We start from the raw sequence: 56,346 nt of genomic DNA, 5'->3' as shown, positions 1-56,346 counted from the left end.
TCTTGTCGCCAACGATGGCGGCCTGCAGTTCCGGAAAGACCAGGTTTGTGGTCTCGCCCCATTCCGGGATTGGCGGCACCGCAAAGGCGTATTTCGCACCTTCGGCAAACGCGGCCAGAGCTTCGGCGCGGAATGCGTCATCACCAGCTTGCGCCGCAGCGACGTTGGCCTCCCAAACGGCTGTCCGTGTCGGCAGCGAGCCACCAGCGCTTTCGGCCAACTGGCTTTCCTCGCTGGTCAGGAACTGAACAAGCGATACTGCGGCGTCTTTGTTTGCACAGTCACTGGTGACCGAGAACCCGTGATGCCCGGACCAACCGGTCCGCGTCGCCGAACCCATGGGTTGCACAGCAACGCCGACGTTGCCAGCAGCCTTGGACGATTCCGGATCGTTGAAGAACCCGGCCCAGCCCGGCCAGTCCAGGTTCAGCGCCACGGTTCCACTGGCAAAGCCCTGCCCCAGATCGTCCCACACATAGGACGTCGTGCCAGCCGGAACCGCCTTGGCCTCGTACAGGTCTACGAACCACTGCAGCGCGCGCTGACCTGCCTCGGAATTGAAGATTGGTTTCTTGTTTTCGTCCAGATAGTTGCCGCCCTCGGCGACAACCATCTCATAGAACCGACCCACGATGGCCTCATCCTTGCCTGCATACTGAGTGCCGTAGAAATTCGGAGGGTCGGCAAAAAAGATCGCCTGATCTTTGACCTGCTCCCACGTCTCGGGAACAGCCAGATCATAGCCGTATTTTTCCTTGAACGCGGCGGCCTTGTCGGCGTCTTCATAGTTCGACTTCAGGTAATAAAGCACTGAAACGTCAAACTGCGCGCGCGGCAGCATCAAAAGCTGGCCGTCGACCGTCGAGGCGCCAATGTTGCCCGGAACGAATTCGGCAATGGTTTCCGCTGGAACCAGCTCGTTCAGATCAACATAGAGCCCTTCATACTGGGGCGCAAAGGAAGAGTGGTTTGAACCCACGCACCAGCTGGTGGTCCCAGCGGCCATGTCCGACTTGATTTCCTTGTCGATCTCGAAGTGGCTTTTTTTCGAAATAATGTCGACCTTGGCGCCGGTCGCAGCTTCCCATTCGGCAATACGGCCATAGAGACCTTCGTATTGTTGACCGCCGATCAGTTTCGCCTCGATGGTCGCGCCATCAAAGCTCCCCCAATCCGACGCACTTGCCGATTCGACGGCCGCGACTATCGCTGTTCCGACCATCAAACCCATTAAAATGCTGGATTTTTTCATCATGTCCTCCCTGATGCAATCAAGCGATGCTTGTTGTTTGTTCGTATTTAAAACATTTATTCATCTATAAATCAATGTTGACTTAGCCTTCCCAATGACTGAAAATCAATCAGGAATATTGCGCGACAGGGCACTGTATGGACGACATCACCGACAAATACCGCGCACCCGCGCTGGAAAAAGGCCTGGATATCATCGAGCTTTTGGCTGACCACGGTGAGGGACTGACCCAGGGAGAGGTCGCAAAGGCGCTGGAACGGTCCCCGTCTGAGATTTACCGGATGCTCTCGACACTGGTACGGCGCGGGTATGTCATCCGGTCCCTGTCAGGCGATCGATATTCACTTGGCCTGAAGATGTTCGCTATTTCGCAGCGACACCCGCCGATTGGACGGGTAATCGAAAGTGCCCTGCCCCGTATGCGCGCGATAACACGAAAAACTTGGCAATCCTGCCATATGGGAATGGAAAGCAACGGTGATATCGTGATCGTGGCCTCAGCGGAGTCTCCGGGCAATTGGGGCCTTGCGCTGAAAACCGGAACCGTCGTGGGGCTGGGGAATACAGGCTCTGGCCGGGTGCTGGCGGCCTTCCGTTCAAATGAAGAAGTCGAGGACCTGATCGAGCAGCACCGCCTTGCCGTAGGTGAACCCCCGCTGGACCGTAGCGAGTTCATGGAGCATATCGCCCGCATCCGACGCTTGGGCTATGAAAAAATGCCGTCTGCAACTGCGATCGGTGTAACCAATGTGGCTTTCCCGATTTTTGGCCCGGGCGGCAGGGCCGCAGCGGTGCTGAGCTGCCCCTATCTGGAACGTGTCGACGATCTGAAAGTCCCCTCTCTGGACGAAATCGTGAATATGCACCGGGAACTGGCCCGGGAACTGACGTTGCTTCACGGTGGATCAACACCGGAATTCGGAGCCGCTTAAGGCGGCTTAACAAAAAACATGATCAGAGGTTTTAGCATGGTCATCGACACGCATCAGCATTTCTGGAAGCTCGATCGAGGCGATTACGGCTGGCTGACACCCGAGCTTAAAACGCTATATCGCGATTTTCTGCCCAAGAATTTGAAACCTTTGCTGGACGAGGCGGGTATCAGTGGAACCATCGCGGTTCAGGCCGCCGATACCGAGGCCGAGACTGAATACCTGCTGTCTCTTGCAGACACGCATGACTGGATACGAGGGGTTGTCGGGTGGGTGGACCTTGCCGCCGAAACGGCACCAGCCTCGATCGCGCGATTGGCGGCCCATCCAAAGCTTCTTGGACTACGCCCGATGATACAGGACATTCCCGATGACGCTTGGATGCTGCGCGATGATCTGCGTCCGGCTATCGCTGCCATGGTCGAAAATGATCTGACATTCGATGCTCTGGTATTGCCCCACCATCTACACCATCTCAAAGCGTTTCTGGCAAAATACCCCGATTTGCGAGTCGTCATTGACCATTGCGCCAAGCCCGAAATCCGCAATGGGGCCTATGAGGGCTGGGCGCAGGACATGGCTGACATTGCCGAAAACACGCAGGTGTTTTGTAAACTGTCGGGCATTGTGACCGAAGCCTCGACCGATTGGAAGCCAAGCAGCCTTGAGCCTTACATTGCCCACATTCTTGGCATTTATGCCCCAGAGAGGCTGCTGTTCGGCAGCGACTGGCCGGTTCTTAACCTCGCCTCGGACTACAAATCGTGGCACGAGATCGCCATGGGTGCCATGGGTGACGCAGCAAAAAGTATCCTCTCGCAAAGTCCGAAAGCGGCCTACCCTCGTTTGTCCAGCTAAAACATAGAAGACAACCCGATTGAGCGGGCCTCAATTGATGTTGACAAAAAGGGCTCAAATCCGCCGACAAACATGCTTCAAGCTTGTATCTGAGAGGGAGACCAGCTTCGGCAAATGCACTTTTCACATCCGTCCTGTGTCTTGCGCCGTGCGTGGCATACCGTTGGAAAGGCTGGGTAGAAAACGACTGGAGCTTTGGTCGCCAAGGGCCAGGCCATCTGCTTTAGCCTTGATGTGCAAAAGAGCAGCCTGATGTGTCGAAAAATTTACCCACTTTCAAGCAGCTTCCAATTCCCATGTCGCCCATCCAATAAAGTGGCAAAGTCGTTGGTCGGCATTCTCTCTCTGCAACCCTGCGGTTGAACTTTTTGCATTCTGCTGAAACTGTGCGCAGAAGAAGAAGGATGGGGCCTGCGCCGTGTATATTCTCAGATCTCTCGGGCCGGCCGTTTCCCGCGTTTCACCGATTGAAGCGGCTCGTGCGGGTCTGGGCGCTCTTGTCGGTCTTGGGCTGACGGGACTGTTCCTTCTGACTCCGGGTTCCGATCTGGATTTGGGTCTTTATCTTGTAGCACCCTTCGGAGCGACCTCTGTCTTGCTCTTTGCTGTCCCAAATAGCCCGCTCGCGCAGCCTTGGTCCGCCGTTGTCGGCAATACGGTGGCAGCCCTTGTCGGCGTGGCTGTTTGCATGACAATCGCAGACTCGGCGCTACGCGTTGCGCTTGCAGTTGGGCTTGCCATTACCGCAACAATCCTGTGCCGGGCGCTTCATCCGCCGGCAGGAGCCGTCGCCATGACGGCCGCTTTGAATCCCGAGGCCATCGCGCAATTGGGGTTCTGGTTTGCGCTTGCACCGATTGCGGTCGGAACCTGTGTCCTTGTCATCCTTGCGACAGTCTATGCCCGGATCACCGGACGTCGCTATCCATTCCGGCAATTCGACGATCCGAGCAATAATCAATCGGAAGAAAAGAACCCCTCAGAGCGCCTCGGCCTGTCCGAAGAAGAACTTGCAGGTATTCTGGAGCGCTACCGACACTCCTTCAATCTGGGGGTCGAGGATCTGGCACGCCTGATCAGCGCGGCGGAACTGCAGGCGGCAACACACGTGACCGCACCTTTGACGGCAAAAGATGTCATGTCCTCCAGTCTGATCACAGTGGGTCCCGAAACGGCGCTCGGGGAGGTTGCCGAGCTGTTCAAAAGGCACAGGTTCATTTCTCTTCCTGTCGTCGGAAACGACGAAAAGCTTCTGGGCGTCATTTTTCAGATGCATCTGATCAGACAGGCCCGTGAAGACGCGATCAGGTTGAAGCGCGGATATTTTTCGACACTCAATCGTTTATTGGATCGCAAAAGGGAGATGCCTGTGACAGCGGGTGACATCATGGAGGTGGCAGGCCCGCGCGTGACGACAAATTCACCCCTCGGGGTGCTGCTTCCGATGATGGCGGTTGAGGATGTCGACGCCGTCCCTGTCCTCGAATACGATCGCATCGTAGGGATTGTCACGCGGACCGACCTGATCGCCGCATTGGCACGAGCCGCTGTTCGCAGCGGTTAATCCGCAGGCAATCGGCGACGTCAAGTTCTTTGCGCATAGATCGGATGTTCAGATTTCTTCGAGTAAGACCCGATTGACGGAAGGACAATGCCTGAGAAGCCGGGGCGGAAAACCCAGCCCTGACCCTAATATCTGCGCCCTACTCCAGTATTTCGAGTTTTCGGTTCAAACAATCATGGCCATCTGCGCGCGAACGCGATCTGCTGTTTGGACAAGCGCTGCGGTCCCAGGATTTGGGGGCAGTAAGTACTGAGCCTCCCCAACTAAACTGGTCCACCGTTATGTTTAGGAAACAGAGGACCACGAATAGCAAACAAGCGACCGAAGCCCGAAGAGATTGTCTCGAAGTTACGGCAGGTTGAAGTTCTGATGGGGCAAGGCATGTCCCGTCTCGATGCGATCAGACAGATTGGCGTTGTTGAACAAACCTATTACCGCTGGCGAAAGAAGTACGGCGGAATGGGCGTAGACCAGTTGAAAGAACTGAAACGGCTTCAGAAAGAGAACGAGCGACTGAGACGCGCGGTTTCAGATCTGACGTTGGACAAACTGATCCTGACGGAAGCCACAAAGGATGAAGGCCGTAAAGTAAATCATCCAGTGGATGATTTGCAGGCCTGAACGCGAAGCCCTACTGAGCCCCGCTCGTCGTCGTGCCTGCATCGATCATGTCCGCAGCCAGCTCAAAGTATCTGAGCGACGCGCCTGCCGCGTGCTGGGGCAACACCGGTCCACGCAGCGGCGGGTCCCACAAGGTCGCGAAGACGAAGACCGGCTGGTGGCCGACATGATTGAGCTGACCCGTCAATACGGGCGATATGGCTATCGCAGGAACACAGCGCTGCTGAGAAAGGCTGGATGGTCTGTCAGTGATGAGCGGATTGAACGGCTCTGGCGGCGAGAGGGGCTGAAAGTGGTTCTGTCGCAAACTTTTTTAATGGCAGAGCATCGGTGGAATTGGTGAGCAGTTTATCCTGCCAGTTGGATGAACTGCTGAAACGGACGGATTCCGGGCGTGAATTGACCTTTGCGGATCATGTTGACCAGTTCTATGCCTGCCAGGACAGAAGCGGCTGAAGCGAAAGATTTGAATCCCAGCATGGGTCTGATCCTTCGTTTGATGAAACGGTGATCCTGTTCAATGATGTTATTGAGGTATTTGCGCCTGACCATGTCGATCGGGATCGGGCAACCAAAGCTCTTGAGCATCTTGTTGATCGCTTTGATCCCGGCGGTATTGGCACCACTTTTGTCGATGACAATCTTTCGCGGCAACCCGTTCACCTCATGCGCGCGTGCAAAAAAACTTCGTCGCAGCAGCCTTATTCCGGCGCTCGGACAACATGAAATCCAGGGTTTTGCCATGTTTGTCGATCGCTCGGTAAAGATAAACCCATTCGCCTTTCACTTTCACATAGGTTTCATCCATGCGCCACGAACGGTCTGCGGGACGCTTTCTATACCGCGCTGCTTCAGCAACGACGCCTGCATATCGGCTGACCCAGCGGTTTAGCGTTGCATGATCCAGATCGACGCCGCGTTCCGCCATGATTTCTTCCAAATCCCGGTATGAAACACCGTAGCGCAGGTAGAAGAAAACCGCGTGCAAGATCACGTCTTTCGGAAAATGCGCGCCTTTGAATGAGATTGTCACAGTCTGCTCCTGTCATTTAGAGCATGCGCTACCAAAACTAAGCTTGACCTGACAGGTGGGAACAAAGTTTGCGACAGAACCCATGCTCGGGTCAACAACTTGGCAATACCCAAGAAACCGTTTCCCAAAAATTATCGTGTCGCAATCCCCATACCTGCTTTACGCGCAAAAACAGACTATTTTGATCGTTACTTTCGTCATGCCATCAAATTTCAATTAAACTTGATAAGTATCCCTTATCAAATGTGATTGATTTCCCGCCGATTTGCGCGCAGAGTGGCCGCCATGTCACCCGTGTTCTCGCGTCACATATTGCAAATTGCAATCTCGAGCCAGAATCGAGGCTCCTACCGTGACCTGAACGTACGAACCCGGACAAGACGCCGTGATGTTAGGCCCCGACAGCACTCCGCGAAACCGACTGTTCCAGAACCAACGTTAATGGCTGACTCCACATGCCTCGACCTCAAGCCCCTGCCCCGCCGGTTTCAGGTCACAGCTTCAAGGCAAGAAGACATATGGCAGGAATCCACTGCTGAGAACGCCCTGGCATTTGCGACAAGACAACGGCGCCGGATTCGACCGGCGCCTTTTCTCAGACCTTCAAACCAAACCTTACCCGTGGGTAAGATCGTCTTCCTCGGGAAGAGCATCGATGAAAGCAGCTATTGCCGCCTCAAGTTTGCTGCGATCAACACGCGTAAAGTCCAAATCATATCTCAACTCAATTCGACCACTGGATGCCGAGCACTTGGCGATCCCTGCCCGCCCTGATACCTGAAACGTGGTCTTTGCACGTCGTGGTTTATCGGCGCTTTCAACCGGAGCCTTCTTCGCCACGCTTGTTTCCGGCGCGCCCAGAAATGACCTGAGGATAGCAACCTCACGCGCTCCGTCACGGTCCGGCTCGCTCATGACCGCGGCACTCACCTGGCGCACCAAACCGGGCGTTGCATCCAGTTTGCGCTTCAGCTCTACGCCTACGTTGCGCGGAACGTCGTTCGGATGTTTCAGAACCTTGTCCAACATCATCAGCAAACTGGCAAATGACCTAATGTAACTCCGCTTTGTGTAACTGGCGGATTTGAACAGCGTGGACACCGCCTTGTCTACATCCGGGCAATCATTTGCCGGGTCCTCGGCATACGCGCGTGCCAAAGCACCCATTTCCGCAAACGAGATATCCTTGCGGATCAGGTTCTCATCCACCATGCGCCGGTAGCTGCTGTCGAGATCGCCCGCCTCTGAAATTCCCGCTGGAATTCCGGCATAGGACTCATCGCCCGTTTCTTCATATAACGCCCGATAGGCAGACAGGCGCCGCATCCCCTGGATCAGTTCAAATCGTCCATCTGAGCGTCGCTCAAGTCGGATGGGGTTGGACAATCCAATTTCCTGAATTGACGCTTTTAGCTCGTCCAGTTCCGGATCCGGCCCTGGTTTGCGATCCCGCGTCAGCTTTTCAAACAGAATGTCACCCAGTGCTACGCGTTCGGTCACAAGACCTTCGGAACGCAGGCGCACAAGTTCATGCGCAAGACGATCGTTTTCTGCTCGAATGGTTTCTTCCGTCGATTGCTGGTCGCGCAGCGCATCGGCATTTTCCGAAATGGCCGCAGCCATCGGGCCCCGCCGCTTTTCAAGAACCTTGTCCGGAACCTTGCCGACAGGAATGTCATCCATTGCAGGCAGGTCGATATCAAACATTCTGCGCTTGCGGCTCATGCGTCATCCTCCAGCTTGTCCCAGGCAGACAGCATCACTCCCCGGAATTCTTCGTAAACATTGTCGAATGTCGAGCGGGCCCGACGCCAGGTTTCACGGGTCATCTCTCGGTAATCCATCTCGTAAACCGAGCTCAAAAAACGGCCGGATTGTTCGACCGCGCGGGTCATTTCAACAGGGTGCTGGGCGACGTGGTCTCCGAAAACCTTCTGAAACGCGTCGAACATCGCCAGATGCAACGCGTTTCCGGGCTCGTACCGTGTAAGCAGGAATCGCAGCTCGCAGAAGGTTTTGGGAAGACCAATCTTACCCGTGGGTAAGGTTTTGTCGAACCCGTAGGCCAGGTCCTCCAAAGCTTCTGCCAGCTGACCTATAAAGGACGTGGTCGAGTCGTATTCCCAGTATCCCGGTCCGGACGGGATGTACAACATGTCTGCCGCGAACACCGCGTTCATGGACTGATACCCAATGGCCGGCGGGCAATCGAACAGGATCAGGTCATAGGCGTCGTCGGGAATTTGATCCAGATACCGGGACACTGCGGCAAAGAAAGACCATTCAGGGTTCAAGTGGCGATACTGTGCCGAGGCAAATTCGACGAAGGCTGCGTTCGCGCAGGAAGGTATCGCATCGATGGTGGACCAAGACGTCCGTCTGATGAAATCGCTGATCCGCAGATCTCCAAGCCCCATATCGGTGATCGCCGGGGGCAATTCCCGGCGGGGCAGGGCGGTGCCGGACTCGGCCGCGGCAGGCCGGTTGTTCATGCGCTCGGTCTCGCGGATCAGGTCACGCGCCATGATCCCCCAGACAGTGTAATCCTCGGCGACATCGGTCAGGCCCATTGAATGGCTCAGCGTGGCCTGCGGGTCGAAGTCAACGACAAGAACACGGTACCCATCAAGCGCGGCGGCATGCGCAAGATGCAATGCCACCGTTGACTTGCCCGCCCCGCCCTTGAAGTTCGCCACGGCTGCACGAATAGCCCGCTTGCCCTCGGGACGCGGCGGCATGAGGGACTTGCGGTTCACCTTGAGCCGCCGCCGCAACTCATTCACCTCTTCCAGGCTGAACCAGCGCTGCCGCCCCTCGGGCTCAACCTCGCCTCCGGGCAGAGACGGATCAGCGGCCAGCTTTCCGCGAAAGGTTGACTGGTTGACCCGGAAGATCAGCTCGGACACTTCCCAGCTCGAAAACCGGCGGAGTGTCTTCTCCATCTCCGGGCTAAAGGTCTGCTGACGAATCCACCCCTGGAGTTTGAGAGATTGATTGCGCAATGCATTCAGGTCTTCGTGCGTGTACATGCCTCATGTCTCTTTGTTTGGAACGTAAATTTATGTTCGTTTCTTATTTACGCCCGATTTGCGCTTTACGCAAAAGAAAATATGATGAAACTCAAATCTTACCCGTGGGTAAGAAAACAAGGCCCTGCAAGGCCATCGCCGATTCGGCAGTGCAGAAGAAGAAGGGTGACGATTCGCAACACGTCCTCAACCGTATTTAGGGGGGCATTCTTCCAGGACCGGCGACATATAGGGGGACATAACAGGCAAATAAGGGGTCATACAGAATGTCCCCCATCACCAATACTTCACCAGATTTCTTTTATTTTTTGATCTGGATTGGCGCAATTTTCTGACCTGTTTCAGACTCTTCTTGACAGAATCGAAGCTTTGGACGCTAATTAGGCCAAGATGACGAAAAGCGTTGGCAAACAGCGCAAGAACGGCGGGACACACCCGTCTGAGGCAGACAGAGCGGTGAGAACGGGTATGCAGCTGGCTAAACCGGTCGGGCGAAACGCGGCGGCCTTAAAATACGATATACTTTCTGCGCTCACCATATATGCGTTGTCAGGCGACAAGCATCGGCAACGCAGCGTACTTCGTATCATCGCATTGATTACGACACGATATAACTGGCGAAACAACGAAGTATCGATTGGGCGCGAAGAAATTTCGCGCCTTTGGTCAGTGAATGAAAGGACTGTAAAGCGCGAAATGGCCAGATTTCGCGCATTAGGTTGGGTAACGGTCAAACGGCCTGCTGCACGGGGTCGGGTCGCGGTCTATGAAATCGACCTCAAACAGATCATGATCGATACACAGGAGGTCTGGTCGATCATAGGTTCCGATTTCCAGGCCCGGATGACCGAGGATTCTGAGCCCGTTACAAATGTCGTGCCTTTCGCGGCAAAACCCCAGGGGCCAGAAATCGACACCCCCGAAGCCAAGCCCGAGGATGTCTGGTCGCAGGTGCAGTCAATCCTTCACGGGCGCGATCCCGAGTTGTGGGCAAGTTGGTTCCAGCATCTGTCCGAGTCGGAAAGGGCAGGGGGGCGCGTCATTTTGGTTGCCCCCTCGCGGTTCATGGCTGATTACATTGCACAGAAGTGGACGGCACGTTTGCTGGCCGCCTATAGCCGCGTCGATCCCAGTATCAGAACGGTTCATGTAAACGCAGCCGATTGAGGCTGTCAGGTGCGCAGCACGGCCCAGCAAAGGATGCATCATGATCAACCGAAATTTTCAACCATTTCGGGTCGAACAGTTCCTGTCCGAGACGGAACACGGGGTGGTCTTCAATTTCTCGGAAAGCGGCGTTCATCCCATGTCGTTGCAGGGATTGGTAGAACTGGCCGGGATTGATCTCGGCGCTCTGCTGAAGACGATGATCGACTATCCGCAAGTCAATGGAAAGCAATCCCTGCGCGACACCGTCGCAGGCTTGTATCCGGGGGCCTCGGCAGATGGGGTATTGGTCACGGTCGGCGCAACCGAAGCGAACACTCTGGTGGCCAACACCTTGTTGGAGCCCGGCGACAATGTTGTGTGTTTCCGACCGACCTATGAACAGATTTCAGGAAACGCCGCCAATCTAGGCAACGAAGTGCGTTGGGTAGATCTGATCGAATCCGAAGAGTGGGCCATAGACGCAGAGGCGCTTGAGCGGGCGGTCGATGACAGGACCCGCATCATCCATGTGGTGAACCCGAACAATCCAACGGGCCGTATTCTGACCGAAGCGGATCGCGCCCGTATCGTATCGGCTGCCGAGCGCGTTGGCGCCTGGATCGTTTCAGACGAGGTTTATGCCGGAACCGAGCGGGAAGGTGACACAGAAACCCCTTCGTTCTGGGGAAGTACGGACAGGGTTCTTGTGGTGAATTCCATGTCCAAGGCCTATGGGCTTCCGGGACTGAGGCTGGGATGGCTGGTTGGGCCCGAAGACATCATTCAGCACTGTTGGCGGCGGCACGAATATGCCTCGATCGCGGCATCCATGTTGTCGATGGAGCTGGCGGACAAGGCGCTTGCCGAACCGGCACGGTCCAAGTTGAAGGCCCGCGCGCGCCGTCTGATCCGCACGGGGTTCGACGTTCTGACGGAAGAACTGGCGCGGCATCAGGGGGTGTTTTCCGTTGTACCACCTCAGGCGTCGGCCATGTCGTTCGTGCGGTTCAATCTACCGATCGCATCCGAGGCGTTCAGCATGCGCCTGTTGCGCGACAAAGATGTGCTGGTCATTCCGGGGTCACGGTTCGGGGTCGAGAACCATTTTCGGTTCAGCTCGGCCCTGCCCGAAGATCATCTGCGCAACGGGTTGGCAAAGTTGAATGATCTTACAGGAGACATCCTGAACGGACGCTGAGTGTTTGCCGCCGAACTGGTGCGAGTGGTTCGGTGACATTTCTTTTGCCTTTTTCATACGTGTCGATAGGCTTCGCAAATGGAAGATTCACCTGTGCTTTCCGCCGAAAAACCGCCGCTGGATCACCTGGTCGGGGCCGCAGTGAAAACGCATCGCGCGCTGGCCGGATTGACTCTGGCCGAACTGTCTCAGCGGTCCGGCGTGTCCACGGCGATGATTTCCAAGATCGAGCGCGGTCAGGTGTCAGCCTCACTGGCGACACTTGAGGCCCTGGCCGGCGGAATCGGCGTTCCGCTGATCAACTTCTTTGCCGGCACGGTCGAACGCACGGATGTGTCATTTGTGGCTGCGGGTGAAGGTGTAACCGTGCAACGGTTGGGCACCGGTTTCGGGCACAGTTATAAGCTGATCGGTCGGGCGGAAGCGAAACATGTCAGTTTCGAGAGTTTCAGCGTTACATTGGAAGGTCCGCTGGACGAACGCCCGCCTTACCAACATCAGGGTGTCGAATTCATCCACGTCACCGCCGGCGAGATGGTCTATGGCTGCGGTGAAGCCGCTTATCACATGCGGCCGGGCGACAGTCTGAGTTTTGATTCAAACGCCACTCATGGGCCGTTGGAGTTGAAAACTGACACGGTCAGCTTTGTCACCGTGGTTGCCAAGGCCGTGTCGGGCGACAACTGAAAAACGCCCGGCGACCGGGCCGGGCGTTTGGGAATCAAGGTGATCCGAGAAGAGTCAGAGACCCCATTTCTTGCGGTTTTCCTCGAAGAACCCTTGCGCCTTTTTGACTTCGATCCAGTTGTTTACATAGTTGATCCACACCTGATCGGCCTGTGGCAGGATCATCGCGATGGGTGACGGCGAACGCGGGCCTGCGTTCTTCACGCGTACCACCGGAAATTTCGCCTCGAGGGTCGAACCTTCGATGTTCGACGTAATGAAGACATCCGCGCGTCCTGCGATTACTTCCTGAAAACCGCGGGCCGGGGCCTCGACCACCTTGATTTCTGCGTTCGGGAACCATTCGCGGACGCGCTTTTCGAACGTTGTGCCCAGGGTGGTCGCGACTTTTACTCCGGGCTGGTTGATCGAGTCATAACCGTCGAATTGGTCGGCCTTGTCCTTGGTCGTATAGGGGAAGAGTTCCACCGAAATATAGCTGTCGGAAAAGCCCGCGACCTTCATGCGCGGTGGCGAAATCGATGCCGATCCGGTCAGGTGATACTTGCCTGCCACCACACCGTTGACCAGTGTTTTCCAGTCGGTGGGGACATATTCGACCTCGACCCCCAGATCGGCGGCCAACTCGTTCATGATGTCGATGTCGTACCCTTTGTAGCTGTTGGTTGCAGGGTCGCGGAGCGACATGGGATTCCAATCGCCCGTGGTGCCCACCTTGAGCACGCCGGAATCCAGCACCTCGTTCAGTGCAGATTGCGCCTGCGCAGCGCCTGACAAGACAAGTCCAAGCGCAGCGGCTGCCGCAGCTTTCCAAAATGTGTTCATCGGTTTCTCCCGTTGGTGGCATTTCTACCTTGTGGCCGTATTCTTCATTGATTTAAGCCCAAAGGGAAAGATAACCTCAAGAAAATATTATACTGGGACTAAAAACAGGGGCAGTTCATCTTATGCCAGACGCCGCAATCGAACTTGTGGGCGTGAACAAGTGGTTCGACACGTTTCACGTTCTCAAGGACATCAATCTGACGGTCAACAGCGGCGAAAAGGTGGTGATTTGCGGGCCTTCCGGGTCAGGAAAATCCACCGTTGTGCGATGTATCAACCAGTTGGAAAAACATCAGAAAGGAACCATCCGCGTAGACGGAATCGAGTTGACGGATGACGAGAAATCCGTGGCCAGGATCCGGTCCGAGGTTGGAATGGTGTTCCAGCAGTTCAACCTGTTCCCGCATCTGACCGTTTTGGAAAACCTGACTTTGGGCCCGATCAAGGCGCGCGGTCTCGGCCGCAAAGAGGCAGAGGAAAAAGCACGTCACTATCTGGACCGGGTGCACATTCCCGATCAGGCCGACAAAAAGCCCATTCAGTTGTCGGGTGGTCAGCAGCAACGCGTCGCCATCGCCCGGTCGCTGTGCATGGAGCCGCGTGTGCTGCTGTTTGACGAGCCGACCTCGGCACTGGACCCCGAGATGATCTCGGAAGTGTTGGACGTGATGGTCGAGTTGGCCAATGAGGGGATGACCATGGTGGTTGTCACGCATGAGATGGGGTTTGCCCGAAAGGTGGCGGACAAGATGATCTTCATGGATGCCGGTGAAATCGTCGAAGAAGGCAACCCCGAACATTTCTTCACCAATCCTCAGTCCGATCGGTGTCGCAAATTCCTGTCCCAGATCCTGCAACACTGAGAGCGGCCGATGAAAAAACTTCTTCTCATATTGCCTCTGCTTCTGCTGGCAGGCTGTTCGTCGTCACAGACCTGGGGCTGGTACGTTATCGATCCGACCACGGCCTCGGGGTGGACCAATGTGAAATTCCTGATCTCGGGGATGGGCGCGACGATCCAGATTTCCCTGATCGCCGCCATTCTGTCGATCGTCATCGGATTGCTGGTCGCCCTGCCGGGATTGTCCGAAAAACGTGGCTGGCGGGTTGTGAACCGGGTTTACGTGGAGTTCATCCGCGCCATTCCCCTGTTGCCGATGCTGTTCTGGGTATTTTACGGCTTGCCCATCGTGTTTCAGTCGATGGGCCTGAACATCCCCATCGATCCCTTCTGGGGGGCAATCATAACGCTGGCGATTTCAGACAGCGCCTTTACGGCCGAGATCTATCGCGCAGGTATTCAATCCATTGCGCGTGGACAACGCGAGGCGGCGCAGACCATCGGGCTGAACTATGTGCAGACCATGCGCTATGTGATCCTGCCGCAGGCGATCCGGCGCATTCTGCCGCCTTTGGCAAACCAGTTCATCTACATCGTCAAGATGAGCGCCTTTGCCAGCGTCATCGGGATGCAGGAACTGACCCGCCGTGCGAATGAACTGGTGGTGACGGAATACCGCCCGCTGGAAATCTATACCCTGCTGATTTTTGAATACCTGATCCTGGTTTTGATCATCTCAGCCGGGGTGCGCTGGCTGGAGCGTCGCATGGGCGCGGACGAGCGCGGATAAGGAGTGAAGAAATGAACTGGAAAGATTTCATGGCCGAGACCGAGGCCAATATCGGAACCTTCTCGAAAGAAGTGCCGGAAACCGTGCGCGGCTTTGGCATCATGGGCAAGGCGGCCAAGACTGACGGGGCGCTGAGCGAGAAAACCAAAGAGTTCATGGCGCTCGGCATTGCTATCGCGACCCGCTGCGACAGCTGCATCGGATTCCACGTGCGTTCGCTGGTTCGGCTGGGCGCCACCCGCGAAGAAATGTGCGAGGCGTTGGCCATGGCCACCTATATGGGCGGGGGGCCGTCCTATGCCTACAGCGCCAAGGCGCTCAAGGCTTTTGATGAGTTTTCGGAGTAAGAAACATGCGTCCTGATCTGGCCGGAGCAGAGGGGTTTATTCGCAACAACTGGTACGTCGCCGGACGGTCCGAGGATTTTGGCCGCAGCCTGAGCGCCGTGCGAATGTTGGGCGATGAGATCGTAATCTATCGTGACACAGCGGGCAAAGCGATCGCGTTGGAGGATGCTTGCCCGCATAGAAAGCTGCCGCTGTCTCGGGGCACCATCGAAGGGGATCATGTGGTTTGCGGCTATCACGGTCTGACATTCGGCTGCGGCGGTGAATGTGTCAGCGCCCCGACACAGCTGGACAATCCTCCGCGCCGCGCCGCCGTGCATGCATACCCGGCCGAAGACCGCTGGGGATTTCTTTGGCTCTGGATGGGGGATTCGGACAAAGCCAGCACAGACGATATCATCGACATCCCCAATTTCGACAACCCGTCTTGGGGCAGGACCCGGACCGGTGCGATGGAGATGGCGTGCCACTACCTTTACATTATCGATAACCTGCTGGATCCAAGCCATGTGGCCTGGGTGCATCTGACCTCGTTTGCCGGGGCGGGAACCGACAACCGCCCGCTGGATCTTGAAGAAACCGAAAGCGGCGTCATTGTTTCGCGCTGGATCGCGGATGAACCCGCGCCGCCCTACTATGCGCCGATACTGCCGTTCGGGCCAAGCTGCGACCGCAAGCAGCATTACGAATGCCGTCTGCCGTCCACTGCGATCAACATGTCCATTTACACTCCGGCCGGAGAAGGAGGGGCGGACCGGCCGATGTCGCCCAATGCCTTTGTCAATATTTCGTACAACTTCATCACACCGGTAGATGCGGAAACATCTCGGTATTTCTGGTTCCAGCACCGCAACATGCACGCGGATGACACAGCCATGTCGCAGCGCATGTTCGAAGGCGCGGTCATGGCTTTCAACGAGGACAAAGAGGTTCTGGAACACGTTCAAACCGGCATGGCGCGGCGCAAGACCGGCTATATCAACCTCGGGCTGGACGCAGGCGCGATGCGGTTTCGCGCACGGGTTGCAAAGCTGATCGCGCAGCAGGCCGGCTGATCATCAGGCCGACAAGCGCCCGTTCGCGCCCTGGCCCACGTGTCGGGCCGGGGCGTCGAACACCGCTTTGATGCAGGGATACCGGTCGAGAATTTCAGCCCCACCGGGCAACAGATCGGCCCGGAGAACACCGGCATCCCAGATCGCAACGCCATCCACCCGGATCGTCGGGTCCAGAACGTTCAGCGAAATCTCACCCGGCGCGTAATGCCCGCATGTGTGAAAGTGCAGCAGACGCGGATTGCCAAAGGCCGACCCGCTCCAACGTTCAAAATTGCTTCGGGCCGGGGTCGTGTAGGCGCAGCCCGGGTGGATGCCTGCGTGCCAGGAATGCATGGTCAGGGGGTCAAGGTCGAACATCTTGCCGACTTTTTCGTAATGCATCTGCGCGCAATGCACATCCATGGGATGGCCCTCAAAGCCGGTCAGGCGGTTGTTTTCGAACCGTATGGTCAGCGGTTCGCGCAGATCACAGCCGTATGGTTCGTAGAATTTCGAACCGGTGCCGACCAGAAACCCGTCCTGAACCAGCACTCCGGAAAACCCCTGCACGGGAACCGGGGCAAAGACCGACATCGGAAAACGCGCCACGCTGACATCCGCGGCACCTGCTGGGGGGAAGGCGGCGCCGGGGCCAGCGAAGTCGGTGCCCAATGGGCAGGTTACGTGGATGTGCCCGGCACTGGCCAGCAGCCGGTTGACCGCGTTTTTCAGTTCAACGAACCCGGTGTAGTTGGCGCGCCCAAAACCCGAGGCCAGCATTCCGGCGTCCAGCGCATATGACATGATGGGTCGAACGTCCCTCATTCCCGCGTCGAAACGAATCTGATCGCCGGTGCGGGACAGAAACAAGGTGCGATCCGCCGTTTCCATCGCCGTTTTCAGATCCCCTGGCAGCGATGCACCCATGGGATCAAATGCAAGGGTTCGAACTGCGGTCTTGATCCGGTTTTCCCGGGCGCAGTCCACGATAGCCTCGGTGATCTCGGCATCGTAATACCCGTTGGCCGCATCTTCGCAGACCACAAGCAACTGGTCGCCCGCCGTCAGGCCAGCGCATCTGAACAACAGGTTTTCGGCACCCGCCATAAGCTCTGGACTGTGCATTCGCGTCGATCCTCAACAAATCCCTCGCGCTGATATTTTACATCTTTCACGTTTCTGTGATCCAGAAAAATTTCACCTTAAGAAAAAAATTAACTGACATGCCTGTGGGCTTTGTACATAAGCTGAGCCCGAACAGGACAGGAGACACAGCAATGAGCGCTTGGATCGAGATGATCTCGGACGACAAGGCCAACGGCCGCCTGAAAGAGCTGCTGGACAAGGCCCGCACCCCTCATGGCACCGTGGACACGGTTATGCGTGTGCATTCATTGCGGCCCGAAACGATGAACGGGCATGTGACGCTGTACCGTTCGGTCCTGCATTCTGATGACAACCGGTTGCCATTCTGGTTTCTCGAGGTTGTCGCCAGCTATACCTCGATCCTGAACGATTGCACCTATTCACTGACCCATCACTTCATGAACGTGCGCAACCTGCTGAAGGACCAGCCGCGCAGCGACCGGATTTTCGTCGCGCTCAAGGCGCATCGGCCCGAGGATGAATTCGAGGGCAAGGAACTGGCGCTGCTGCGCTATGCCGCCAAGCTGACGACGGATGTTGGCAAAATGGTCAAGTCCGACTTCGAAGCGCTCAAGATTGCAGGCTGTGAGGATGGCGAGATCCTGGAGGTCAATCAGGTCTGCGCCTATTTCAACTATTCAAACCGGTTGCTGAACGGGTTGGGTGCAACGACCGAGAATGATGTGATCGGCTATTACAAAGGTGACGACTGACGGGTTACGCCGGGTCTGGCCTTCGTGCCGAGGAACATCGTTTCGGGCGGGTCAGCCTGTTATTTCAGGCTGTGGCGGTTTCACGCCCCACGTGTTTTCTTCGGCTGTTTTGCGGATGATCGCACCGATCTTCAACAAGTTTTCGCTGAGCGGGTTGGTCTTTCGCCAGATCAGACCAATCGTCCGTGTCGGCGGCGTGTCCTGAAACCGGGCAATGGACACATCCGCGGATCGGGTTTCCAGCCCGACCGCCATTTCCGGTATCAGGGTCACACCGATGCCGGCGCCGACCATCTGAACCAGTGTGGAAAGCGAACTGCCCTCCATGATGTGCTGCGGTTCGATGTTGCGGATCGAACAGAAGGACAGGGCCTGATCCCTGAAGCAATGCCCTTCTTCCAGCAACAGCAGGCGCATGGTTCTGAGCTGCGAGGAACTTGGCATCGGCAGGTTGGCATCCTGCGCCGGGCGAACCAGCAGAAAATCTTCGTTGAACAGCGAGAACTCTCGGAGTTTGGGTTCCGAGACGGGCAGGGCAACGACACCGAAATCCAGTTTGGAATCCAGAATTTCGCCGATCAACGTCTTGGTTATCGTTTCCTTGGGTTCGATGGTCAGTTGTGGGAAACGCTGCGACAGAGCTTTGATGATCGAGGGCAGCAGATAGGGCGCGACCGTGGGAATGACCCCGATTCTGATGCGGCCGGACAGGGCGCCCGAGGGAGATTGCACCAATTTCCCCAAATCCTCGACCCGGGTCAGGATTTCGCGGCCATGTTTCAGCACGTCTTCGCCAAGTGCTGTCAGGCGGGTTTGCCGGGCCGCGCGTTCGACCAGCGGCCCCCCCATGATTGCCTCCAGCTCTTTGATTTGTATGGAAAGCGCGGGCTGCGATATTGCACTGGCCGCGGCGGCCTTGCCAAAGTGGCCGTGCGTGGCGAGCGCCTCGAAATAGCGCAGATGTTTGAGGGTGAGTGCCTTCATATGAAAAATTAATCACAACGATAGTAATTACAAATTTCCAATTATCGAAGCCGTGGGGTACGAGTCAAGATATCTGAACCCCTAGGTAAATACTCAGGAGATTTACAATGGACGGTACCCCCCACAATCATCAATCCGGCGGCTGCCCTGTCATGCATGGCGGCAATACTGGTACGGGCAATTCCGTCACCAAGTGGTGGCCGGATGCGCTGAACCTGGACATTTTGAGCCAGCACGACACGCGCACCAACCCGATGGATGCGGATTACAATCACCGAGAAGCGGTCAAGGGGCTGGACTTCAAGGCAGTTCGTGCCGATGTCGAGGCGTTGCTGACCGACAGCCAGGACTGGTGGCCGGCTGACTGGGGTCACTATGGCGGGCTGATGATCCGTCTGGCGTGGCACTCGGCCGGGTCTTACCGTCTGGGGGATGGTCGAGGTGGCGCCGGTTCGGGCAACATCCGGTTCGCGCCGCTGAATTCATGGCCGGACAATGCAAGCCTGGACAAAGCCCGCCGTCTGCTGTGGCCGGTGAAAAAGAAATACGGCAACGCGCTGTCCTGGGCCGATCTGATCGTTCTGTCGGGCACGGTGGCCTATGAATCCATGGGATTGAAGACCTTTGGTTTCGGTTTTGGTCGCGAAGACATCTGGGGCCCCGAGAAAGATGTTTACTGGGGTTCTGAAAACCAGTGGCTGGCCCCGTCCGAGAATCGCTATGGCGATCTGGAAACCCCCGGCACGCTGGAAAACCCTCTGGGTGCGGTGCATATGGGCCTGATCTATGTGAACCCCGAAGGCGTGAACGGCAATCCGGATCCGGCCAAAACCGCGCTGCATATCCGTGAAACCTTTGCGCGTATGGCGATGAATGACGAAGAGACCGCAGCATTGACCTGCGGGGGTCATACCGTCGGCAAAGCCCATGGTGCGATGCCCGGTGACAATATCGGCGCCGAGCCCGAAGCCTGCCCCGTGTCCAGCCAGGGTATGGGATGGGAAAACCCTGATCAGAACGGTAAAGCGGCCAACGCCTTTACCTCGGGGATCGAAGGGGCGTGGACGAAAGAGCCGTTGAAATTTGACATGGGCTATTTCGACTACCTGTTCGGTTACGAGTGGGAACTGGGAAAATCACCCGCAGGTGCCCATCAGTGGCAGCCCGTCGACATGCCCGAAGACGAAAAGCCGGTCGACCCGACCGACCCCACTGTTCGTCGCATGCCGATGATGACCGATGCGGATATGGCGATGAAGGTCGACCCGACCTACAACGCGATCTGTCAGAAATTCATGGCGGATCCGGACTATTTTGCCGATACATTTGCACGTGCCTGGTTCAAGTTGACTCACCGCGACATGGGTCCGCGCGTCAACTATTATGGCCCGGACGTGCCGTCAGAAGATCTGATCTGGCAGGATCCGATCCCGGCTGGTTCGACAGATTACGACATAGATGCCGTCAAGGCCAAGATCGCAGACAGCGGTCTGACCATCGCCGAGATGATCACCACCGCCTGGGACAGTGCCCGAACCTTCCGCGGTTCGGACAAGCGTGGCGGCGCAAATGGGGCGCGCATCCGACTGGCGCCGCAAAAGGACTGGGCGGGCAACGAACCCGAACGTCTGGCGAAAGTACTGGGTGTGCTGGAGCCGATCGCGGCGGAAACCGGCGCCTCGGTTGCCGACGTGATCGTTCTGGCGGGCAATGTCGGGCTTGAGCGGGCGATCAAGGCCGCAGGCTTTGACGTGGCGGTTCCGTTCTCGGCCGGTCGCGGCGACGCGTCGATCGAGCAGACCGATGTGGACAGCTTCTCGGTACTTGAGCCGCTGGCGGACGGGTTCCGCAACTGGCAGCTGAAGGAATACGCGGTCTCGCCAGAGGCGATGATGCTGGATCGTGCGCAACTGCTGGGTCTGACCGCGGCCGAGATGACCGTTCTGTTCGGTGGTCTGCGTGTGCTGGGTGCCAACCATGGCGGATCGCCGCATGGCGTCTTCACCGACCGGTTGGGCCAACTGACAAACGAATTTTTCGTCAACCTGACGGATATGTCGCTGAGCTGGCATCCGGTTGACGGAGGCACCTTTGAACTGCGCGACCGCGCCTCGGGTGAGGTCAAGTTCACCGCAACCAGCGCAGATCTGGTCTTCGGTTCGAACTCGATCCTGCGCAGCTATGCTGAGGTCTACGCCCAGGACGACAACGCCGAGAAGTTCGTGCGCGACTTTGTGGCGGCATGGACCAAGATCATGAACAACGACCGGTTCGATCTGGTTGCCTGAATCATGTAGTAAATCAGGCGGGGACACCCTCGCCTGATTTTCTTTTCAGGGGGCTGCATCCGCTGATCCCCGCTTTGCCGAGACTCGCTCACACGGTCATGAAGAGATCTTTGTATCGGTCACGCAGAATGTTCTTTTGAACCTTGCCCATCGTGTTGCGGGGCAGTTCATCCAGAACGATCAGCTTGCGCGGATGCTTGAACCGGGCCAGACCTTCGCGGACCGCGCCCGTTATCGCCTCCGGATCAGGGGTCTGGCCGGGCTCTGCCACGATGACACCAACAACCGTTTCACCGAAATCGGGATGTGGCACGCCGATCACGGCGCTTTCCAGAACACCGGGTTGATCATCGAGAACCATCTCGATCTCTTTTGGGTAAATGTTGTAGCCGCCCGAAATGATCAGATCCTTGTTGCGACCGACGATATGGACGTACCCATCCTCGTCGATGCGGCCCAGATCACCGGTGATAAAAAAGCCGTTGTCGCGCAGTTCGGCAGCGGTTTTTTCGGGCATCTGCCAATACCCTTTGAAGACGTTGGGCCCGCGCACTTCAATTATGCCGATCTCGCCCGCAGGCAGGGTATTGCCGTCTGAATCACTGATCTTCAGTTCGACCCCGGGCAGCGGGTGCCCGACCGTTCCGGCGCGCCGCTCGCCGTCATATGGGTTTGACGTGTTCATGTTGGTTTCAGTCATGCCATAGCGTTCAAGGATGCGATGACCCGTTCGTTCTTCGAACTGCACATGGGTTTCCGCCCGCAGCGGTGCCGATCCGGAAACGAAAAGGCGCATATGGGTGGCCAGTTCCCTGGTAAAACGCGGGTCGTCCAACAGGCGCGTATAGAAGGTTGGGACGCCCATCATCGACGTGGCACTGGGCAATTTGTCGATGATCTGGTCCAGATCGAATTTCGGCAGCCAGATCATGCATCCACCTGCGGCCAGCATGATATTGGTCGCGACGAACAGCCCGTGCGTGTGAAAGATCGGCAGGGCATGCAGCAGCACATCCTGCGAGGTGAAGCGCCATTCCTTGACCAGTGTCCGTGCGTTCGACAGCAGATTGTTCTGGGTCAGCATGGCGCCCTTGGACCGGCCTGTGGTTCCCGACGTGTAAAGGAACGCTGCCAGATCCTCGCCATCGCGGGCGACGGTTTCGAAACGTGTCGGCATGGTCGCGGCCAAATCTGTCAGAGACCCGGTGCCATCCGCGTTCAGCGTCTCAACCCGGGCGCCCAGCTGCGCGCCGACAGGGGTGAGTTTTCCTTCTCTTTCGGTGTCGCAGATAATCAGCGAGGCCCCGCTGTTTTCGATGAAATAGGTCAATTCATCGACCGTGTAGGCGGTATTCAGCGGCAGGAACACCAGACCGGCCTGGGCGCAGGCAGCATAAAGCGCCAGCGCCTCGGGGGTTTTTTCAACCTGCGCCGCAACGCGGTCACCGGGATTCAGGCCCAGATGCGTGGCCACATGCGCAATCTGCGCCGCTTTGCCGAGGAAATCCTGGTGAGAGATCGTTGTCCCGTCCAGCAACTGCAAAAAAGGTGTGCCTTTGCCGGCGTGGATGCCGAACAGGCCTTCATACAGAGGGTTAGCCATCAGGTTTACCTTTCTTGAGATATGAAAAGAGAGGTGGATGCAGCGAGGAAATTGATCTCGAACGAGGCGATCATCTCATGGGTCGTGGCGAATTGGTCTTGGTACTGGGCAACACGGGTCATTTCATACAGGCAGTTCACCAAAGTGCCAACGGATGGGGCCGTGATTGCGTTGCCCTGAACAGAATGAACAAAAGCACTGTTACCCAAATGAAACTGTGCAATTGAATCCAGAGGCGTGTGCCTCATTCCCCTGAGGCTCGGCAGTTACACCCGCCGACACCCTGCTGCGCATCGTGCTTTTAGAGTATCGGCGCGTGTCGACTGATTTCCCTATGAGAAGTGTTCTGGCAGCAATGCATCCGGCAGATTCTGATAGCAGACAGGACGCAAGAAACGCCGGATCGACAATGTGCCCACGGATGTGGCTCCGAAATTGGTCGAAGCCGGGTAGGGGCCGCCATGGACCATGCTGTCACATACCTCGACCCCTGTGGGGAAGCCATTGGCCAACACGCGCCCGGCTTTGCGTTCAAGGATCGGCAACAGGGACCGCGCCATGCCCATGTCGGCCTCGTCCATATGCAGGGTGCAGGTCAACTGCCCGTGCAATCCGCGCGCGACGTCGTACATTTCGTCGGGTGTCTCGGCGGTCACGATGATGCCCAGCGGGCCGAACACCTCTTCCGCGAGGGATGTGTTGGCCAGCCAGTTTGCGGCGCTTGTTCGGTAAAGGAAAGGGGTCGCATTGCGCTGATCGCATGTCGAAGCCAGAACCTCGTGAACGCCAGCGGTTTCAGCAACACGGGTCTGACCGTTGCGATAGGCTTTGGCGATGCCGTCGGTCAGCATGGTCTGCGCCGGAACTTCGGTCAATGCGGTCTGTGTGATCTCGGCGAAACGGTCCGTTGCTTCACCTGCCGGCATCACAACGACGCCCGGGTTGGTGCAGAACTGACCAGCGCCCATCGTCAGCGAGCCGGCCCAGCCTTTGGCGATATCTTCACCCCGGTTTGCCAGTGCCGCGTCCAGAATGAACATGGGGTTTACCGATCCAAGCTCACCAAAAAACGGAATCGGTTCGGGGCGCGCGGCGCACAGGTCGAACAGGGCGCGGCCGCCCGCAAGCGATCCGGTGAACCCGACCGCCTTGATCAGAGGGTGCTGCACCAAGGCAGAACCCACAGCCAAGCCGCCGTCCTGGATCAGGCTGAAAACGCTGGGATGAATGTTGCAATGGCGAATGGCCGCAAGGATGGCTTCGGCGATGATCTCGCCGGTGCCCGGATGGGCGCCGTGGCCTTTGACGACGACCGGGCAGCCGGCAGCCAGTGCGGCGGCCGTGTCCCCCCCGGCGGTGGAAAATGCCAGCGGGAAATTTGATGCGCCGAACACAGCGACCGGGCCGATCGGGCGCTGGATCATTTTCAGATCGGGCCGGGGCAGGGGTGCACGGTTCGGCAACGCGCTGTCGTGGCGCCGGTCCAGATAATCGCCGCTGAGGATATGCGTTGCGAACAGCCTCAGCTGCCCCGACGTGCGGCCCCGTTCACCTTGCAGCCGAGCCTCGGGCAGGCCGGTTTCCTGAGTGCCAATCTCGGTGATTTCATCGGCGCGCGCTTCGATCTCGTCGGCAATGGCGTTCAGAAAGACGGCGCGTTCTTCCCGAGTGGAATAGCCATAGCTCCAAAACGCCTCTTCCGCGGCCTGCGCAGCGGCGTCGACGTCTGAAATTCGACCTTTCGAAAAGTCATGCGATGGCCCATGTGCGGGTTGTGATGCAAAGAAATCGTCACCGGCAAGCCAGTTGCCGGCGATCAGATGTTTGCCATGCGGAGTAAAGGTCATTTGGGCCTCGTATTTCGGGATGTCCAGATTAATGGATAATGTATCCAAAATGACAGGACATGCAAGACCGCCCTAGGGTTCGTCTGTCCCGCGCTTCGAGGCGATCATTTCCAGAAGCTGTTCCTTGGTCCGGCGAATATGCTGCGCCAAGACCTCGCAGGCTTTGTCCACATTGCCTTCCCGGGCTAGCCGCAACAGATCACGATGTTCCTTTTTTGCGGGTTCGCGCTGTTTCATCACGCTCAGGTGCATCCTGACATAGCGATCCGATTGCAGGTTGACGCGGTCCAGCAATTCGTTGGTCAGCTTCCGCTGTGACGCCGCATAAAGCGCCGAGTGATACTGATAGTTCAATATCCCCCACTTGCCGACGTCATTTTCATCATATGACGCTTCCATCTGCTTGAGGATTTCGTCGCAACGCGCAAATTCCCTTGGGCCCATATTCGGGATGGCCCGGCGGAACAGATCGACTTCGATCAGGATGCGAAGATCGAAAATTTCACCGATTTCGTCGAGGGAATGCTTGGTCACCGAGCCGCCGCGATTGTTGGCCCATTGCACCAGACCTTCGGCATTCAGGCGTTTCAGCGCCTCGCGGATCGGCATGCGAGAGACATCATATTCCTCGGCCAGTGCTTCCTGCCGGATCGTTTCACCCTCGGCGAGTTCGCCGCTCAGGATACGTTCACGCAGATCATTTGCGATGACGTCCGGTAGGCTTTGTTTCGTGATCGCGCGTTTTCCTGCCATTTCCAATATCCCGCCACGGTTTTTTGGATACAATTACCCGTAATCACCAACTTTTCCAAGCCGAACTTGGATTTCGACCCATGTTCGAATCCTGTCCGAGATTTGGAAATAGCCTGAATCTGATGATGAAACCGTAACGAGGACGCGTATCTTCAGACTTCTCCGTTTTTGAAAAACGTGCCTGCTGACATCAAACACCCCAGGTGTCAGACAGACGATATCCACCGGGCCATGGATCTGCGGGGTCCAACATGTGCTGATGAATTCCGGTGATCCAACCGCGACCGCTGATTTCAGGAACGATCGCCGCGCGGCCACCGACCTGCGCAGTGTCAATGATCCGCCCGGTGAATCGTGATCCGATGATCGAGACAGCCTCGAAGGTCTGGCCGGGTTTCATCACCCCCTTGGCCGCCATCAGCGCCATGCGCGCGGACACTGCGGTGCCCGTCGGCGAACGGTCGACCTTACCCGGCTGGATTGCCACGGCGGACTTGCCGCTCAGACCGGTTTCCGTTTCATTCAACGGGCCGCAAAAGGCGCAGAACGATATATGATCCCAGTCCGGGTTCTCGGGATGCGAGAATCCAAGCTGCTCATTGGCGGCGTTTGTGATCTTTATCCCCAGCCGGGCTATGTCGCGGGCCTCGTGGTCGAGGATTGTGAACCCAAGCGCCTGCGCATCGACGACCACGAAACTGTCGCCGCCATAGGCGGTGTCTACCGTGATCGTGCCCAGTCCGGATACCTCAAGCGGGACGGACAGCTTGTCGGCGAAGCTGGGCAGGTTCTGGACAAAGATGCGTTGTGCCTTGCCATCGCGGCATTCCGCACGTACCCGGACCAGCCCACCCGGTGCCTCGAGCACCATGTGGGTTTCCGGCTCGTGCATTGGAATGATCCCGCCATCCAGCAACACGGTTGAGACACAGATCGAGTTGGACCCCGACATGGGCGGCGTGTCTTCGGGTTCCATGATGATCCAGGCGGCGTCTGCCTCGGGGTGTTTTGGCGGAACCAGAAGGTTGACATGCCGGAACACACCGCCGCGTGGTTCGTTCAGAACAAAGTTGCGCAGGGTCTGGTCCCGCGCAATGAAGCTTCGCTGTTCCCAGAGAGTGTCGCCCGGCGGTGGGGCGACACCCCCAACGATGACATCTCCAACCTCACCTTCGGCATGGGCCGAGATCACATGTACGGTTTTTCTGCTGCGCATGTTTACCTCAGCTATATTGCGCGACGGGGGCACCCAGCGCGTCGAAGATCGGTGTCACGCCCAGACCCGGACGATCTGCTGCGGTCATCTGGCCATTGACACGCTTTGGCGCGCCTTCGGCGATGTCCACGGTACCATAGGAATTGAAATCGGTGGCCGAGAACGTGAACTCGGACGGTGTCGACCGCGCCAGATGAGCGATGGCGGCGGTGGTGATATCGCCCCCCCAGGTGTCTTCGATGGTCATCGGGATACCATGCGCGACGCACAGATCGCGCATCAGCCTTGCTTTGCTCAAACCTCCTACCTTGGAGATTTTCAGGTTGATCACGTCCATGGCGTCTTCGGCTATGCCGCGGACCAATGTGTTGGGCGTGTCGATGACCTCATCCATCACGAAGGGCAGCGCGGTGCGCCGGCGGATCGACACGCATTCCTCATAGGTCAAACAGGGTTGTTCCACATAGACATCCATGCCCGCGATGGCGCCTACGACACGCGCGGCCTCGTGCCGGGTCCAGCCAGTGTTGGCATCCGCCACCAGCAGGTCGGTCTTTTTCAGAACCGCGCGGGTGGCGTGAATGCGGTCGATGTCGTCATTGGCGTCGCCGCCCACTTTCAGTTGAAACTTCGTATAGCCTTCGGCCGCATAACCTTCGATCTTTTGCGCCATGATTTCCGGTGCTTCCTGGCTGATCGCGCGATACAGCACCACGTCCTGTTGCGCGTCGCCGCCCAACAGGGTGTAAAGGGGTTGCCCGGTCGCCTTGCCCAGCAGATCCCAGCAGGCAATATCAACAGGCGCCTTGGCATAAGGGTGGCCACGCAGGGCTGCATCCATGGTGCGATTGATCTGGCCGATATTCAGCGGATCCTGCCCGATCAGATGTGGCGACAATTCCGCCAGCCCGGCCCTGACGCCCAGGGCAAAGGACGGAAGATAAGCCGATCCCAGCGGGCAGCATTCGGCATACCCCTTGAGACCTTCATCCGTGATGATCTCGAGAACGGTGCTGTCGAAGACCTCGACATAGTTGCCATTGGACCAGCTGTAGCGGCCTTCCTTCAGCGGCAGATCCACCTGATATACGTTCAGTGCAGTGATTTTCATAAGGTGTTCTCCTGATCAGAAGCGTGTGGATGCGAAAGGCTTCATGTCGAGCGCGGGCTTTGTGTCCGTGACCAGATCTGCGACCAGTTCCGCCGTGCCTGCGGATTGCGTCAGACCCAGATGGCCATGTCCGAAGGCGTAAAATACCTGTGGCGCACGCGCCGAGCGGTCGATCAGCGGCAAACTGTCGGGCAGTGACGGCCGAAAGCCCATCCATTGCGTGCCGCCTTCCAAGTTCAGGCCAGGCATGAAGCGCCCGGCCTTTGCCAGAAGCGCGTCGGCGCGTTTGTAATTGGGTGGCAGTTCCAGCCCGCCCAACTCGACCGCGCCACCGATGCGCACGCCGCCGTTGATCCGCGTCACCACAAAGCCGTGGCCACCGAATGTTAGATGGGTGCGCAGATCAAAGGCCCCTTGGGGCAGGGTCGTGTTGTACCCGCGCTCGGTTTCCAGAGGGATGCGATCGCCCAGGGTTTTCGCCAAGTGATGAGACCACGCCCCGGCAGCCACGGTCACCTGTCTTGCATCAATTTCACCGATCGAAGTCGTCAGGCGAACGCCCGCATCCATGGGCGTGAGCGCGCTGATTGTCGCGATTTCGACCTGACCGCCACGGGCGGTGAACCGGGTGGCCAAATGTCTTGTCCAGCTGGCCGGATCGACCGTGTTCATCCAGGTGGGCGTAAAACCCGCATGGGTAAATCGTCGGTCAAGCCCGGGCTGGATTTCCGCAATCGCGTCGGGGCTGTCCAGCAGGTCAAAGGGGATGCCGTGATCCTTGCGCCTGTCCCATGTGGGCAGACTGGCGCGGAATTCACCTTCACCCTCGAAGACCTGCAACTGGCCGTCGCGTTGCATCAGCGCTTGGCCGTCGACATCCGCGATCTGGCGTTCCAGCGCCGTGCGGCTGTGATCCATCAAAGCAGCCTGCGCAGACAAGGCCGCAGCATAGCGATCCTGCCAACTGGCCCGCCAGAACCGCAGCATCCACGGCGCGATGTTCAAAGCGTAGGAGGGTGGAATTGAAAGCGGACCCAGCGGATCAAACAGCCATTTCGGAGCCTTGCGCATGATCCCGGGGGTGGCCAATGGCACGATGTCGGTAAAGGCAAAGGCTCCGGCGTTGCCCTTTGACGCCCCGGCTGCAACGCCTTCGCGATCCAGCACCAGCACGCGCCGGCCGCGTTTTTGCAATTCAAGTGCGGTGCTGATGCCGATGATACCGGCACCGATCACAACGATATCCGTCGGGTTGTCTTGCAGCATGGCCAGATCTTCTCAAACTGTGGCTCGGTTCCGGGGGCTGGATTGCGCCAGTCCCCGATAATTTTGTCAAAGAAGGATCCCACCGCGAAACGGATCGTTCTGCGCGAAAATCAATGTGCCCTCGGCCATGATATGCGCCTGCCCGGTCAGGGTCGGAATGACGCCGCCGTTGGGACCGGGCTGATAGCTCAGCCGGTAAGAGCTGCCGATCACGCTTTCCTGCACGATCTCTTGCCCCGGAACCAGAACCCCATCCGCCGCCAGACAGGCCAGACGCGCCGAACTGCCGGTCCCGCACGGGGATCGGTCATATTGATCGTCCGGGCACAGGACGAAATTCCTGCTGTGAACGTCTTTGTCCGGGGATTTGTCCTGCAAGATCACGTGGTCCACCGGTTCCCCGTTCTCGCCACGCACGTACTGGTCGATGCAGGCTTTGCGAATTGCAATGGTCAGATCGGTGAGGGCACGGATGTTGCCGGGCGTCACGTCCATCGGGCTGGGATCGACAATGAAGAACCAGTTGCCACCATAGGCCAGATCGCCGGTCACTTTTCCATGGCCTTCGACGTCAACCGACACCGAAGCCTTGACCCGGCGGCTTTCGATATTGGTGACGCGCACCGTATTGGCGTCCAACAGGTCAACCGAGATGACGCCGGCCGGCGTTTCGACCCTGTGCGTCCCAAGACCGATCCGGCCCAGATGGGCCAGAGTGACCCCAAGGCCGATGGTGCCATGACCGCACATGCCCAGAACGGCGTCGGCATCGAAATAGATCACGCCGGTTTCGCAGCCAGACGTTTCCGGGGCGACCAGAAGCGCCCCGACCATGCCGGGTTGACCGCGTGGTTCCAGAAGGACCGATTTGTAGAAAGCCTTGTGCTCGGTGGCCAGGCGTTGCGCACGCTCGGCCAGCGGGCCCGACCCCAGATCGGGGCCGCCGTTCAGGATGACCCGCGTGGGCATGCCTCCGGTATGGCTGTCGATCACATGCATTCAGCGATGACCCCGCCCTGGCTGGACCAGTCGGCAAACCAGGTGCGGAACAGTTTGTATTGCTGTTCGCAATAGTTGCGCTGGGCATCCGTCAGCTCGTCGGTTTCGTTGAAGTGCAAGCGGTATTCCTCTTCACCGTTCAAGACCAGCAGGTGCTTGTAGTACAGCACCAGATCGGTGCCTTCGTCAAAGCTGGCCAGCACGCCAAAGGCTTCTTCAAGCTCGCGCGCGCGCAGGCGCGCTTCGGCGTGGCCCGCCGCCGCTTTCTGACACAGGGCGGCCAGCAGCAATGCTTCTTTGGGCAGGGCGGTGCCGATACCGGTAATCGAACCCGTGGCGCCGCAGTTGACGAAGCCATGATAAACCTCGGTGTCCACGCCCACCATCAGCGTGACCTGATCATCTTTCGAGGTGATGTGTTCCGCGGCGTAGCGCAGGTCGCCTTTGCCTCCGAATTCCTTGAACCCGACAAGGTTCGGATGATCTGCACGCAATTCCAGGAACAAATCAGCGCGGGTGGCGAAGCCGTAGACGGGGCTGTTGTATATGATGGCCGGGATATCCGGCGCGGCTGACAGGATTGCCTTGAAGTGGTTGCGCTGTGCCGGGATGGACGATCCGCGCGACAGCACACGTGGGATGACCATAAGCCCTGCCGCGCCGACCTTTTGCGCATGTGCGGCCAGCGCTACGGCAGATTTCGAGTTTATCGCACCAGTGCCGACGACGACAGGAAGGCCGGCGTCGATCAGGCGTTCGACACCTTGCATACGTTCGGCATCCGACAGCAACGGCCAGTCGCCCATCGAACCGCAATACACCACGGCCGACATGCCGGCCTCGATCATTTCCTTGCCCTTTTTCACCAGGGCATCGAAATCCGGGGTCCGGTCGGCTTTGCACGGGGTCATCAGGGCTGGCATGGTGCCGGTGAAGATATTCTTGGACATGAAGGTGATCTTCCTCGTTGTTTCTGGGGGCCAGTGCACTCAGCGCACGTTGGCCAGGAATTTACGGGTGTGTTCGGATTGCGCAGCACCGAATATCTGCCTGGGCGGGCCGATCTCTTCCATCACGCCCTGATGGAAGAAAGCAACCCGGTCCGACACATCGCGTGCGAAACCCATCTCGTGCGTGACACAGATCATGGTCATCCCTTCTTCGGCCAAAAGGCGCATCGTGTCGAGAACCTCGCCCACCAGTTCGGGATCCAACGCTGACGTCGCCTCATCAAAAAGCATGTATTCCGGCTCCATCGCCAGCGCGCGGGCGATGGCCAGACGCTGTTGCTGGCCACCCGAAAGGGCAGATGGGTAGACGCCCAGCTTTTCGCCCAGGCCAACATGGGTCAGTTGGCGGGCGGCGATATCGCGGGCTTCTGATTTTGACAGTCCTTTGACGATCTTGGGGGCCAGCGCGACGTTTTCCAATGCGGTCAGGTGAGGAAAGCTGTTCCATTGCTGAAACACCATTCCCAGCTTTGTGCGCAGCTTGTTGATATCGGTGCCTTTGGCATGAACATCTGTGCCATCGACCCTGACCGAGCCTTGCTGGATCGGTTCCAGCCCGTTGATGCAATACAGCAGGGTCGATTTGCCGGAGCCCGATGCGCCGATCACCGACAGGACCTCTCCTTTCTGCACATCCAGATCGATGCCCTTCAGCACATGCAGCGCGCCGAAATACTTGTGCAGGTCGCGAATTTCGATCATTGGGCCCACCTTTTTTCAAGAGACGCGGAATAGCGCGAAATCGGATAGCTGAGCGCGAAATAGAACGCGCCCGCGATTGTCAGGATCAGGAAAGGTTCCTGCGTCCGGGTGATCAGGATCTGACTGGCCTTGAGCAGTTCGACATAGCCCAGCACCGAAACCAACGCGCTGTCTTTCATCACTCCCAGTGCGACACCGACCCAGGCCGGGAACACCGCGCGTCCGCCAATCGGGAAGACGACATAGCGCAGATCCTGCCAATAGGTCATGCCCAGACTGCGCGCGGCACGGCGCATCGGCGCACCGACGGCCTCGATCCCGCCGCGTGCGACATTCGCAACCAAAGCGGCCGTGTAGATTGACAGGATCACCACGCCCGAGGCGAAGGGGTCCAGATTGAGCCCGACAATGGGCGCAAAGTTGTAGAACAGCACCAGTTGGATGATCAGCGGGACGGATCGGAAGACATCCAGAAACGGGGCCACTGTCAGGGCTGCGGCCAGCTTGCCCTCGTACAGGATCCACCCGCATACCACGCCAAGAAGCGTTCCGATGGATATCGACAGAACCGAAATCCAGAGTGTCCGCAGGGCAGCTTCGCCCAGGAACCACAGATCATTGATGGTGAAGCCGCTGAAAAAGCTGACAGTGGGTTGCATCCGCGCCTCCTTCAATAGCGGAAAAGCCGGGACGCCAGCAGGCGCGAGGCAAGAAGGATGATTTTGACGATCACGTAATAAATGACCGCGGTGACGGCGAAATATTCAAAGATGCGGAAGGTGCGCGAGGCAAAGAACTGCGTCTCGCCGGACAGCTCGCGGAAACCGACCAGCATGCCCAGCGAGGACATGAGCACGGCCCAGACCATCTGATTGGTGATCGGGTGATAGACGATGCGAAACACCTGCGGGATCACCACGCGTGTGTAAGCTTGCCACGCAGTCATGCCCAGAGAGCGAGAGGCCCGCAACTGCGTCTCGGGGACGGCCTGAAAACCTCCGCGAAAGTTTTCGGCCAGATAGCCGGCGCAATTGAAGGTCAAACCTGCAAGCACGATGAAGTAAGGCGACAGGTGCAGGCCGAATGCGCCAAGCCCGAAGCCGAAAAAGAACAGCTGAAACAGGGCGGGCGTGTTTCGGGCCAGTTCGACCCAGGCCGAGGCGAACCAGCACAGCGGCCCCTTCAGGTGCAGCCGCGTCAGTGCAAGGCACAGGCCGATGAGGATGCCCAGGATCATCGCCAGAACCGCGACTTGCAGAGTCAGCAGCGATGCCTCAAGCAAGTCCGGCAGGCTTTTCATGACCGGCCGCCAGTGGAAGTTGTAATCGAACACAGGTTTTTTCCGAATTGACCGGCTCTTTCGCCCGGCCGAAACCCGACGAAAGAGCACTGGGGGGTGAAATCAGTACATCACGCCGGGGATGCGCAGCTCGGGTGCTTCGCCTCCGACATATTTGCCCCACAGTTCCTGGTACCGGCCCGAGCGCACCTGATGCGTGACAAACAGGTTCAGGAAATTCAGCCAGGTGACGTCCTGTCGTTTGCCCACCACCGAGGTATAGTCGGTCGTCCAGGGCATACGGGGGCCGGCCAGCACCGTTTCATACTGCTGGGTGATCGGCAGAACAGCGGTGTTGGTGGTGATGCCGATATCGGCCTTGCCCTGCGCGACCGCCAGAAACACCTCGTTTTCCGACTGATAGCCCTGATAATTGCCTTCCTCACCCCATTCGGCGGCAATCTTCAGCCATTCCTGTTCCGGCACGGTGCCAATCGCGGCGGCGACGCGTTTGCCGCGGATGTCTTCGAAGGTTTCGATTCCGCTGTCCGCGTTTACGACGCCCTGCGCATAGTAGATTGCATAAGGAATGGTAAAGCCCACGGTCCGCGCCCGTTCAAGGCTGTCCGAGGTTGCGCCGAACACGACGTCGGCGCGCCCGGTCACGATGACCGGCAGGCGTTCGGCCCAGGTCAAAGGCAGGATTTCCGCCTCGACTTCAAGCGCCGCGGCCAGATCATTGCAGTAATCCACGTCAAAACCCGCCGGTTCGTTGTTGGCGTCGCGATACCCGATCGGCGGAAAGTCCAGAACAACGCCGCAGCGAAGAGTACCGCGATCCACGACATCGTCGAGCGTGTCCGCCATCGCAGGACCTGTTGTGAAAGTGGTGAAGGCCGCCAAAGCGACGAGTTTCTTGAGCATGTGATCCTCCCTGAATCAAAGATGCGATCACGAATAAAGGATATTGGATCCAACATCCATAAAAAAATTCCACCGGCAACCGATACGGGCCCGTACCCGGCTAAAGCATGGATCAATTGTTCAAGAAACGCCCTTGGCTGATTGATCGTCTTGGGGGTGGGGGCAAGCCGATGATCCAATCGTTCAAAACGTTGTGGAGACGCTTTTTACGCAACATCCGCATGAAGAACCGGTCATTCTGATCCGGTCCGCGTGGCGCAGCTTGAACCGGGCCAGGATGGACGAAGACAACCCCAACACGTTCTGGAACCGTCCGCCAGAAGACTGGGTGCCCGAGGTTCACGGAACCGACCTGCACAAATCCGGACAGGTGCCACAATTCGCTGTCAGACAAAGCGCAGGGAGATTTTCCGTTTCCCGATGCTGCCAATGGCGTTCAGTCTGTTCGGATGACGCCGGTTTCCACCCACGTGTCAAATCGCGACAGAACAGCTTGACAGAAAGCCGCGTCGTTGATGTGAACATCCAGCTCGGTCATCGGTACCCGGCCGGGCATGACCTTGCGCGCCTCGTCCACCATTTCGGCCAGAGCCTCTGGATCATGCGCCTCTTCGCCTTCCCTGTCCCAGGCCTCGACACCCTGAACGGGCAAAAAGAAATGCACCGGCCCGGTTGCGGCTTCCAGCCGGTTGGCGAGTTCCCGAATCCAGGCGCGCCGTTCGGCGCCGTTGAAGACCGAGCTTTTGATCAGGCGGTTGTGTTCGTGGAACGGGCGATCGGCATATTGTTCGGGGATGTCCTGCCAACCCGCGAAATCCAATAGATCCAGCGCACCGGGTGCCACCATCTGGGGCGTCCCAACGCGCCCGGCATTTGTGACCCGGTCATCGCCGCTGGATACGACAGAGCCCGCCATCAGGTTGCCAAATTCCTGCATGCAGAAGTCCATCACGCAGGCAAACGCGCCTTCGCCCGCCAGTTTTTCATAGGCCATGCCGCCCATGCCGGTAGAGTGGAACACGGCCACTTCAAAGCCGCGGTCTTCCAGTGCCGGTTTCAGAATTTTCATGTAGCGCAGGCAGGACGAACCAAGGCTGGTCATCCCGATCAGAGGTTTGCTGCGATCGGGGGCGGTCGCCGCCCTGGCTGCGCCCACGACGGCCCCGGCAGCTTGGCTGAGCGACGATTTGCAGATCGAATTCATGCCATACAGGCCGCCGGCCCACAGGATCATCTGAACATCCGGCGCCAACCGGTGCGGAGGGATCAGAGGCGAGAAGCTGACCGTTGACACGATATATTTGGGAACCCCCATCGGCAAAGCCTGTGCACAATCAAGTGCAAGGTCTGTGCCCATGGTCCCGCCCGTGGCCAGCAACCCGTCAAATCGACCTTCTGAATAGGCCTGTGCAACAACTTTTGCGGCCCCTGCGGACATCACGCGAAAGGCTTTGTTCTCGTCTCCTTGCGCGATGACCTGTTCTATTGTCATGCCACCGGCAGCGGCAACGTCGTGTTTCGAGATATCCGTCGGTTCGGACGGATCACCCAGAACCGATACATCCATGGTCAGCACGTCAGCGCCCTGCGCTCTGACCGCCTTTTCGATGAACCGCATTTCGGGCTCTTTCGTATCATACGTACCAATCAGCAGGATTGTCTTTTCGGCCATCGGTGCCTCCTGTCTAGATGTGCTGTTGAAGGTATTGGGACATCAACGCCCGGGCGGTTTCAATGAACCGCTCATTGCGTAAGCCCGATCCATCTTCGTTCAGTCGGGATGCAACCCATCCCACATAGGTTACGGCGCGCAGTGCCATGAACAGGTCGAGTTGTTGGGTACAGATCGTTCGTTCAGATCGATACCCCGCCAGCAAAGCACCGCGCAGCCAGATGAAATCAGGTTCGTGCAGGTTCTTGAGAAGCGTCGTTGCGATATCAAACAGGCGAAAACCGAACCCGGCATCGTCGAAGTCAATCAGCCACAGTTTGTCACCGTCAACCATGACGTTTTCGCGGACAAGATCGGCGTGGATCAGCCCGTAATCCAACTGATTTTCCACGCGCCGAAGGTCACGATCTGCGATATCCCGAAACGCCAGGAAAAGGGCCCGGTCCGTTTTTCCAAGCGTTGGGTTTTCCCAGAAACGACCCCAGACAGGGGCGGCTCCAAGCAGCCCGCTGCGATCCCATGACCAACGCACGAAGCCCTGAGGGGGTGCCCATTGGTCGCTGATGTGGTGCAGCCGTGCCATTTCCCGGCCAATTGAACAAAAGACGCCTGTCCGGTCCTGATGCGTTAAAGCCTTTTCGGTCGCACCCAGAGGGCGGCCCGGCAGCCAGTCGAGCATGTCGACCTGAATGTCGTCCACCAGATGCAGATAGCGCCCATCCGCGGCCGCGACGGGCGTTGGAACCCGGACCCCGTTTTTGCCGAGAACGGCCATCCACTGTAGCTCTGACCGGAGTTCGGCATCCGTTCGCAAGCCCTTGCGATGCAGTCTCAGGGCATAGGCGGTCTGGCCTGCCTGAACGCGATAGACACGGTTTTCCCGAGCCGCCACGAGAGACGCCTGGCCATCAGCCAGCCCCCAAAGGGACAGCGCATGTTCCACGATCTGCTTCATGCGACCCGTGGCGTTTCCGCCAACACGTCGTCCAGCGTGTCGAAAAGAAGATCCGCGTTTTCGACAGAGAATGGCATGGGTGGGCGAATTTTCAGAGTATTCTTGTGACGCCCAAGCTTGGAGTGAATGATCCCGCGCTGGCGCATGGCGTTGATGATACGGTCAGTGAATTCACCGGCGGGTTCCTTGCTGTCGTGATCAAGGACCATTTCAGCCCCGAATATCAGCCCCGAGCCGCGTATGTCTCCGATGACGTCATACTTTTCTTTCAAAATGTTCAGCCGTTTTCGCGCGTGGTCGCCAACGGATCTGGCATGTGCGACCAGGCTATGGTCTTCGATCTCTTCCAAAACCGCCATCGCGGCAGCACAGGAAACAGGGTTTCCGCCAAACGTGTTGAAGTACCGATATCCCTTGCGGAATGCCGAAATGATCTCGGAACCTGTGACCACGCCGCCCACCGGATGGCCGTTGGCCATGGGTTTGCCCAAGGTCATGACATCCGGCACAACGCCCAACTTCTGATGCGCCCACATGTGGGTGCCGGTTCGGCCAAAGCCTGATTGCACCTCGTCGCAGATCAACAGGCCCCCGGCCTGGCGCACGACCTTGGCCGTGGGTGCCAGCCAACCGTCCGGTTTGTCGGGAAACCCCTCGTTCAGGAAATAAGGGCAGAGGATCAATGCGGCAAAACCGATGCCGGCCTTTTCGTGTTCCGCAATCTGTTCCGCCACCGCATCGGCGAATTTTGACCCGTCCGGGTCGGGATGGCGATAGCTGTCGGGCGCGCTGACAAAGCGGAAGTACCGGCCCAGACCGAAGCCGACTGTCGGGATGTTCGATCTGCTCAACTGGCTGACCAGCGCGGTATTGCCGTGATAGGTGGCGTCGGTGCCAATGATCCCTCGTTTTCCGGTCATCGCCTCGGCCATTCGCAGAGCAATGTCATTTGCCTCGGAGCCGGTACAGGTGAGGATGGCCGAATCCAGGGATTCGTCCATCGTTCCGGTCAGTTTTTCCACATAGTCCAGAATCCCGTCATGCAGATACCGGGTGTGCGTGTTGAGTGTGCGCGCCTGACGACAGATCGCCTCGACCACGCGCGGGTTGCAATGCCCCACATGAGGCACGTTGTTGTAGCAATCCAGATATTTGCGCCCGTCCGCATCCCACAGCCAGACGCCTTCCCCTTTCACGAAATGAACGGGTTCGTCATAGAAGGTCGATACATTGGGCCCCAGCAACCGGGCCCTGCGTTCAATGAGTTCCGCGGATTTCGCTGAAAGGGTCATGCGGGCGGCCTTTTCTCAGAGTTTTATCCATGCGGTTTTCAGATCGAAGTATTTCTCGATCGCGTGCAGCGATTTGTCGTGCCCGTTTCCGGATTGGCGAACGCCGCCCAGCGGAACGGTCAGGTCGGCACCGCCATATGTATTGACATGCACAACGCCGGCGCGAATGCCGCCCACCATGCGATGCGCGCGGCTGAGGTTCGAGGTCCAGACACCACCGGCCAGCCCATAAACGGTGGCATTGGCAAGGCGCAGCGCTTCGTCTTCGTCCGCAAAGGGTGTGACGGCCAGAACAGGGCCAAAGACCTCATTCTGGAACAGGGTGTCGGTCTCTTTCACGTTGGCCATTACGGTCGGCGCCATGTAATAGCCTCCGGTCTTTGTCAGAATGCGGTTTCCGCCGGTACGGCGCTCGGCGCCTTCGGCCTCGGCCTTGGTGACGAAATCCAGATTGGCCTGAAGCTCTGGCAGGCTGTGGACCGCACCGATCTGGCTGTTCAGATCCAGCGGGTCGCCGACGCGAAAGCCTTCGGCGTGGCGGCTGATCTCGGCGACGAAGTCCTCGTAGATCTCTTGCTGGACCAACAGGCGCGATCCGGCGACGCAGACCTGACCAGAGTTGCGGAAGATGCCCGCCGCGGAAACCTTGGCCGCTTCGGCCAGATCAGGGGCGTCGGCAAAAACGATGTTCGGGGATTTTCCGCCCAGTTCAAGATAGCAGCGTTTCAGGTTCGACCGCGCCGAATACTCCAGCAGCCGCCGCCCGGTTGTACCCGACCCGGTAAACACCATGATGTCAACATCCATCGACAGGGCCAGCGCCTCACCCACGACCGAGCCACGCCCGGTCACGACGTTGAACACCCCATCGGGCACTCCGGCTTCCGCGGCAAGCTCGGCAATCTTGAGCAGGCTGAGTGAGGCGCTTTCGGCAGGTTTCAGCACGATGGAATTGCCGGCGGCCAGTGCCGGTGCAATTTTCCAGCTGCCGATCATCAGTGGGAAGTTCCAGGGCACGATGGTCCCGACAACCCCGACCGGAGCGTTATGCACAAGACCCAGAACGTCACCGCTTGTCGGGGCGATCTGCCCGTAGATCTTGTCGATCGCCTCGGCATAATACCGGAAAGTGGCAGCCGCCGAGAGCGTCTCGGCCTTGTAGGCCATGGTGATTTCGGTTCCGTTGTCGCGCACGCCCAGCACGGCCAGTTCAAGCGCGCGTGCTTCAATCAGGTCGGCCAGCTTCAGAAGCACTTTCTTGCGGCCGGCAGGGGCCATGCGCGACCATCGCCCGTCCTCGAAAGCACTGCGTGCCGCGCGCACGGCCATGTCGACATCGGCCGGTGTGCCTTCGGCGATCAGCGCCAGAGGTTGGCCGTTGATCGGAGACAGAACCTGATGCCGGGCCCCGGTTTCGCCATCCTGACTGCGGCCGTTTATGAAATGCCCGCGCGGAGCAATGTCCTGCGCACGCAGCGCATCAATCGAGGATTGGTCCATGGGGTTATCCTTGCTGAGTTGAGTCTTCGTCGAGAACCGGCTGCGGTCTGATACGTTCCTTGTGTTCCTTGATCAGTGAGCGAACGTGCAGCAGAAGGATCCCAAGGATCATGATGAAAAGTATTGCTGCAATCGGTCGGTCGATGAAATCAAGTGGCGACTTCACCCGCGCCATGGCGCTGCGCAGTTTGACTTCCATGATCCCGCCCAGAACCATGCCCAGAATGATCGGAACAATGGGCAGGTTCAGGCGCTTCAGGATCAGCCCGAACACGCCGAACCCGGCGGCAATAGCGCAGTCCGTGACTGAGTTGCGCAGGCTGAATACCCCGACAAAGGACAGCGTCAGGATCATGATCCCCAGAAAGCGCGTCGGGATCTGAATGATCTTCAGCAGCAGGTTGGTCGAGAACAAAAGAAAGACCAGAACGATCACGTTGAGCAGGATCAGCGACATGTACAGCGCCATGACAAAATCCATCTGGTCGGCAAAAAGCTGCGGTCCGGGGATCACGTTGTGAACGTAGAAGACGGACAGCATCATCGCGGTCAGCGCCTCGCCCGGAATACCCAGCGCCAGCAGTGGAATCATCGCGGCCCCGGGAACGGCATTGTTGGCCGCCTCGGACGCCACCAGACCTTCGGGTGACCCATCGCCGAATTTGTCCGGGTCCTCAGAGGTTTTCTGTGCATATGTGTATGACAGGAACTGTGATGTGAATTCGCCTGTGCCCGGTATCATGCCCATGAGCACACCCAGCGATGACGAAACCGTCGCTATTCGTTTCAGGCCCAGCAGCTCTTTGAGGCCCGCGAAGATGCTGCCGCGCACATGGGCTTGGCCCGGCGCGTGTTCTTTGTCGACCAGCAACAGCAGCGCCTGACTGATGGCGAACAGCCCAAGAACCACCACGATCAGATCGACACCTGACGAAAGCCAGGTTTGGTCAAAGGTGAAACGTTTGGTGTATTTGACGGGTTCCAGACCGACGGTGCTGAGGAAGATGCCGAAGAACGCCAGCATCGCGGCCGAGAAGGTTTGCCCTCGATGGGCCAGGATCACCAGAAGGATGCCCATGAGTGCGGCCAGAAAAATCTCGCGGCTGCCGAAATGCGGGGCAACCCAGGCCAATACGGGCGACAGGATGATCAGACAGAGGATCGAGAAGATGCCGCCAAAAAACGACGCTGAATAGGCCAGCGACAGGGCCCGGTGGCCCTCGCCGCGCTTGGTCATGGGATAGCCGTCATAGGTGGTCAGTGCGTTGACGGCCGTACCGGGCGTGTTGATCAGGATGGCGGGGATTGCGCCGCCATACATGGACGACCCGTAGATGCCCAACAGAAGGGTCAGGCCGACGATGGGCTCGAACGCGAAGGTGGCGGGCAGCAGGATGGCAATTGCGACAGCGGCGCCGACGCCGGGCAACGCGCCGATGATGACCCCGCCCACCGATCCGATGATCAGTGCCACGACGACCTGCCACTGTGCCAGAATTGCAAAGCCGGAAATCAGATTGTCCATCTTGGCCTCACAAGTAGGTCAGCGCAAAGGCGCGCAGCCCGTCGGGCAGATATTCGTATATCCGACCGGCAGGAATGTTCACCTGAAGCAACGCGCGGAAAACGACTGCCACGACCGCGCCGAAGCCAAGTGCAACGCAAAAAGCCCCGGGCAATCGAAACCCCAATCGTATCGTCAGCAGGGCTGCAAAAAGCATGGTCGATGGCAGGTATCCAAGCCACGGAACCGCCACGACATAGATCAGGAAGTAGGCAACGTATTCGAGGGACATCAACCAGAACGTCACCTCTCGCAACCGTCCGGGAATGCGTGGGGACAGGAAGGAGCCCAGCAAGTGGAGGCCGCTGAACAAAACCATGCCCCAGATCGCGATCTTGGGCCAAAGGGCGGGCTGGGCAAACCACTTGGTTCGTTTGACGGCCTGAGTCTCAGCGCCGATCTGGCTGAGAAGGAACAGGGAGAAGCCGAAGAAAAGGAAGGCAAAGACAATATCGCCAGGACGTCGATACCGTCGGAACATGTCTTGCAGCGTCTTTGCTATCATCTTGGCCTCCTGTTTGAATCAAACAGACCCGGCGTTGTTCGATCTGGCCGGGCCTGTTTCGGATTATTCGCCCAGAATCTCTTCGATCTTGGCGAAAGAGGCTTTGTCCTGCTCGATCTGAGCATTCGAAGCGTCCGGGTCCTGCCAGTAGATCAGGGCGCCCGTTTCCTCAGCCAGCTTTTTGGCCTTGTCCGAGGACAACGCTTTCTGCGCGGCAGCCGAGATCTTTTCACGCGCGTCGGCGGGCGTGTCCTTGTGCACGAACAGCCCGTTCCAAAGGGCCAATGGCAGATCCGGATTGAGTTCCACGATCGTCGGCGTATCCGGAACCAGTGAAATCCGCTCGCCGCCGATGCTGGCAAGGACGTTCACCTGATCAAGGCAGGGAAGGATAAGCTGTAGCGTCGTATTGATGACATCCACGTCGCCTGAGGCCAGCGTGTTGCAATCCAGGGCGTCGAAAGCCGCTTCGCTGGCAAAGTCGAACCCGCTGCTGACCGCAGCTGCAAATGTGACCTGAGTGGGGGGCAGAACCGATCCGAAATGGCCAAGCGCTACGTCATTTTCCTTGCCGTGTTCGGCCAGTTCTTCCCAGCTTGAAAACGGCGCGTCTTTGCTGGCCGCGATGACGAAGGGATAGGTCAGGAAGATACCAATTGGATCAAAAGGATTCGGGTTGAGTTCGGGAATTCCGATTTCGGGGCCGATGACAGGTACGCCGATGACGAATGAGCCGATGGTGTAGCCATCCGCCGGAGCGGTTGCCACCTCGACCGCGCCGGGGAATGGGCCGCCTCCGCCGCCCGGTTTGTTCACGACAGCGGCAGGCACACCGTACATGGCCTGGAATTCGTCGGCGATCATCCGGGTAAGGACATCTTCCAGATCACCCGGAGGCCAGGGGACGACAAAACTTACCGGCTTTTCAGGGTATTCAGCCAGTGCGGCAGTGGCCGAAGCCGCAAAAGCGGCGGCTGTTAGAAATTTCTTCATTGACACCTCCCGATACTGGTTCATTAATTGAACCGCGTTAACAATAATAATGTTGCTTTGTTAAGTTAGTTCTGTCAAGTAATACCTGAGCAAGAGGACCACACGCACATGGGTACAGCCCTTAACGCCTTAAAAATGCTGGACTACTTTTCCAATGCCCGCCCAGAGATCGGGTTGAGTCACCTTGCGCGGTTGTCCGGGCTGAACAAAGCAACGGCATTGCGTCACCTGCGCGCGCTTGAGGAGTTCGGGTTGATCGAACAGAATCCGATGACGAAATCCTATGCGATCGGGCCGGCGGCTTTGCGTTTGGCCGCGCTGCGAGAGATCGCCAGGCCCGGCATTGAGGGCGCGCGCCAAAAGATGCAGGCCGCTATGCAGGTGGTCGGTGAATCCCTGCATCTGTCTTTGCTTGAGAAAACGGGGTTGCAGACGGCGCTTGTGGTGGAAACAACGCAGCACAGTGTCCGCGTCAGTCTTGATCCCAGCGAGATGCTTCCGCTCAATGCAACGGCATCAGGTCTTTGCATGCTCAGTTTCGGGCCGGCCCACCTTTTGGAGCAGTTGGATCAGCACGTGCAGGCACGGTTTACGCAAGCGACGCTTACTGATCCGAAGCTTATCAGGGAACGGGTCGCAAAGATCAGAGTTTCAGGCTGGGCCGACAGCCGTGGCAGTTACGAAGAAGGTGTTTTTGGATATGCCGCGCCGATCTTCGGCATCGATCAGGTCGCATTGGGAACCATCGCGATAGCTGTCCCGGAAACCCGGGCAACCAGCGACCGCCTTCCGGCAATACTGTCCACGTTGCATTCACTTTCGGTTGATCTGACTGCTGGTTTTGGCGGCCAGTTGCCCGACTCCTTTCCAACCGGATTCCACCCGTGACCCGGGGCGGATTCAATACTCGGAGACCCGCGACATGAAAGACTCCAACTTTCTGAAGGAAAACAACGCCCGGTATTTCTGGCACCCGATGGCGCACCCCGCCGACAGCCGGAAGAACCCGCCGACCATTCTCAGCGGTGGTGAAGGGGTCAACATCACTGATGTCGATGGTCACACGGCGCTGGACGCCGTAGGGGGGCTGTGGAACGTCAATCTGGGCTATTCCTGTGAACCGGTGAAACAGGCCATAGCGGATCAGCTGAACGCGCTGCCCTATTACTCGACCTTTCGCGGCACCAGCAACGACAAGGCGATCGAGCTGTCCTATGAGCTGGCCCAGTTCTTCGAGGCCGACGGGCTGACCCGTTCATTCTTTACGTCGGGCGGGTCGGATTCCGTCGAAACTGCGCTGAAGCTTGCGCGTCAATATCACAAGGTTCGGGGTGAAGCAGGGCGCACCAAGTTCATCAGCCTGAAGCAGGGTTATCACGGCACCCATTTTGCCGCCGCTTCCGTCAACGGCAACCAGAAATTCCGCGCGGTGTATGAGCCGATGATGCCCGGCTGTTTTCACGTGCCGGCGCCGTGGACCTATCGCAACCCGTTTGACGAAACCGACCCCGAGCGTCTGGCGCAGCTTTGCGTCAAGGCGCTTGAGGCCGAGATCGCTTTTCAAGGTGCAAACACTGTTGCCGCCTTCATCATGGAGCCGGTGTTGGGCGCGGGCGGTGTGATCCCGCCACACAAGAGCTTCATGCCCATGGTGGGCGAGGTCTGTTCGAAACATGGCATCCTGCTGATCTCGGACGAGATCATCACCGCTTTTGGTCGCACCGGCAGCGAAAGCGGTGCGCGGCACTGGGGTGTACAGCCCGATATCATGACGACGGCCAAGGCGATCACCAACGGGTATTTCCCTTTTGGCGCGGCCATGATTTCCGGTGCGGTCGCTGAGGTATTTGAAAGCGATACCACGGGCCTGGCATCCGTGGATCAGGGGTACACCTATTCTGGCCATCCGGTCGGGGCGGCCGCGGCCTTGGCCGCCCTGTCCGAGATCAACCGGCTGAGGATCTGGGAAAACGCTGCTGCGCGTGGGGATGAGTTGTTTGACGGCTTGCAAAAGCTGGCCGACAAGCATGACGCTATCGGGGACGTGCGGGGCGGCGAGGGACTGATGTGCGCATTGGAACTGGTTTCGGACCAGGCGACCAAGGCGCCTGTCGCAAAACACCTGCCGCTTCAGGTTCAGAAAGCCGCATATGAAGATGGCGTGATGGTGCGTGTGTCTGGCAACAACATCATTCTGTCGCCGCCGCTGATCGTCACTTCGGAAGACGTGGCCAAAATTCTGTCGGCGCTGGATACCGGTCTTGCCACTTTGTAGGCGGTCAACCGACCCCTTCGGAACCTGGCGGGGTCAGACATTGATGGCTTGCAGATCCTCGAGCAGGTCCAGCAACTGATCCAGCTTCTCCTTGCCCATCTGCGCTTCGATATTTCTGGAGATCGCAAGTGAAGTGGCCAGGTTTTCCCTGAGGATGGTGCGGCCTGCTTCGGTGATCTTGACCATGGTGCGGCGTTTGTCTTCGCTATCCTGACGGCGGGTAATCTGGCCGTCAGCCTCCATCGTGCGCAAAATGCGGGTCACGCTGGGCAGCAACAGGCACGCCTCGTGCGCGATGGTGCTTTGCTCCACTTCGCCCAACTCGTCCAGAACGCGCAGGATGCGCCATTTCTGCTCGGTCAGTTGAATGCCTTGCAGCATATCCCGGATCGGAGCCATGACGGTTTCGCGGGCACGCAGCAACGCGATCGGAAGGGACCGGGCAGTGCTTTTGGAGTGGCTTTGAGTGTTCATGCGGCCTTCTAGAACGCCGTTCCGTGAATTGCAAAGATTAACAAAGCAATCTCTTGACAGGGGGTGCATTAAAAACTAAACATGTTAACTAATAAAGGAGAGACCATGCCTCACTTCCACGTCGAATATTCCGGCAATCTTGAAGACAGGATCGACATGGATGGCCTGTGCGAGTGCATTCGGTCAACGGCGGCCGGGATCGAGACCTTTCCCATGCCCGGTATTCGTGTGCGCGCGACACGGGTCGATCATTACGCCATAGCGGACGGCAACCCGGCGCATGGGTTCATTGATATCTCGATCCGCCTGCGGGCAGGCCGATCCGCGGATGTCAAGGAAGATGCGACACAGCGCATATTCGAGGCGGTCAAAACATATCTGGCGCCGGTTTTTTCACAGCATTCCATCGCGCTCTCGCTTGAGATGCGTGACATCGACCCCAAGCTGTCGCCCAAGGCCGGTACGATCCGCGACCACCTGTCGGCGACCACGCAGGAGACCTGACGCATGAGCGCACTGGACACAAACATCGAAAAGCTGAACGGCTTTCTGGACCGGTTCCGGGAAACGGGCATCCACAACCGTATAGCGGGTGAAGACCGGGACGGATCCGCCGGAGTGTTTCAGTCGGTCTCACCCGTCGACAAATCCGTGATCTGTGATGTTGCCCATGGCACGGCAGATGACATCGACGCGGCAGCCAAGGCCGCCCACGCAGCATTTGCAGAGTGGCGAGACATGCCCGCCACCCAACGCCGTCGCATCTTGTTGAATGTGGCTGATGCCATTGAAGCGCGCGCCGAGGAAATTGCACTGTGCGAGTGCTGGGACACGGGGCAGACCCTGCGTTTCATGTCAAAGGCAGCTTTGCGCGGGGCAGAGAACTTCCGGTATTTCGCGGATCAGGTGATTCAGGCGCGGGATGGGCAGCACCTGAAGTCTCCGACGCTGATGAATGTGACGACCCGTGTGCCGATTGGCCCGGTTGGCGTGATTACCCCGTGGAACACGCCGTTCATGCTGTCGACCTGGAAGATAGCACCGGCCCTGGCTGCGGGTTGCACGGTGGTTCACAAACCCGCCGAGGATTCCCCTCTGACGGCCCGTCTTCTGGTGGAAATCGCCGAGCAGGCAGGGCTGCCCAAAGGTGTGCTGAATACGGTCAACGGGTTTGGCCCCGACGCTGGCAAGGCTTTGTGCGAGCATGCGCTGATCAAGGCCATTGCCTTTGTGGGCGAAAGCCGTACCGGCAGTCTGATCGTCAAGCAAGGCGCAGATTCCCATAAGCGCAACCATTTGGAACTGGGTGGAAAAAACCCGGTTGTCGTGTTTGATGATGCGGATCTGGACCGTGCTTTGGATGCCGTGATCTTCATGATCTATTCGATCAATGGCGAGCGCTGCACCTCGTCTTCGCGGCTTTTGGTGCAGGACACGATCAAGGAAGACTTCGAAGCCAGATTGATTGAGCGCGTCAACAACATCAAGGTGGGGCACCCCTTGGACCCCGAGACCGAGATCGGGCCGTTGGTGACCGAAGAACACTACACCAAGGTCACGAGCTATTTCGACATCGCCAAGGAAGGTGGCGCAACTGTCGCCGCTGGCGGCGTCACGGTGGGGGATGCGGGCTATTTCGTCCGGCCGACCCTGTTCACCAATGCCACCAACCAGATGCGCATTGCGCGTGAAGAGATATTTGGCCCTGTCCTGACCTCGATCCCGTTCTCGACCGAGGATGAGGCGCTGGAGATCGCCAACGACACGCCATATGGCCTGACCGGCTATGTCTGGACCAATGATCTGACCCGCGCGCTTCGGTTCACAGACAGGCTGGAGGCTGGAATGATCTGGGTGAATTCCGAGAACGTGCGTCACCTGCCCACGCCGTTCGGTGGGGTCAAGGCGTCCGGCATTGGCCGGGATGGCGGCGACTGGAGCTTTGAATTCTATATGGAACAGAAACATATCGGCTTTGCCACCGGTCAGCACAAGATCATGCAGTTGGGTAAATAGATCACGTAGGCCGACCCCGGCTGGGGCAAGCCCATTACACGAGGAGGAATTGCCATGGGAAAGATAGTACAGGCCGCAAAGATCACGCATGTACCCAGCATCTGGATGTCCCACACGATGCAAAAGTACAAGGGCATCCGGCAATCCGCCATTGATGGATATGCACGCCTGCGTCAGGACGCGATCGACCGCGGGGTCGAGACGTTCATCGTGTTCGACACCCATTGGATCACCAATCAAGGGTTTCACCTGAACACGAAGGAACATCACAAGGGCCGGTTCATAAGTCACGAACTGCCGCATATGTTGGCGGATATGGAGTTCGACTATCGCGGCGATCATGAACTTGGGGAAACCATCCTTGACGTTCTGCGCGAACGGGGAGAGCGGGCGCTGGGCCATTCGCACCCCGACATGGGCATGGAATACGGCACCCTGCTGCCGATGCATTTCATCAATGATGGCGTGAATGCCCGGGTTTTGCCGGTGGCGGTCAATCAATTCTCGTCGATTGCGGAAAACCGGGCCTGGGGCGAGGCCATTGCCGAGGGTATCCGACGTTCGGACCGCAATGTATCCATTCTGGCGTCCGGCTCGCTCAGCCACGACTTTACGCCGAATGAACGCTCGGTCGACGGGCTGAATGCCGTGAATGGCGAGTTCAACCGCCAGATGGACATGCGCGTTCTTGAGCTGTGGCAGCAGGGCCGATTTGAAGAGTTTCTGGAAATGCTGCCGGACTATGCAAAAAAATGCACCGGTGAATGCGCCATGAATGACACTGCTTTGCTGTTTGGTGCGTTGGGGTGGGGAAGCTACAAGGGTGAGATCGACATTTACACCCCGTATTTCGGCAGCTCTGGCACCGGTCAGGCCAATGTCAGCTTTTCGGTGTGACGCACGCAACGGAACAAAAGGGTTTGGCGGTGATCCCGTCACAAAGGAAAGTCAGCAGATGAACTGGGACACGTTTTCGCATTGGGGTCAGCACATCTCGAAGTGGGCGGCGGATTATCACAAGACACTTGCTGAACGTCCCGTGCGGGCGCAGACCGCGCCGGGGGAAATCGCGGCCCAGCTTGTTGCAACTCCACCCGAGACAGGCGAGCCGATGGACGCCATCATGGCCGATTTCGAACGGATCGTGATGCCGGGCATCACCCATTGGCAGCATCCGCGCTTTTTTGCGTATTTCCCGGCCAACGCTGCACCCCCGTCCATGTTGGCCGAGATGCTGGTGACGACCATCGCGGCCCAATGCATGTTGTGGCAGACCTCGCCTGCCGCGACCGAGGTCGAGGGCGTCATGGTCGACTGGCTGCGGCAGGCCGTCGGATTGCCCGAGGGTATGACCGGCGTCATACAGGACAGCGCCTCTTCGGCCACCTTGTCGGCGGTACTGACCATGCGGGAACGGGCCACCGGCTTTACCGGCAACCGGGAAGGCCTGAACGCCAAGGGGGCGCTGCGGATCTATTGTTCCGATCAGGTGCATTCGTCGATTGACCGGGCATGCTGGGTTGCCGGGATCGGTCAGGACAATCTGGTCAAGTTGCCCACGCAGGGGCCGAATTTCGGGATTGTTCCCTCGGCGCTTGAGGCCGCCATTATGAATGACGTCGCCGCCGGACATATCCCGGCCGGGATTGTTGCAATTACCGGTGGCACAGGTGTGGGGGCCTGCGATGATCTGATGGCCGTGGCTGATATCGCCCAAAAATACGACCTTTACACCCATCTTGACGCCGCCTGGGCGGGTTCGGCCATGATCTGCCCCGAATTCCGCAGGGCTTTGTGGCAGGGCGCCGACCGCTATGACAGCATCGTCTTCAACCCGCACAAGTGGATGGGTGCGCAATTCGATTGTGCGATCCAGTTCCTGAGGGACGCCACGCCGCAGCTCGATACGCTGAAAATCGAGCCGGAATACCTCAAGACGACCGGAGCCGAGGTGACGAATTACTCGGAGTGGACCATCCCGCTGGGCCGCAGGTTCCGGGCGTTGAAAATCTGGTTCCTGTTGCGGTCATACGGGTTGGAGGGATTGCGCGAACGCATCCGCAACCATGTGGCATGGGCCGGTGAACTGGCGGAAAAGATTGGTGCGATCGAGGGGTTCGAGATCACAACCGGCCCTATCCTCAGCCTGTTTTCCTTCCGCTGCCCAGGGGACGATGCTCAGCAGCAGCGTCTGGTGGACGCGCTGAATGACGATGGCCGGATTTACCTGACGCAGGGCATGTTCGACGGCCGCAAGATCATCCGCTTTCAGGTCGGGCAGTTCGATACCACCCGCGACGACGTGTTGATGGCTGCGGACGTGATCCGGGACGTGTGGGAGACCATGAAATGAGGTTTGCCACTTTCGTATCGGGCGAAGAACGTTTCTTCGGGGCAATCACCGACGGTGGTGCTATTGCCTTGAACCAGGAATTCCCGGAACACGACAGCCTTTATGAGGTGATCGCGGCCGGGGCGTTCGATCAACTGGCAGAGGCGGCCGGGGGGAAACCTGTCACCCATCCCGATTTCATCTACGACATGGTGATGCCGGACGCGCGACGTATCCTTTGCGTCGGGGTGAACTTTCCTGACCGGAACGCAGAATACAAAGATGGCAGCGCGCAGCCGAAATACATGTCTCTGTTCCCGCGTTTCGCCAGTGGATTTACCGGCCATGAGCGGCCTCTGATCCGCCCGCCGGAAAACCACACGCTGGATTACGAAGGCGAAGTGGCCATCGTGATTGGCAAGGCTGGCCGCCGCATTCCGCAGCAGGACGCGTATGATCACATCGCCGCGCTGACGCTGTGCAATGAAGGAACCATTCGCGACTGGGTTCGGCACGCCAAGTTCAATGTCACCCAAGGCAAGAACTGGGACCGCTCTGGGGCCATCGGCCCGTGGCTGGTTCCCTTCACGGATGCGGCCCAGTTGGATGACGCTCGTATTCAGACACATGTGAATGGCGAGCTGCGGCAGGATGATACGCTGAACCGCATGATGTTCCCGATCCGGCGCGAGATTGAATACATCTCGACTTTCATGACGCTTCAGCCCGGCGATATCATTGTGACCGGTACACCGACCGGGGCGGGCGCGCGGTTCGATCCGCCGAAATACCTGGCACCCGGTGATGTGGTCGAGGTCTCGGTCGACGGTATCGGTACTCTGCGAAACACGGTTGAGGATGAAATAGTATGACGCCCGAAGACCATGCGCGCGCGGCCGCTGATCTGTTGCAGGCGGAACGAACGCATGAACAGATTGGCCTGCTCAGCCTGCGCCACCCCGAGATAGGCATGGATGACGCTTACGAGGTGCAGAAAGCCATCTGTCGCCAGAAACTGTCCGAAGGGCGCAAGGTGATCGGGTGGAAGATCGGCCTGACTTCGAAAGCCATGCAATACGCGTTGAACATCGATATTCCTGACAGTGGAATTCTGTTTGACGACATGGTGTTTGCACAGGGTGCCACCGTTCCGGCCGGGCGATTCATCCAGCCCCGGATCGAGGCCGAAATTGCCTTTGTCATGAAGTCTGCCATAGGCGGGGACAACGTGTCCCGCGAAGATATCATCGCGGCGACGGAATGCGTCGCGCCGTCCATCGAGATTCTGGATACCCGGATTGAACGCGTGGATCCCGAAACCGGCAAGGCGCGCACGGTCTTTGACACGATCAGTGACAATGCCGCCAATGCCGGTATCGTTTTGGGCAACGACCGCCACAGGGTGGATGCCTTTGATCTGCGCTGGGTCGGGGCACTCACCTTCCGCAATGGCGAGATCGAGGAAACCGGTCTGGGCGCGGGGGTGCTGAACGATCCGGTCGAAAGCGTCGTGTGGCTGGCGCGTCGCATGGCGCAATACGGTCAGAGCATCGCGCCGGGCCAGGTCGTTCTGTCCGGCAGCTTCATCCGCCCGGTCGAATGCCCCTCGGGAACGGAAATCCAAGCTGATTTCGGACCGTTCGGCTCAGTCGATATCCGTTTCGCCTGAAAGGAACGCCAATGCCCGCGCCAAGCAATACGTTCAAGGCCGCGCTGAGGGCGGGAACCCCTTTGATCGGGTGTTGGGTTGGGCTGGCCAATGCCTATACGGCCGAGATCGCCGCAACGGCGCAGTTTGACTGGCTGCTGGTTGACGGAGAGCATGCACCAAACGATCTGCGCTCGATCCTCGAGCAGGTGAGGGTGATTGAAGGATCTGGCAGTACCCCCGTCGCACGCCTGCCGATTGGCGAAACCTGGATGATCAAGCAATATCTCGATGCCGGTGTGCAGAACATACTGGTGCCGATGGTGGAAAGCGGCGATCAGGCGCGCGAACTGGTGCGGGCCGTGCAGTATCCACCTCGTGGCGTTCGGGGCGTAGGTTCCGCTTTGGCGCGGGCTTCGCGTTTTGCGGCTATCCCGGATTATCTGAAAACGGCGGACGAGCAGATCTGTCTTTTGGTGCAGGTCGAAAACAGGCTTGGGCTGGAGGCGCTGGACGACATACTGGCGACCGACGTCGATGGGGTGTTCGTCGGCCCGTCGGATCTGGCCGCAGATATGGGCCATATCGGCGATGCCGGGCACCCGGACGTGATCGAGGCCGTTCTTGATGCGATCCGGCGCATCGTTGCGGCAGGCAAGCCGGCAGGGATATTGTCACTGGACCCGGTCATGCAGCGAAAATGCCTGGATCTGGGGGCAACATTCGTGGCCACGGACATCGATGTGACTTTGTTCGCCAAGGCAATCCGGGCCGCTGCTACTGATGGGCTCAGCCTGCTGCCCGATCAGGTGGCTTCGGGAAGCGCACAGACAGGCGCGGCGTCGAAATACCTGCAACAGCTTTGCAAACACTGGTCGCGCAAGGCTCAGGTAACATTTGATGAAACGCAAGGCAGCGTGAGCTTTCCGGACGGGAACCGCGTCACGCTTTCGGCAGGTGATACCAGCCTGACCGTAACCGCCGCCACCCGGGCGCGCGGTGATCTGGCCCGATGGCAACAGGTCATCGAGGCTCATCTGGCGCGTTTTGCGTTTCGGGAAGAGTTCCGCATTGATTGGTCAGGATGAGGAAAACACGTTGCGGCCCTGAATCCGGCTCTGTGGCAACAGGACAAAGGCAGGCACACCTGCGTTGGATTTGAAACGGTTTTGCCCGAAAGGCCACAACTAGAGCTTGTGGATACCATGGACGGTCAGCGTACTGACCAGATCGGCATAGTCTTCGCGGGCTTTGGGGCCCGCGCCGGTGTTCCACATGTAATACCAGTTCAGCATCCCAAAAACTGACATCGTGGTGCCGCGCAGCTTGTCCTTGTCATCATTGAAGGCTGTCGGGGCCAGCTCTTTCAGGATATCGCGCACAAAATTTACCAATTCCAGCTGATACCCGCGCAGAAGTTTCTGCTGTTCCTCGGTCAAGGCGCTCATGCCGCTGATCTGCACCCGGTGTTCGTCATCTGCGCCTTGATAGGCAAACAGGATTTCGCGCACCGCTTTCCGCAGCTTCTGTTCAGACGTAAGACCGTTCAGATCCACATTGCAGATACGGTCGCGAAGCTCGCGCAGGTAGGTTTCAAGGATGTCATACAAGATGGCATCCTTGCTGTCGTAATAGTGGTAGATGTTTGCCTTGGAAATCCCGCACTCTTTTGCCAACAGGGTCATCGAGGCGCGATCAAACCCTTGGTCGGCGAACACTTTGGCAGCCATTTTCAGGATTTGCTTCCGCTTCTGGTCGTGATCTTTGGCGATTGTACGGGCCACGGCTTATTCCTTATCGCGATTGTCGACGACGCGCTTCGCCTTGCCCTGAGAGCGTTCGACGTCGCCGGGGTCACCTACAACAATTTCCGTTGAGACGCCAACGACGTCCTTGATCCGCTTGGTCAGCATCCGTGCCGCGGCCGTCTTGGACAGTTCGTCGGTGGAATCCGGGGACGATTCAACATAAACCCGCATGGCGTCCATGCGGCCGGATTTGTACAGCTCTATCTGATAATAAGGGGCAAGGCCCCCCGTCGCCATGACCTGTTCTTCAATCTGGCTGGGAAAGACGTTGACCCCGCGCAGGATCATCATGTCGTCGCTGCGACCGGTGATTTTGGCCATCCGGCGCATGGATCGTGCTGTCCCCGGCAGCAGGCAGGTCAGATCGCGCGTGCGATAGCGGATCATCGGCAAACCTTCCTTGGTCAGGGTCGTGAACACCAACTCGCCGGTTTCGCCATCGGGCAGGACCTCTCCGGTCGTGGGATCAATGATTTCAGGCAGGAAGTGATCTTCCCAGATCACCGGGCCATCCTTGGTTTCAACGCATTCATTGGCCACCCCGGGCCCCATGATTTCGGACAGGCCATAGATGTCGACCGCATGCATATCAAACGCATCCTCGACTTCGGCGCGCATGGCGTCCGTCCAGGGCTCGGCACCGAACACGCCAACCTTCAGCGAGCTTTCACGCGGGTCGAGCCCGGCCTTGTGGAACTGTTCAAGGATATTGAGCATATAGGAAGGTGTAACCATGATCCCGTCGGGCCGGAAATCGTTGATCAGGTTGACTTGCTTTTCGGTTTGCCCGCCGGACATGGGGACGACGGTCGCGCCAAGCCGCTCGATCCCGTAATGTGCGCCAAGACCGCCGGTGAACAACCCGTAACCATAGGCATTGTGCACCATGTCCCCCTTGCGCAACCCCGATGCGCGCAGGGACCTTGCGCCCAGATCCGCCCAATTGTCGATGTCGTTTTTGGTGTAGCCCACCACCGTCGGCTTGCCCGTCGTACCGGACGAGGCGTGCAGACGAATGATCTGGCTGCGTGGAACGGCGAACAGGCCGAACGGATAGTTGTCACGCAGATCATTCTTGTACGTGAACGGAAACTTCGCCAGATCCGAAAGCTGCTGAAGATCGTCGGGATGCACACCGGATTCGTCAAACCGTTGCTTGTACATCGGAACGTTCTCGTAGGCGTGGCGAACGGACCATTTGAGGCGTTCAAGCTGCGTCACGCGGATTTCGTCGATCGAGGCGATCTCGATCGGGTCCAGATCCGCTTTGTTTGGGGAAAGGTCTTCCATCGCGTCACTCCTCCAGTCGCGAAGCTATTCCTGAAAATTCTGCCCGCCGACCGCGCGGGACATTCCGCGAAACTCGGCGATCAGGGTGTTGTCTTGGTTGGTGACGTGCACGTCATAGATGCCACTGCGGCCGGTGACGGCAACCTCTGTCGCGGTTGCGGTCAGATGGTCCCCTTTTTTTCCGGGCGCGAGGTAGCTCATCATCGTATGCTGGCCGACGGTTGCCACGTTGCGGCTGTTGCAGGCGAAGGCAAAGGCGCTGTCGGCCAGGGCATGAGTGACGCCCCCGTGGCAAATGCCGTGCCCGTTGCAGTGATGGTCCCCGACTGTCAGGGTCAGAACTGCACGGCCTTCGTCGACTTCGACCAGATCCATCCCGAACCATTTGCTGGCTTGGTCATTCGCCCACATCGCTTCAGCGGATTTCGTGGCACGTTCCTTGGGTGTCATCATCAGCGTCCCTGGAAATTCGGTGTCCGCTTTTCAAGAAAACTGGATACGCCTTCGGCGTAATCCGCGCTTTCCCCGCAGGTCTTCATTGCGTCTGCTTCGATCTCAAGCTGATCCGAGAGCGACGTGGTGGCAGCGGTTTGAATGCACTGTTTTGTCAGCCCGAGCCCGAGGGTTGGGCCGTTTGCCAATTGCGCGGCAAGTGCGCGCGCTTCGGTCATCAATTGATCATCGGCCACCGCCTTCCAGATCAGCCCCCAATCTTCGGCTTGCTTGGCCGGAAGGGGTTGGGCTGTCAGGGCCAGCCCCTTGGCGCGCGCCTCGCCCAACAGGCGCGGCAAGTGCCAACTGCCGCCCGTGTCGGGAATCAGGCCCACCTTGGAAAAGCTCTGAATGAATTTTGCACTTTCCGCGGCCAGAACCATATCACAGGCCAGCGCCAGATTTGCACCCGCCCCGGCGGCTACTCCGTTCACGGCGCAGATCACCGGGATATTCACTGACCGGATCAACCGGATAAGAGGGGCATAGAATCTGCGTACCGTTTTGCTTAAATCCGGCGGGCCATCCATTTTCGACGGGTCGCGATCGCCGAGGTCCTGACCGGCACAAAAGCCTCGTCCGGCACCGGTCAGCAATATCGCGCGGGCCCCGCCGTCGCGCGCGGCTTTCAGCGCATCCTGAAGCGCCAGGTGCATTTCTTCATTGAACGAGTTCAGCTTGTCCGGGCGGTTCAGGGTGATTTCGGCCCAGTTCCCGTTGTCTTGTACAAGAATCGTATCGCTCATGACTGTCTCATCTGGTCTCGTTTCAACTTAATCATTGCATTAACCGAACGGTTGGTCAATATATAAACCCGAACCGAATCTGAACCGATCAAAGGGATTGCAAATGTCGCAGTCGTCGCTGGTGAGCGTTGAATTTAAGGGCGACGTGGCGTGGGTCACCATTGGCAACCCGCCGGTAAACGCGACGTCGACAGGAGTTCGCCAAGGGCTGTCTGACGCCGTTGATGCGGTCAAGGGGGCGCGGGTGGCGGTGCTGTGTTGCGCTGGAAAAACCTTTGCCGCAGGCGGCGACATGTCCGAATTCGATGCGCCGCCGGTCGAGCCGCACTTGCCCGACGTGGTTCAGAAAATCGAAGACAGCGAGGTTCCGTTCATTGCCTGCATGCATGGCAACGTGCTGGGTGGTGGGTTCGAAATCGCCATGGCCTGTGCGTGGCGGATCGCAGCGCCGGGAACGGGTTTTGGTCTGCCGGAAGTCAATGTGGGCTTGATCCCCGGGGCAGGGGGCACACAACGATTGCCGCGTCTTGTCGGGATGCAGGCTGCAATTGACATGGCTTGTTCGGGCAAAATTTTCAAGGCAGAGACACTGGCCGAGCTTGGCGGCGTCGACCGCATCGCCGAAGACCCCAGGGCTGCTGTCCTGGAGTTGATTGCCGACCTGCCCGAACGCCCAATACCTGTCAGCCAGCGTGCTGTGGCGGAATTTTCGCCGGATCTGTTGGAGACGAGCCGCGAGGCTTTGAAGAAACGCGCTAAGGGTCAGAAATCACCGTCGGA

General features: G+C 58.3%; 53 protein-coding genes and 1 pseudogene (2 of these 54 only partly in view). 23 read left to right on the top strand and 31 right to left on the bottom strand.

Annotated features, from left to right (window positions below; translation table 11 throughout):
- Positions 1–1,252 carry the 5' portion of an ABC transporter substrate-binding protein gene (locus ACR0LI_RS15655; RefSeq protein WP_209835589.1) on the bottom strand. The gene continues 71 nt to the left of window position 1, outside the view, so only the first 1,252 of its 1,323 coding nucleotides appear in the window; the start codon lies at positions 1,250–1,252; the stop codon falls past the left edge of the window.
- Positions 1,253–1,389: 137 nt separating this feature from the next.
- Here ACR0LI_RS15655 and ACR0LI_RS15650 point away from each other — a divergent pair, with 137 nt between their 5' ends.
- From ACR0LI_RS15650 to ACR0LI_RS15635, 4 genes and pseudogenes are all read left to right on the top strand, one after another.
- Entirely contained in the window at positions 1,390–2,184 is a 795-nt protein-coding gene (locus tag ACR0LI_RS15650; protein WP_171630722.1) for an IclR family transcriptional regulator, read from the top strand.
- A gap of 18 nt (positions 2,185–2,202) precedes the next feature.
- Positions 2,203–3,042, top strand: coding sequence for an amidohydrolase family protein (locus ACR0LI_RS15645; protein WP_480718812.1), 840 nt, complete (start codon positions 2,203–2,205; stop codon positions 3,040–3,042).
- A 418-nt stretch (positions 3,043–3,460) separates the two neighbouring features.
- A complete protein-coding gene (locus ACR0LI_RS15640; RefSeq protein WP_480718811.1) occupies positions 3,461–4,606 on the top strand; it encodes an HPP family protein in 1,146 nt (381 codons plus the stop codon).
- Between the two features lie 306 nt (positions 4,607–4,912).
- Positions 4,913–5,534 (top strand): annotated as a pseudogene (locus tag ACR0LI_RS15635) (transposase); the annotation flags it as partial.
- Positions 5,535–5,575: 41 nt separating this feature from the next.
- Here ACR0LI_RS15635 and ACR0LI_RS15630 read toward each other — a convergent pair.
- The 3 genes from ACR0LI_RS15630 to ACR0LI_RS15620 all read right to left on the bottom strand — a co-directional run bounded on the left by ACR0LI_RS15630 (position 5,576) and on the right by ACR0LI_RS15620 (position 9,289).
- Positions 5,576–6,260 (bottom strand): IS6 family transposase gene (locus ACR0LI_RS15630; protein WP_480718810.1). Its coding sequence is split into 2 segments (ribosomal slippage): positions 5,576–5,911 and positions 5,913–6,260, totalling 684 coding nucleotides; the frame shifts between segments, so codons are not numbered across the junction.
- Between the two features lie 615 nt (positions 6,261–6,875).
- Complete coding sequence (locus tag ACR0LI_RS15625) at positions 6,876–7,985, bottom strand: ParB/RepB/Spo0J family partition protein (RefSeq protein ID WP_480718809.1); 1,110 nt, start codon at positions 7,983–7,985, stop codon at positions 6,876–6,878.
- On the bottom strand, positions 7,982–9,289 hold the full coding sequence (locus ACR0LI_RS15620) for an AAA family ATPase (protein WP_171118234.1): 1,308 nt from the start codon (positions 9,287–9,289) through the stop codon (positions 7,982–7,984). The genes ACR0LI_RS15625 and ACR0LI_RS15620 overlap by 4 nt, the downstream gene beginning before the upstream one ends.
- 696 nt (positions 9,290–9,985) lie before the next feature.
- Between ACR0LI_RS15620 and ACR0LI_RS15615 the strand changes: the two genes are divergently transcribed.
- The 3 genes from ACR0LI_RS15615 (at position 9,986) to ACR0LI_RS15605 (ending at position 12,323) form a co-directional block, all read left to right on the top strand.
- Positions 9,986–10,456 carry a DnaA N-terminal domain-containing protein gene (locus tag ACR0LI_RS15615; RefSeq protein ID WP_480488683.1) on the top strand — a complete coding sequence of 157 codons (471 nt, stop codon included), beginning with the start codon at positions 9,986–9,988 and terminating at the stop codon, positions 10,454–10,456.
- A 40-nt stretch (positions 10,457–10,496) separates the two neighbouring features.
- A complete protein-coding gene (locus ACR0LI_RS15610) occupies positions 10,497–11,636 on the top strand; it encodes an aminotransferase class I/II-fold pyridoxal phosphate-dependent enzyme (RefSeq protein ID WP_480718808.1) in 1,140 nt (379 codons plus the stop codon).
- Positions 11,637–11,714: 78 nt separating this feature from the next.
- Positions 11,715–12,323 carry a helix-turn-helix domain-containing protein gene (locus ACR0LI_RS15605; RefSeq protein WP_480718807.1) on the top strand — a complete coding sequence of 203 codons (609 nt, stop codon included), beginning with the start codon at positions 11,715–11,717 and terminating at the stop codon, positions 12,321–12,323.
- 54 nt (positions 12,324–12,377) lie between these two features.
- On the opposite strand, the gene ACR0LI_RS15600 is transcribed toward ACR0LI_RS15605, so the two are convergent.
- On the bottom strand, positions 12,378–13,148 hold the full coding sequence (locus tag ACR0LI_RS15600) for a transporter substrate-binding domain-containing protein (RefSeq protein ID WP_171636582.1): 771 nt from the start codon (positions 13,146–13,148) through the stop codon (positions 12,378–12,380).
- 122 nt (positions 13,149–13,270) lie between these two features.
- Here ACR0LI_RS15600 and ACR0LI_RS15595 point away from each other — a divergent pair, with 122 nt between their 5' ends.
- Genes ACR0LI_RS15595 through ACR0LI_RS15580 form a run of 4 tightly spaced genes read left to right on the top strand, consistent with a single transcriptional unit; the run spans position 13,271 to position 16,181 of the window.
- On the top strand, positions 13,271–14,011 hold the full coding sequence (locus ACR0LI_RS15595) for an amino acid ABC transporter ATP-binding protein (RefSeq protein ID WP_171614720.1): 741 nt from the start codon (positions 13,271–13,273) through the stop codon (positions 14,009–14,011).
- 9 nt (positions 14,012–14,020) lie between these two features.
- Positions 14,021–14,779, top strand: a complete 759-nt coding sequence (locus ACR0LI_RS15590; RefSeq protein ID WP_480718806.1) for an amino acid ABC transporter permease — start codon at positions 14,021–14,023, stop codon at positions 14,777–14,779.
- A gap of 11 nt (positions 14,780–14,790) precedes the next feature.
- Positions 14,791–15,126 (top strand): carboxymuconolactone decarboxylase family protein, encoded by a 336-nt coding sequence (locus ACR0LI_RS15585; protein ID WP_171636580.1) that lies wholly within the window; start codon positions 14,791–14,793, stop codon positions 15,124–15,126.
- Positions 15,127–15,131: 5 nt separating this feature from the next.
- Positions 15,132–16,181: an aromatic ring-hydroxylating dioxygenase subunit alpha gene (locus ACR0LI_RS15580; RefSeq protein ID WP_480718805.1), complete on the top strand. Its 1,050-nt coding sequence runs from the start codon at positions 15,132–15,134 to the stop codon at positions 16,179–16,181.
- Positions 16,182–16,184: 3 nt separating this feature from the next.
- Here ACR0LI_RS15580 and ACR0LI_RS15575 read toward each other — a convergent pair whose 3' ends face one another.
- On the bottom strand, positions 16,185–17,288 hold the full coding sequence (locus ACR0LI_RS15575) for a hypothetical protein (RefSeq protein ID WP_480718804.1): 1,104 nt from the start codon (positions 17,286–17,288) through the stop codon (positions 16,185–16,187).
- A 152-nt stretch (positions 17,289–17,440) separates the two neighbouring features.
- Between ACR0LI_RS15575 and ACR0LI_RS15570 the strand changes: the two genes are divergently transcribed.
- Entirely contained in the window at positions 17,441–18,022 is a 582-nt protein-coding gene (locus ACR0LI_RS15570; protein WP_171636574.1) for a carboxymuconolactone decarboxylase family protein, read from the top strand.
- A 51-nt stretch (positions 18,023–18,073) separates the two neighbouring features.
- Here ACR0LI_RS15570 and ACR0LI_RS15565 read toward each other — a convergent pair whose 3' ends face one another.
- A complete protein-coding gene (locus ACR0LI_RS15565; RefSeq protein WP_171724640.1) occupies positions 18,074–19,006 on the bottom strand; it encodes a hydrogen peroxide-inducible genes activator in 933 nt (310 codons plus the stop codon).
- Positions 19,007–19,113: 107 nt separating this feature from the next.
- Between ACR0LI_RS15565 and katG the strand changes: the two genes are divergently transcribed.
- Positions 19,114–21,294, top strand: a complete 2,181-nt coding sequence (gene katG, locus ACR0LI_RS15560; RefSeq protein WP_480718803.1) for a catalase/peroxidase HPI — start codon at positions 19,114–19,116, stop codon at positions 21,292–21,294.
- An 88-nt stretch (positions 21,295–21,382) separates the two neighbouring features.
- On the opposite strand, the gene ACR0LI_RS15555 is transcribed toward katG, so the two are convergent.
- The 19 genes from ACR0LI_RS15555 to ACR0LI_RS15465 all read right to left on the bottom strand — a co-directional run bounded on the left by ACR0LI_RS15555 (position 21,383) and on the right by ACR0LI_RS15465 (position 42,485).
- Positions 21,383–22,897 carry a malonate--CoA ligase gene (locus ACR0LI_RS15555; protein WP_171724638.1) on the bottom strand — a complete coding sequence of 505 codons (1,515 nt, stop codon included), beginning with the start codon at positions 22,895–22,897 and terminating at the stop codon, positions 21,383–21,385.
- Between the two features lie 332 nt (positions 22,898–23,229).
- Positions 23,230–24,744 (bottom strand): aldehyde dehydrogenase (NADP(+)), encoded by a 1,515-nt coding sequence (locus tag ACR0LI_RS15550; protein ID WP_480718802.1) that lies wholly within the window; start codon positions 24,742–24,744, stop codon positions 23,230–23,232.
- Between the two features lie 72 nt (positions 24,745–24,816).
- Complete coding sequence (locus ACR0LI_RS15545; RefSeq protein WP_171636564.1) at positions 24,817–25,497, bottom strand: GntR family transcriptional regulator; 681 nt, start codon at positions 25,495–25,497, stop codon at positions 24,817–24,819.
- A 190-nt stretch (positions 25,498–25,687) separates the two neighbouring features.
- Positions 25,688–26,713, bottom strand: coding sequence for a trans-3-hydroxy-L-proline dehydratase (locus tag ACR0LI_RS15540; protein WP_480718801.1), 1,026 nt, complete (start codon positions 26,711–26,713; stop codon positions 25,688–25,690).
- Between the two features lie 7 nt (positions 26,714–26,720).
- The gene (locus ACR0LI_RS15535) at positions 26,721–27,824 is read right to left on the bottom strand and encodes a cis-3-hydroxy-L-proline dehydratase (RefSeq protein ID WP_171724635.1); all 1,104 of its coding nucleotides are present in this window, start codon (positions 27,822–27,824) and stop codon (positions 26,721–26,723) included.
- Positions 27,825–27,839: 15 nt separating this feature from the next.
- Entirely contained in the window at positions 27,840–29,090 is a 1,251-nt protein-coding gene (locus ACR0LI_RS15530; RefSeq protein WP_480490919.1) for an NAD(P)/FAD-dependent oxidoreductase, read from the bottom strand.
- A gap of 66 nt (positions 29,091–29,156) precedes the next feature.
- A complete protein-coding gene (locus ACR0LI_RS15525; protein WP_480718800.1) occupies positions 29,157–30,089 on the bottom strand; it encodes a 4-hydroxyproline epimerase in 933 nt (310 codons plus the stop codon).
- Entirely contained in the window at positions 30,080–31,039 is a 960-nt protein-coding gene (locus tag ACR0LI_RS15520) for a dihydrodipicolinate synthase family protein (RefSeq protein WP_171118193.1), read from the bottom strand. The genes ACR0LI_RS15525 and ACR0LI_RS15520 overlap by 10 nt, the downstream gene beginning before the upstream one ends.
- Before the next feature lie 39 nt (positions 31,040–31,078).
- Complete coding sequence (locus tag ACR0LI_RS15515; protein ID WP_171724632.1) at positions 31,079–31,801, bottom strand: amino acid ABC transporter ATP-binding protein; 723 nt, start codon at positions 31,799–31,801, stop codon at positions 31,079–31,081.
- Positions 31,798–32,460: an amino acid ABC transporter permease gene (locus tag ACR0LI_RS15510; protein ID WP_171636552.1), complete on the bottom strand. Its 663-nt coding sequence runs from the start codon at positions 32,458–32,460 to the stop codon at positions 31,798–31,800. Before ACR0LI_RS15510 ends, ACR0LI_RS15515 begins: the two co-directional genes overlap by 4 nt.
- Before the next feature lie 11 nt (positions 32,461–32,471).
- Positions 32,472–33,134, bottom strand: a complete 663-nt coding sequence (locus ACR0LI_RS15505; RefSeq protein ID WP_171724631.1) for an amino acid ABC transporter permease — start codon at positions 33,132–33,134, stop codon at positions 32,472–32,474.
- A 69-nt stretch (positions 33,135–33,203) separates the two neighbouring features.
- Positions 33,204–34,004, bottom strand: a complete 801-nt coding sequence (locus ACR0LI_RS15500; protein ID WP_480490923.1) for a transporter substrate-binding domain-containing protein — start codon at positions 34,002–34,004, stop codon at positions 33,204–33,206.
- 436 nt (positions 34,005–34,440) lie between these two features.
- The gene (locus ACR0LI_RS15495) at positions 34,441–35,676 is read right to left on the bottom strand and encodes a Tm-1-like ATP-binding domain-containing protein (protein WP_480620967.1); all 1,236 of its coding nucleotides are present in this window, start codon (positions 35,674–35,676) and stop codon (positions 34,441–34,443) included.
- Positions 35,677–35,689: 13 nt separating this feature from the next.
- Positions 35,690–36,631, bottom strand: coding sequence for a phosphotransferase enzyme family protein (locus ACR0LI_RS15490; protein ID WP_171636544.1), 942 nt, complete (start codon positions 36,629–36,631; stop codon positions 35,690–35,692).
- Positions 36,628–37,923, bottom strand: a complete 1,296-nt coding sequence (locus tag ACR0LI_RS15485) for an aspartate aminotransferase family protein (RefSeq protein WP_171636542.1) — start codon at positions 37,921–37,923, stop codon at positions 36,628–36,630. The genes ACR0LI_RS15490 and ACR0LI_RS15485 overlap by 4 nt, the downstream gene beginning before the upstream one ends.
- A 15-nt stretch (positions 37,924–37,938) precedes the next feature.
- Complete coding sequence (locus tag ACR0LI_RS15480) at positions 37,939–39,423, bottom strand: aldehyde dehydrogenase (protein ID WP_480488713.1); 1,485 nt, start codon at positions 39,421–39,423, stop codon at positions 37,939–37,941.
- 4 nt (positions 39,424–39,427) lie between these two features.
- Positions 39,428–40,948 carry a tripartite tricarboxylate transporter permease gene (locus ACR0LI_RS15475; protein WP_480488715.1) on the bottom strand — a complete coding sequence of 507 codons (1,521 nt, stop codon included), beginning with the start codon at positions 40,946–40,948 and terminating at the stop codon, positions 39,428–39,430.
- Between the two features lie 7 nt (positions 40,949–40,955).
- On the bottom strand, positions 40,956–41,492 hold the full coding sequence (locus ACR0LI_RS15470) for a tripartite tricarboxylate transporter TctB family protein (protein ID WP_152460588.1): 537 nt from the start codon (positions 41,490–41,492) through the stop codon (positions 40,956–40,958).
- A gap of 63 nt (positions 41,493–41,555) precedes the next feature.
- On the bottom strand, positions 41,556–42,485 hold the full coding sequence (locus ACR0LI_RS15465; RefSeq protein ID WP_171724625.1) for a tripartite tricarboxylate transporter substrate binding protein: 930 nt from the start codon (positions 42,483–42,485) through the stop codon (positions 41,556–41,558).
- Between the two features lie 108 nt (positions 42,486–42,593).
- Here ACR0LI_RS15465 and ACR0LI_RS15460 point away from each other — a divergent pair, with 108 nt between their 5' ends.
- Together ACR0LI_RS15460 and ACR0LI_RS15455 are read left to right on the top strand one after the other, a co-directional pair.
- Positions 42,594–43,373 (top strand): IclR family transcriptional regulator, encoded by a 780-nt coding sequence (locus tag ACR0LI_RS15460; RefSeq protein ID WP_171636532.1) that lies wholly within the window; start codon positions 42,594–42,596, stop codon positions 43,371–43,373.
- Between the two features lie 34 nt (positions 43,374–43,407).
- Entirely contained in the window at positions 43,408–44,760 is a 1,353-nt protein-coding gene (locus ACR0LI_RS15455) for an aminotransferase class III-fold pyridoxal phosphate-dependent enzyme (RefSeq protein ID WP_480718799.1), read from the top strand.
- A 33-nt stretch (positions 44,761–44,793) separates the two neighbouring features.
- Here the strand turns inward: ACR0LI_RS15455 and hpaR are convergent, their stop codons facing one another.
- A complete protein-coding gene (gene hpaR, locus ACR0LI_RS15450) occupies positions 44,794–45,234 on the bottom strand; it encodes a homoprotocatechuate degradation operon regulator HpaR (RefSeq protein ID WP_480718798.1) in 441 nt (146 codons plus the stop codon).
- Positions 45,235–45,339: 105 nt separating this feature from the next.
- Between hpaR and ACR0LI_RS15445 the strand changes: the two genes are divergently transcribed.
- From ACR0LI_RS15445 to ACR0LI_RS15415, 7 genes are read left to right on the top strand one after another with little or no spacing between them, the layout of a single operon-like run.
- Positions 45,340–45,738 (top strand): 5-carboxymethyl-2-hydroxymuconate Delta-isomerase, encoded by a 399-nt coding sequence (locus ACR0LI_RS15445; RefSeq protein ID WP_171229363.1) that lies wholly within the window; start codon positions 45,340–45,342, stop codon positions 45,736–45,738.
- A 3-nt stretch (positions 45,739–45,741) separates the two neighbouring features.
- Entirely contained in the window at positions 45,742–47,250 is a 1,509-nt protein-coding gene (hpaE, locus tag ACR0LI_RS15440; protein ID WP_480718797.1) for a 5-carboxymethyl-2-hydroxymuconate semialdehyde dehydrogenase, read from the top strand.
- A 54-nt stretch (positions 47,251–47,304) separates the two neighbouring features.
- Entirely contained in the window at positions 47,305–48,147 is an 843-nt protein-coding gene (gene hpaD, locus ACR0LI_RS15435) for a 3,4-dihydroxyphenylacetate 2,3-dioxygenase (protein WP_171636524.1), read from the top strand.
- Positions 48,148–48,205: 58 nt separating this feature from the next.
- Positions 48,206–49,603 (top strand): pyridoxal phosphate-dependent decarboxylase family protein, encoded by a 1,398-nt coding sequence (locus ACR0LI_RS15430; protein WP_210093469.1) that lies wholly within the window; start codon positions 48,206–48,208, stop codon positions 49,601–49,603.
- Positions 49,600–50,454, top strand: coding sequence for a fumarylacetoacetate hydrolase family protein (locus ACR0LI_RS15425; protein ID WP_209835102.1), 855 nt, complete (start codon positions 49,600–49,602; stop codon positions 50,452–50,454). Before ACR0LI_RS15430 ends, ACR0LI_RS15425 begins: the two co-directional genes overlap by 4 nt.
- On the top strand, positions 50,451–51,251 hold the full coding sequence (hpaH, locus tag ACR0LI_RS15420; protein WP_171724618.1) for a 2-oxo-hept-4-ene-1,7-dioate hydratase: 801 nt from the start codon (positions 50,451–50,453) through the stop codon (positions 51,249–51,251). Before ACR0LI_RS15425 ends, hpaH begins: the two co-directional genes overlap by 4 nt.
- Before the next feature lie 11 nt (positions 51,252–51,262).
- Entirely contained in the window at positions 51,263–52,318 is a 1,056-nt protein-coding gene (locus ACR0LI_RS15415) for an aldolase/citrate lyase family protein (RefSeq protein WP_209835101.1), read from the top strand.
- 99 nt (positions 52,319–52,417) lie between these two features.
- On the opposite strand, the gene ACR0LI_RS15410 is transcribed toward ACR0LI_RS15415, so the two are convergent.
- Genes ACR0LI_RS15410 through paaG form a run of 4 tightly spaced genes read right to left on the bottom strand, consistent with a single transcriptional unit; the run spans position 52,418 to position 55,566 of the window.
- Complete coding sequence (locus ACR0LI_RS15410; RefSeq protein ID WP_171636514.1) at positions 52,418–53,014, bottom strand: TetR-type transcription factor C-terminal domain-containing protein; 597 nt, start codon at positions 53,012–53,014, stop codon at positions 52,418–52,420.
- Between the two features lie 3 nt (positions 53,015–53,017).
- Positions 53,018–54,328, bottom strand: coding sequence for a phenylacetate--CoA ligase PaaK (paaK, locus tag ACR0LI_RS15405; RefSeq protein ID WP_480718796.1), 1,311 nt, complete (start codon positions 54,326–54,328; stop codon positions 53,018–53,020).
- Between the two features lie 24 nt (positions 54,329–54,352).
- Positions 54,353–54,778: a hydroxyphenylacetyl-CoA thioesterase PaaI gene (gene paaI, locus ACR0LI_RS15400; protein WP_171636641.1), complete on the bottom strand. Its 426-nt coding sequence runs from the start codon at positions 54,776–54,778 to the stop codon at positions 54,353–54,355.
- 2 nt (positions 54,779–54,780) lie between these two features.
- Positions 54,781–55,566, bottom strand: a complete 786-nt coding sequence (gene paaG, locus ACR0LI_RS15395) for a 2-(1,2-epoxy-1,2-dihydrophenyl)acetyl-CoA isomerase PaaG (RefSeq protein ID WP_480490939.1) — start codon at positions 55,564–55,566, stop codon at positions 54,781–54,783.
- A gap of 121 nt (positions 55,567–55,687) precedes the next feature.
- Between paaG and ACR0LI_RS15390 the strand changes: the two genes are divergently transcribed.
- On the top strand, positions 55,688–56,346 hold the start of the coding sequence (locus ACR0LI_RS15390) for an FAD-dependent oxidoreductase (protein ID WP_480718795.1). It continues 1,357 nt past the right edge of the window; 659 of the gene's 2,016 nt are visible here — the first part of the coding sequence; it begins with the start codon at positions 55,688–55,690; its stop codon lies off the right edge, out of view.

This window comes from Ruegeria sp. CL7 (genome assembly GCF_056536445.1).
The sequence above is the reverse complement of the archived record's forward strand: the minus strand, read 5'-3'. Positions and strand labels throughout refer to the sequence as shown.

Bases quoted from the DNA above. Each gene is read 5' to 3' on its own strand.
- ACR0LI_RS15465 (WP_171724625.1), bottom strand. From the start codon at position 42,485: ATGAAGAAATTTCTAACAGCCGCCGCTTTTGCGGCTTCGGCCACTGCC.
- ACR0LI_RS15605 (WP_480718807.1), top strand. From the start codon at position 11,715: ATGGAAGATTCACCTGTGCTTTCCGCCGAAAAACCGCCGCTGGATCAC.
- ACR0LI_RS15650 (WP_171630722.1), top strand. From the start codon at position 1,390: ATGGACGACATCACCGACAAATACCGCGCACCCGCGCTGGAAAAAGGC.
- ACR0LI_RS15620 (WP_171118234.1), bottom strand. From the start codon at position 9,289: ATGTACACGCACGAAGACCTGAATGCATTGCGCAATCAATCTCTCAAA.
- hpaR (WP_480718798.1), bottom strand. From the start codon at position 45,234: ATGAACACTCAAAGCCACTCCAAAAGCACTGCCCGGTCCCTTCCGATC.
- ACR0LI_RS15460 (WP_171636532.1), top strand. From the start codon at position 42,594: ATGGGTACAGCCCTTAACGCCTTAAAAATGCTGGACTACTTTTCCAAT.
- hpaH (WP_171724618.1), top strand. From the start codon at position 50,451: ATGACGCCCGAAGACCATGCGCGCGCGGCCGCTGATCTGTTGCAGGCG.
- ACR0LI_RS15480 (WP_480488713.1), bottom strand. From the start codon at position 39,423: ATGGACCAATCCTCGATTGATGCGCTGCGTGCGCAGGACATTGCTCCG.
- ACR0LI_RS15645 (WP_480718812.1), top strand. From the start codon at position 2,203: ATGATCAGAGGTTTTAGCATGGTCATCGACACGCATCAGCATTTCTGG.
- ACR0LI_RS15495 (WP_480620967.1), bottom strand. From the start codon at position 35,676: ATGGCCGAAAAGACAATCCTGCTGATTGGTACGTATGATACGAAAGAG.
- ACR0LI_RS15625 (WP_480718809.1), bottom strand. From the start codon at position 7,985: ATGAGCCGCAAGCGCAGAATGTTTGATATCGACCTGCCTGCAATGGAT.
- ACR0LI_RS15470 (WP_152460588.1), bottom strand. From the start codon at position 41,492: ATGATAGCAAAGACGCTGCAAGACATGTTCCGACGGTATCGACGTCCT.
- ACR0LI_RS15455 (WP_480718799.1), top strand. From the start codon at position 43,408: ATGAAAGACTCCAACTTTCTGAAGGAAAACAACGCCCGGTATTTCTGG.
- ACR0LI_RS15500 (WP_480490923.1), bottom strand. From the start codon at position 34,004: ATGCTCAAGAAACTCGTCGCTTTGGCGGCCTTCACCACTTTCACAACA.
- ACR0LI_RS15590 (WP_480718806.1), top strand. From the start codon at position 14,021: ATGAAAAAACTTCTTCTCATATTGCCTCTGCTTCTGCTGGCAGGCTGT.
- ACR0LI_RS15595 (WP_171614720.1), top strand. From the start codon at position 13,271: ATGCCAGACGCCGCAATCGAACTTGTGGGCGTGAACAAGTGGTTCGAC.
- katG (WP_480718803.1), top strand. From the start codon at position 19,114: ATGGACGGTACCCCCCACAATCATCAATCCGGCGGCTGCCCTGTCATG.
- paaG (WP_480490939.1), bottom strand. From the start codon at position 55,566: ATGAGCGATACGATTCTTGTACAAGACAACGGGAACTGGGCCGAAATC.
- ACR0LI_RS15565 (WP_171724640.1), bottom strand. From the start codon at position 19,006: ATGAAGGCACTCACCCTCAAACATCTGCGCTATTTCGAGGCGCTCGCC.
- hpaE (WP_480718797.1), top strand. From the start codon at position 45,742: ATGAGCGCACTGGACACAAACATCGAAAAGCTGAACGGCTTTCTGGAC.
- ACR0LI_RS15575 (WP_480718804.1), bottom strand. From the start codon at position 17,288: ATGCACAGTCCAGAGCTTATGGCGGGTGCCGAAAACCTGTTGTTCAGA.
- ACR0LI_RS15550 (WP_480718802.1), bottom strand. From the start codon at position 24,744: ATGACCTTTACTCCGCATGGCAAACATCTGATCGCCGGCAACTGGCTT.
- ACR0LI_RS15425 (WP_209835102.1), top strand. From the start codon at position 49,600: ATGAGGTTTGCCACTTTCGTATCGGGCGAAGAACGTTTCTTCGGGGCA.
- ACR0LI_RS15520 (WP_171118193.1), bottom strand. From the start codon at position 31,039: ATGTCCAAGAATATCTTCACCGGCACCATGCCAGCCCTGATGACCCCG.
- ACR0LI_RS15525 (WP_480718800.1), bottom strand. From the start codon at position 30,089: ATGCATGTGATCGACAGCCATACCGGAGGCATGCCCACGCGGGTCATC.
- ACR0LI_RS15555 (WP_171724638.1), bottom strand. From the start codon at position 22,897: ATGGCTAACCCTCTGTATGAAGGCCTGTTCGGCATCCACGCCGGCAAA.
- ACR0LI_RS15545 (WP_171636564.1), bottom strand. From the start codon at position 25,497: ATGGCAGGAAAACGCGCGATCACGAAACAAAGCCTACCGGACGTCATC.
- ACR0LI_RS15570 (WP_171636574.1), top strand. From the start codon at position 17,441: ATGAGCGCTTGGATCGAGATGATCTCGGACGACAAGGCCAACGGCCGC.
- ACR0LI_RS15510 (WP_171636552.1), bottom strand. From the start codon at position 32,460: ATGCAACCCACTGTCAGCTTTTTCAGCGGCTTCACCATCAATGATCTG.
- ACR0LI_RS15475 (WP_480488715.1), bottom strand. From the start codon at position 40,948: ATGGACAATCTGATTTCCGGCTTTGCAATTCTGGCACAGTGGCAGGTC.
- hpaD (WP_171636524.1), top strand. From the start codon at position 47,305: ATGGGAAAGATAGTACAGGCCGCAAAGATCACGCATGTACCCAGCATC.
- ACR0LI_RS15535 (WP_171724635.1), bottom strand. From the start codon at position 27,824: ATGAAAATCACTGCACTGAACGTATATCAGGTGGATCTGCCGCTGAAG.
- ACR0LI_RS15485 (WP_171636542.1), bottom strand. From the start codon at position 37,923: ATGACCCTTTCAGCGAAATCCGCGGAACTCATTGAACGCAGGGCCCGG.
- ACR0LI_RS15615 (WP_480488683.1), top strand. From the start codon at position 9,986: ATGGCCAGATTTCGCGCATTAGGTTGGGTAACGGTCAAACGGCCTGCT.
- ACR0LI_RS15515 (WP_171724632.1), bottom strand. From the start codon at position 31,801: ATGATCGAAATTCGCGACCTGCACAAGTATTTCGGCGCGCTGCATGTG.
- paaK (WP_480718796.1), bottom strand. From the start codon at position 54,328: ATGGAAGACCTTTCCCCAAACAAAGCGGATCTGGACCCGATCGAGATC.
- ACR0LI_RS15540 (WP_480718801.1), bottom strand. From the start codon at position 26,713: ATGCGCAGCAGAAAAACCGTACATGTGATCTCGGCCCATGCCGAAGGT.
- ACR0LI_RS15610 (WP_480718808.1), top strand. From the start codon at position 10,497: ATGATCAACCGAAATTTTCAACCATTTCGGGTCGAACAGTTCCTGTCC.
- ACR0LI_RS15430 (WP_210093469.1), top strand. From the start codon at position 48,206: ATGAACTGGGACACGTTTTCGCATTGGGGTCAGCACATCTCGAAGTGG.
- ACR0LI_RS15415 (WP_209835101.1), top strand. From the start codon at position 51,263: ATGCCCGCGCCAAGCAATACGTTCAAGGCCGCGCTGAGGGCGGGAACC.
- paaI (WP_171636641.1), bottom strand. From the start codon at position 54,778: ATGACACCCAAGGAACGTGCCACGAAATCCGCTGAAGCGATGTGGGCG.
- ACR0LI_RS15580 (WP_480718805.1), top strand. From the start codon at position 15,132: ATGCGTCCTGATCTGGCCGGAGCAGAGGGGTTTATTCGCAACAACTGG.
- ACR0LI_RS15530 (WP_480490919.1), bottom strand. From the start codon at position 29,090: ATGCTGCAAGACAACCCGACGGATATCGTTGTGATCGGTGCCGGTATC.
- ACR0LI_RS15585 (WP_171636580.1), top strand. From the start codon at position 14,791: ATGAACTGGAAAGATTTCATGGCCGAGACCGAGGCCAATATCGGAACC.
- ACR0LI_RS15600 (WP_171636582.1), bottom strand. From the start codon at position 13,148: ATGAACACATTTTGGAAAGCTGCGGCAGCCGCTGCGCTTGGACTTGTC.
- ACR0LI_RS15490 (WP_171636544.1), bottom strand. From the start codon at position 36,631: ATGAAGCAGATCGTGGAACATGCGCTGTCCCTTTGGGGGCTGGCTGAT.
- ACR0LI_RS15445 (WP_171229363.1), top strand. From the start codon at position 45,340: ATGCCTCACTTCCACGTCGAATATTCCGGCAATCTTGAAGACAGGATC.